Source organism: Rhizobium sp. 1399, assembly GCF_031455475.1.
GTDB lineage: Bacteria > Pseudomonadota > Alphaproteobacteria > Rhizobiales > Rhizobiaceae > Rhizobium.
On the sequence record NZ_JAVDSU010000001.1, the window covers coordinates 220,142 to 273,599 of the forward strand.

67 protein-coding genes, 2 tRNA genes and 2 pseudogenes (1 of these 71 only partly in view) are annotated in these 53,458 nt (G+C 59.2%); 50 read left to right on the forward strand and 21 right to left on the reverse strand.

What is annotated here, in order from left to right; genetic code table 11:
* The 5 genes from J2X71_RS01175 to J2X71_RS01195 form a co-directional block, all read left to right on the forward strand.
* A protein-coding gene (locus tag J2X71_RS01175; RefSeq protein ID WP_310378232.1) for a DNA cytosine methyltransferase crosses the window boundary here: on the forward strand, positions 1-491 show its 3' end. It extends 997 nt beyond the left edge of the window; the window shows 491 of its 1,488 coding nt (coding positions 998-1,488); its start codon lies off the left edge, out of view; the stop codon is at positions 489-491.
* A 56-nt stretch (positions 492-547) separates the two neighbouring features.
* Positions 548-1,045 carry a hypothetical protein gene (locus J2X71_RS01180; RefSeq protein WP_310378234.1) on the forward strand — a complete coding sequence of 166 codons (498 nt, stop codon included), beginning with the start codon at positions 548-550 and terminating at the stop codon, positions 1,043-1,045.
* Positions 1,042-1,383 carry a hypothetical protein gene (locus J2X71_RS01185; RefSeq protein ID WP_310378235.1) on the forward strand — a complete coding sequence of 114 codons (342 nt, stop codon included), beginning with the start codon at positions 1,042-1,044 and terminating at the stop codon, positions 1,381-1,383. Before J2X71_RS01180 ends, J2X71_RS01185 begins: the two co-directional genes overlap by 4 nt.
* An 87-nt stretch (positions 1,384-1,470) precedes the next feature.
* Positions 1,471-2,247, forward strand: a complete 777-nt coding sequence (locus J2X71_RS01190) for a hypothetical protein (protein ID WP_310378237.1) — start codon at positions 1,471-1,473, stop codon at positions 2,245-2,247.
* The gene (locus J2X71_RS01195) at positions 2,237-3,349 is read left to right on the forward strand and encodes a pentapeptide repeat-containing protein (protein ID WP_310378239.1); all 1,113 of its coding nucleotides are present in this window, start codon (positions 2,237-2,239) and stop codon (positions 3,347-3,349) included. Before J2X71_RS01190 ends, J2X71_RS01195 begins: the two co-directional genes overlap by 11 nt.
* 3 nt (positions 3,350-3,352) lie before the next feature.
* Here the strand turns inward: J2X71_RS01195 and J2X71_RS01200 are convergent, their stop codons facing one another.
* Positions 3,353-3,595: a hypothetical protein gene (locus tag J2X71_RS01200; RefSeq protein ID WP_310378241.1), complete on the reverse strand. Its 243-nt coding sequence runs from the start codon at positions 3,593-3,595 to the stop codon at positions 3,353-3,355.
* Positions 3,596-3,717: 122 nt separating this feature from the next.
* On the opposite strand from J2X71_RS01200, the gene J2X71_RS01205 reads away from it, so the two are divergent.
* Positions 3,718-4,446, forward strand: a complete 729-nt coding sequence (locus J2X71_RS01205) for a hypothetical protein (RefSeq protein ID WP_310378243.1) — start codon at positions 3,718-3,720, stop codon at positions 4,444-4,446.
* Here J2X71_RS01205 and J2X71_RS01210 read toward each other — a convergent pair.
* Positions 4,443-5,381 (reverse strand): hypothetical protein, encoded by a 939-nt coding sequence (locus J2X71_RS01210; protein WP_310378245.1) that lies wholly within the window; start codon positions 5,379-5,381, stop codon positions 4,443-4,445. The genes J2X71_RS01205 and J2X71_RS01210 overlap by 4 nt on opposite strands.
* A gap of 141 nt (positions 5,382-5,522) precedes the next feature.
* Here J2X71_RS01210 and J2X71_RS01215 point away from each other — a divergent pair, with 141 nt between their 5' ends.
* Both J2X71_RS01215 and J2X71_RS01220 read left to right on the forward strand, forming a co-directional pair.
* On the forward strand, positions 5,523-6,152 hold the full coding sequence (locus J2X71_RS01215; protein ID WP_310378247.1) for a hypothetical protein: 630 nt from the start codon (positions 5,523-5,525) through the stop codon (positions 6,150-6,152).
* Between the two features lie 46 nt (positions 6,153-6,198).
* On the forward strand, positions 6,199-6,645 hold the full coding sequence (locus J2X71_RS01220; protein WP_310378248.1) for a hypothetical protein: 447 nt from the start codon (positions 6,199-6,201) through the stop codon (positions 6,643-6,645).
* Positions 6,646-6,777: 132 nt separating this feature from the next.
* Here the strand turns inward: J2X71_RS01220 and J2X71_RS01225 are convergent, their stop codons facing one another.
* The 3 genes from J2X71_RS01225 to J2X71_RS01235 are packed head-to-tail and all read right to left on the reverse strand — an operon-like array spanning position 6,778 to position 8,544.
* The gene (locus tag J2X71_RS01225; protein ID WP_310378250.1) at positions 6,778-7,674 is read right to left on the reverse strand and encodes a hypothetical protein; all 897 of its coding nucleotides are present in this window, start codon (positions 7,672-7,674) and stop codon (positions 6,778-6,780) included.
* The gene (locus J2X71_RS01230; protein WP_310378252.1) at positions 7,671-8,165 is read right to left on the reverse strand and encodes an HNH endonuclease; all 495 of its coding nucleotides are present in this window, start codon (positions 8,163-8,165) and stop codon (positions 7,671-7,673) included. The genes J2X71_RS01225 and J2X71_RS01230 overlap by 4 nt, the downstream gene beginning before the upstream one ends.
* Positions 8,047-8,544: a hypothetical protein gene (locus J2X71_RS01235; RefSeq protein WP_310380109.1), complete on the reverse strand. Its 498-nt coding sequence runs from the start codon at positions 8,542-8,544 to the stop codon at positions 8,047-8,049. Before J2X71_RS01235 ends, J2X71_RS01230 begins: the two co-directional genes overlap by 119 nt.
* A 163-nt stretch (positions 8,545-8,707) precedes the next feature.
* On the opposite strand from J2X71_RS01235, the gene J2X71_RS01240 reads away from it, so the two are divergent.
* The 26 genes from J2X71_RS01240 (at position 8,708) to J2X71_RS01365 (ending at position 30,549) form a co-directional block, all read left to right on the forward strand.
* The gene (locus tag J2X71_RS01240; protein WP_310378254.1) at positions 8,708-9,226 is read left to right on the forward strand and encodes a hypothetical protein; all 519 of its coding nucleotides are present in this window, start codon (positions 8,708-8,710) and stop codon (positions 9,224-9,226) included.
* A complete protein-coding gene (locus J2X71_RS01245) occupies positions 9,223-9,543 on the forward strand; it encodes a hypothetical protein (protein ID WP_310378256.1) in 321 nt (106 codons plus the stop codon). The genes J2X71_RS01240 and J2X71_RS01245 overlap by 4 nt, the downstream gene beginning before the upstream one ends.
* Positions 9,544-9,594: 51 nt before the next feature.
* Complete coding sequence (locus J2X71_RS01250; RefSeq protein ID WP_310378257.1) at positions 9,595-10,383, forward strand: hypothetical protein; 789 nt, start codon at positions 9,595-9,597, stop codon at positions 10,381-10,383.
* Between the two features lie 285 nt (positions 10,384-10,668).
* Positions 10,669-11,160 carry a terminase small subunit gene (locus tag J2X71_RS01255; RefSeq protein WP_310378259.1) on the forward strand — a complete coding sequence of 164 codons (492 nt, stop codon included), beginning with the start codon at positions 10,669-10,671 and terminating at the stop codon, positions 11,158-11,160.
* 2 nt (positions 11,161-11,162) lie between these two features.
* Entirely contained in the window at positions 11,163-13,337 is a 2,175-nt protein-coding gene (locus J2X71_RS01260) for a terminase gpA endonuclease subunit (RefSeq protein WP_310378262.1), read from the forward strand.
* Positions 13,338-13,346: 9 nt separating this feature from the next.
* Complete coding sequence (locus J2X71_RS01265) at positions 13,347-13,610, forward strand: hypothetical protein (RefSeq protein ID WP_310378264.1); 264 nt, start codon at positions 13,347-13,349, stop codon at positions 13,608-13,610.
* Between the two features lie 2 nt (positions 13,611-13,612).
* Positions 13,613-15,280, forward strand: coding sequence for a phage portal protein (locus J2X71_RS01270; RefSeq protein WP_310378266.1), 1,668 nt, complete (start codon positions 13,613-13,615; stop codon positions 15,278-15,280).
* 131 nt (positions 15,281-15,411) lie between these two features.
* Complete coding sequence (locus J2X71_RS01275; protein WP_310378267.1) at positions 15,412-15,591, forward strand: hypothetical protein; 180 nt, start codon at positions 15,412-15,414, stop codon at positions 15,589-15,591.
* Positions 15,588-15,992: a hypothetical protein gene (locus J2X71_RS01280; protein WP_310378269.1), complete on the forward strand. Its 405-nt coding sequence runs from the start codon at positions 15,588-15,590 to the stop codon at positions 15,990-15,992. The genes J2X71_RS01275 and J2X71_RS01280 overlap by 4 nt, the downstream gene beginning before the upstream one ends.
* On the forward strand, positions 15,989-16,387 hold the full coding sequence (locus J2X71_RS01285; protein ID WP_310378270.1) for a hypothetical protein: 399 nt from the start codon (positions 15,989-15,991) through the stop codon (positions 16,385-16,387). The genes J2X71_RS01280 and J2X71_RS01285 overlap by 4 nt, the downstream gene beginning before the upstream one ends.
* 115 nt (positions 16,388-16,502) lie before the next feature.
* Positions 16,503-17,621 carry a hypothetical protein gene (locus J2X71_RS01290; RefSeq protein ID WP_310378272.1) on the forward strand — a complete coding sequence of 373 codons (1,119 nt, stop codon included), beginning with the start codon at positions 16,503-16,505 and terminating at the stop codon, positions 17,619-17,621.
* Positions 17,622-17,648: 27 nt separating this feature from the next.
* Entirely contained in the window at positions 17,649-18,029 is a 381-nt protein-coding gene (locus J2X71_RS01295) for a head decoration protein (protein ID WP_310378274.1), read from the forward strand.
* A gap of 32 nt (positions 18,030-18,061) precedes the next feature.
* Entirely contained in the window at positions 18,062-19,084 is a 1,023-nt protein-coding gene (locus J2X71_RS01300) for a major capsid protein (RefSeq protein ID WP_310378277.1), read from the forward strand.
* 80 nt (positions 19,085-19,164) lie between these two features.
* Positions 19,165-19,491: a hypothetical protein gene (locus J2X71_RS01305; protein ID WP_310378279.1), complete on the forward strand. Its 327-nt coding sequence runs from the start codon at positions 19,165-19,167 to the stop codon at positions 19,489-19,491.
* Between the two features lie 5 nt (positions 19,492-19,496).
* The gene (locus J2X71_RS01310) at positions 19,497-20,666 is read left to right on the forward strand and encodes a hypothetical protein (protein ID WP_310378281.1); all 1,170 of its coding nucleotides are present in this window, start codon (positions 19,497-19,499) and stop codon (positions 20,664-20,666) included.
* Positions 20,663-20,908, forward strand: coding sequence for a hypothetical protein (locus J2X71_RS01315; RefSeq protein WP_183852169.1), 246 nt, complete (start codon positions 20,663-20,665; stop codon positions 20,906-20,908). The genes J2X71_RS01310 and J2X71_RS01315 overlap by 4 nt, the downstream gene beginning before the upstream one ends.
* Before the next feature lies 1 nt (position 20,909).
* Entirely contained in the window at positions 20,910-23,006 is a 2,097-nt protein-coding gene (locus J2X71_RS01320; protein ID WP_310378283.1) for a hypothetical protein, read from the forward strand.
* Positions 23,003-23,365 (forward strand): hypothetical protein, encoded by a 363-nt coding sequence (locus J2X71_RS01325; RefSeq protein ID WP_310378285.1) that lies wholly within the window; start codon positions 23,003-23,005, stop codon positions 23,363-23,365. The genes J2X71_RS01320 and J2X71_RS01325 overlap by 4 nt, the downstream gene beginning before the upstream one ends.
* A gap of 9 nt (positions 23,366-23,374) precedes the next feature.
* Entirely contained in the window at positions 23,375-23,836 is a 462-nt protein-coding gene (locus J2X71_RS01330; RefSeq protein WP_310378287.1) for a hypothetical protein, read from the forward strand.
* A gap of 18 nt (positions 23,837-23,854) precedes the next feature.
* Positions 23,855-24,643, forward strand: coding sequence for a hypothetical protein (locus J2X71_RS01335; protein ID WP_310378289.1), 789 nt, complete (start codon positions 23,855-23,857; stop codon positions 24,641-24,643).
* A gap of 129 nt (positions 24,644-24,772) precedes the next feature.
* The gene (locus tag J2X71_RS01340) at positions 24,773-25,282 is read left to right on the forward strand and encodes a hypothetical protein (RefSeq protein WP_310378291.1); all 510 of its coding nucleotides are present in this window, start codon (positions 24,773-24,775) and stop codon (positions 25,280-25,282) included.
* 32 nt (positions 25,283-25,314) lie between these two features.
* Complete coding sequence (locus tag J2X71_RS01345; protein WP_310378293.1) at positions 25,315-25,512, forward strand: hypothetical protein; 198 nt, start codon at positions 25,315-25,317, stop codon at positions 25,510-25,512.
* A 13-nt stretch (positions 25,513-25,525) separates the two neighbouring features.
* Entirely contained in the window at positions 25,526-27,937 is a 2,412-nt protein-coding gene (locus J2X71_RS01350) for a hypothetical protein (RefSeq protein WP_310378295.1), read from the forward strand.
* Positions 27,937-28,473: a hypothetical protein gene (locus tag J2X71_RS01355; RefSeq protein WP_183852180.1), complete on the forward strand. Its 537-nt coding sequence runs from the start codon at positions 27,937-27,939 to the stop codon at positions 28,471-28,473. The genes J2X71_RS01350 and J2X71_RS01355 overlap by 1 nt, the downstream gene beginning before the upstream one ends.
* Positions 28,437-30,338, forward strand: a complete 1,902-nt coding sequence (locus J2X71_RS01360; RefSeq protein ID WP_310378297.1) for a hypothetical protein — start codon at positions 28,437-28,439, stop codon at positions 30,336-30,338. Before J2X71_RS01355 ends, J2X71_RS01360 begins: the two co-directional genes overlap by 37 nt.
* A 1-nt stretch (position 30,339) precedes the next feature.
* Positions 30,340-30,549 carry a hypothetical protein gene (locus tag J2X71_RS01365; RefSeq protein WP_310378299.1) on the forward strand — a complete coding sequence of 70 codons (210 nt, stop codon included), beginning with the start codon at positions 30,340-30,342 and terminating at the stop codon, positions 30,547-30,549.
* Here J2X71_RS01365 and J2X71_RS01370 read toward each other — a convergent pair.
* Both J2X71_RS01370 and J2X71_RS01375 read right to left on the reverse strand, forming a co-directional pair.
* The gene (locus tag J2X71_RS01370; RefSeq protein WP_183852184.1) at positions 30,542-31,297 is read right to left on the reverse strand and encodes a hypothetical protein; all 756 of its coding nucleotides are present in this window, start codon (positions 31,295-31,297) and stop codon (positions 30,542-30,544) included. The genes J2X71_RS01365 and J2X71_RS01370 overlap by 8 nt on opposite strands.
* Before the next feature lie 9 nt (positions 31,298-31,306).
* A complete protein-coding gene (locus J2X71_RS01375; RefSeq protein ID WP_183852185.1) occupies positions 31,307-31,621 on the reverse strand; it encodes a hypothetical protein in 315 nt (104 codons plus the stop codon).
* An 82-nt stretch (positions 31,622-31,703) separates the two neighbouring features.
* Between J2X71_RS01375 and J2X71_RS01380 the strand changes: the two genes are divergently transcribed.
* Both J2X71_RS01380 and J2X71_RS01385 read left to right on the forward strand, forming a co-directional pair.
* Entirely contained in the window at positions 31,704-31,988 is a 285-nt protein-coding gene (locus J2X71_RS01380; protein ID WP_310378302.1) for a hypothetical protein, read from the forward strand.
* A gap of 143 nt (positions 31,989-32,131) precedes the next feature.
* Positions 32,132-34,027 (forward strand): hypothetical protein, encoded by a 1,896-nt coding sequence (locus tag J2X71_RS01385; protein ID WP_310378304.1) that lies wholly within the window; start codon positions 32,132-32,134, stop codon positions 34,025-34,027.
* Here the strand turns inward: J2X71_RS01385 and J2X71_RS01390 are convergent.
* Complete coding sequence (locus tag J2X71_RS01390) at positions 34,024-34,386, reverse strand: hypothetical protein (RefSeq protein ID WP_024315787.1); 363 nt, start codon at positions 34,384-34,386, stop codon at positions 34,024-34,026. The genes J2X71_RS01385 and J2X71_RS01390 overlap by 4 nt on opposite strands.
* Before the next feature lie 114 nt (positions 34,387-34,500).
* Between J2X71_RS01390 and J2X71_RS01395 the strand changes: the two genes are divergently transcribed.
* From J2X71_RS01395 to J2X71_RS01410, 4 genes are read left to right on the forward strand one after another with little or no spacing between them, the layout of a single operon-like run.
* Positions 34,501-34,776, forward strand: coding sequence for a hypothetical protein (locus J2X71_RS01395; protein ID WP_231052182.1), 276 nt, complete (start codon positions 34,501-34,503; stop codon positions 34,774-34,776).
* On the forward strand, positions 34,773-35,594 hold the full coding sequence (locus J2X71_RS01400; protein ID WP_310378307.1) for a glycosyl hydrolase 108 family protein: 822 nt from the start codon (positions 34,773-34,775) through the stop codon (positions 35,592-35,594). Before J2X71_RS01395 ends, J2X71_RS01400 begins: the two co-directional genes overlap by 4 nt.
* Complete coding sequence (locus J2X71_RS01405) at positions 35,591-35,833, forward strand: hypothetical protein (protein ID WP_310378309.1); 243 nt, start codon at positions 35,591-35,593, stop codon at positions 35,831-35,833. The genes J2X71_RS01400 and J2X71_RS01405 overlap by 4 nt, the downstream gene beginning before the upstream one ends.
* 5 nt (positions 35,834-35,838) lie before the next feature.
* Positions 35,839-36,093 carry a hypothetical protein gene (locus J2X71_RS01410; RefSeq protein ID WP_310378311.1) on the forward strand — a complete coding sequence of 85 codons (255 nt, stop codon included), beginning with the start codon at positions 35,839-35,841 and terminating at the stop codon, positions 36,091-36,093.
* Positions 36,094-36,220: 127 nt separating this feature from the next.
* Here the strand turns inward: J2X71_RS01410 and J2X71_RS01415 are convergent, their stop codons facing one another.
* Entirely contained in the window at positions 36,221-36,427 is a 207-nt protein-coding gene (locus J2X71_RS01415) for a hypothetical protein (protein ID WP_183852197.1), read from the reverse strand.
* Between the two features lie 138 nt (positions 36,428-36,565).
* Positions 36,566-37,051 carry a hypothetical protein gene (locus J2X71_RS01420; RefSeq protein ID WP_183852199.1) on the reverse strand — a complete coding sequence of 162 codons (486 nt, stop codon included), beginning with the start codon at positions 37,049-37,051 and terminating at the stop codon, positions 36,566-36,568.
* Positions 37,052-37,241: 190 nt separating this feature from the next.
* Here J2X71_RS01420 and J2X71_RS01425 point away from each other — a divergent pair, with 190 nt between their 5' ends.
* The gene (locus tag J2X71_RS01425; RefSeq protein ID WP_183852201.1) at positions 37,242-37,793 is read left to right on the forward strand and encodes a hypothetical protein; all 552 of its coding nucleotides are present in this window, start codon (positions 37,242-37,244) and stop codon (positions 37,791-37,793) included.
* A 161-nt stretch (positions 37,794-37,954) separates the two neighbouring features.
* Here J2X71_RS01425 and J2X71_RS01430 read toward each other — a convergent pair whose 3' ends face one another.
* On the reverse strand, positions 37,955-38,275 hold the full coding sequence (locus J2X71_RS01430; RefSeq protein WP_183852203.1) for a hypothetical protein: 321 nt from the start codon (positions 38,273-38,275) through the stop codon (positions 37,955-37,957).
* Positions 38,276-38,577: 302 nt separating this feature from the next.
* Here J2X71_RS01430 and J2X71_RS01435 point away from each other — a divergent pair, with 302 nt between their 5' ends.
* Positions 38,578-38,709 carry a hypothetical protein gene (locus J2X71_RS01435; protein WP_281413073.1) on the forward strand — a complete coding sequence of 44 codons (132 nt, stop codon included), beginning with the start codon at positions 38,578-38,580 and terminating at the stop codon, positions 38,707-38,709.
* Between the two features lie 256 nt (positions 38,710-38,965).
* Here the strand turns inward: J2X71_RS01435 and J2X71_RS01440 are convergent, their stop codons facing one another.
* The 4 genes from J2X71_RS01440 to J2X71_RS01455 all read right to left on the reverse strand — a co-directional run bounded on the left by J2X71_RS01440 (position 38,966) and on the right by J2X71_RS01455 (position 40,751).
* On the reverse strand, positions 38,966-39,196 hold the full coding sequence (locus J2X71_RS01440; RefSeq protein ID WP_310378315.1) for a hypothetical protein: 231 nt from the start codon (positions 39,194-39,196) through the stop codon (positions 38,966-38,968).
* A 70-nt stretch (positions 39,197-39,266) separates the two neighbouring features.
* Positions 39,267-39,548 (reverse strand): hypothetical protein, encoded by a 282-nt coding sequence (locus J2X71_RS01445; RefSeq protein ID WP_183852205.1) that lies wholly within the window; start codon positions 39,546-39,548, stop codon positions 39,267-39,269.
* Positions 39,549-39,634: 86 nt separating this feature from the next.
* Entirely contained in the window at positions 39,635-40,270 is a 636-nt protein-coding gene (locus J2X71_RS01450; protein WP_310378317.1) for a hypothetical protein, read from the reverse strand.
* Between the two features lie 404 nt (positions 40,271-40,674).
* A tRNA-Pro gene (locus tag J2X71_RS01455) sits at positions 40,675-40,751 on the reverse strand.
* 261 nt (positions 40,752-41,012) lie between these two features.
* On the opposite strand from J2X71_RS01455, the gene J2X71_RS01460 reads away from it, so the two are divergent.
* A complete protein-coding gene (locus J2X71_RS01460) occupies positions 41,013-41,423 on the forward strand; it encodes a hypothetical protein (RefSeq protein ID WP_113323120.1) in 411 nt (136 codons plus the stop codon).
* Positions 41,424-41,518: 95 nt separating this feature from the next.
* On the opposite strand, the pseudogene J2X71_RS01465 reads toward J2X71_RS01460, so the two are convergent.
* A pseudogene (locus J2X71_RS01465) lies at positions 41,519-42,118 on the reverse strand (hypothetical protein); the annotation flags it as partial.
* Between J2X71_RS01465 and J2X71_RS01470 the strand changes: the two are divergent.
* Positions 42,118-42,261 (forward strand): annotated as a pseudogene (locus J2X71_RS01470) (TetR/AcrR family transcriptional regulator); the annotation flags it as partial. The pseudogenes J2X71_RS01465 and J2X71_RS01470 sit on opposite strands and share 1 nt — an antisense overlap.
* Before the next feature lie 19 nt (positions 42,262-42,280).
* Here J2X71_RS01470 and J2X71_RS01475 read toward each other — a convergent pair.
* A tRNA-Gln gene (locus tag J2X71_RS01475) sits at positions 42,281-42,355 on the reverse strand.
* Between the two features lie 158 nt (positions 42,356-42,513).
* On the opposite strand from J2X71_RS01475, the gene J2X71_RS01480 reads away from it, so the two are divergent.
* From J2X71_RS01480 to J2X71_RS01490, 3 genes are read left to right on the forward strand one after another with little or no spacing between them, the layout of a single operon-like run.
* Positions 42,514-42,810 carry a cupin domain-containing protein gene (locus J2X71_RS01480; RefSeq protein WP_037105544.1) on the forward strand — a complete coding sequence of 99 codons (297 nt, stop codon included), beginning with the start codon at positions 42,514-42,516 and terminating at the stop codon, positions 42,808-42,810.
* A 2-nt stretch (positions 42,811-42,812) separates the two neighbouring features.
* Complete coding sequence (locus J2X71_RS01485; protein ID WP_310378320.1) at positions 42,813-43,727, forward strand: MBL fold metallo-hydrolase; 915 nt, start codon at positions 42,813-42,815, stop codon at positions 43,725-43,727.
* 2 nt (positions 43,728-43,729) lie between these two features.
* Positions 43,730-44,188: a DCC1-like thiol-disulfide oxidoreductase family protein gene (locus J2X71_RS01490; RefSeq protein WP_310378321.1), complete on the forward strand. Its 459-nt coding sequence runs from the start codon at positions 43,730-43,732 to the stop codon at positions 44,186-44,188.
* Positions 44,189-44,292: 104 nt separating this feature from the next.
* Here J2X71_RS01490 and J2X71_RS01495 read toward each other — a convergent pair whose 3' ends face one another.
* Positions 44,293-45,198 carry a DUF1499 domain-containing protein gene (locus tag J2X71_RS01495; RefSeq protein WP_310378323.1) on the reverse strand — a complete coding sequence of 302 codons (906 nt, stop codon included), beginning with the start codon at positions 45,196-45,198 and terminating at the stop codon, positions 44,293-44,295.
* 226 nt (positions 45,199-45,424) lie between these two features.
* Between J2X71_RS01495 and J2X71_RS01500 the strand changes: the two genes are divergently transcribed.
* Positions 45,425-45,814: a hypothetical protein gene (locus J2X71_RS01500; protein WP_310378325.1), complete on the forward strand. Its 390-nt coding sequence runs from the start codon at positions 45,425-45,427 to the stop codon at positions 45,812-45,814.
* Between the two features lie 105 nt (positions 45,815-45,919).
* Here J2X71_RS01500 and J2X71_RS01505 read toward each other — a convergent pair whose 3' ends face one another.
* Complete coding sequence (locus tag J2X71_RS01505; protein ID WP_025669523.1) at positions 45,920-46,165, reverse strand: hypothetical protein; 246 nt, start codon at positions 46,163-46,165, stop codon at positions 45,920-45,922.
* Between the two features lie 109 nt (positions 46,166-46,274).
* Here J2X71_RS01505 and J2X71_RS01510 point away from each other — a divergent pair, with 109 nt between their 5' ends.
* Both J2X71_RS01510 and J2X71_RS01515 read left to right on the forward strand, forming a co-directional pair.
* Positions 46,275-46,472, forward strand: coding sequence for a hypothetical protein (locus J2X71_RS01510; RefSeq protein WP_310378327.1), 198 nt, complete (start codon positions 46,275-46,277; stop codon positions 46,470-46,472).
* Between the two features lie 73 nt (positions 46,473-46,545).
* A complete protein-coding gene (locus tag J2X71_RS01515) occupies positions 46,546-46,821 on the forward strand; it encodes a hypothetical protein (RefSeq protein ID WP_310378329.1) in 276 nt (91 codons plus the stop codon).
* Here the strand turns inward: J2X71_RS01515 and ppdK are convergent.
* Both ppdK and J2X71_RS01525 read right to left on the reverse strand, forming a co-directional pair.
* Positions 46,815-49,481 (reverse strand): pyruvate, phosphate dikinase, encoded by a 2,667-nt coding sequence (ppdK, locus tag J2X71_RS01520; RefSeq protein WP_310378331.1) that lies wholly within the window; start codon positions 49,479-49,481, stop codon positions 46,815-46,817. The two genes, J2X71_RS01515 and ppdK, sit on opposite strands and share 7 nt — an antisense overlap.
* A gap of 441 nt (positions 49,482-49,922) precedes the next feature.
* The gene (locus tag J2X71_RS01525; protein WP_310378333.1) at positions 49,923-53,381 is read right to left on the reverse strand and encodes a chromosome segregation SMC family protein; all 3,459 of its coding nucleotides are present in this window, start codon (positions 53,379-53,381) and stop codon (positions 49,923-49,925) included.
* Positions 53,382-53,458 lie beyond the last annotated feature (77 nt).

Consider the following 53,458-nt stretch of genomic DNA (forward strand, 5'->3'; position numbering starts at 1 on the left):
AAGGATTCGAAGATTTCCTGCGGAAACCGAATCTTTCGATCGGCCGGAATGGATTGCTACCTGCAGCTATCTCGAACACTTGTAGCCGCGTACGCCGTGCTCGGCGGATACTGAAAGGGCGAACTTACGAGTCGGAAGCTGAGGAGCTATATGCGCTCGACAACAGCTTCGAGTTCGCGGAGAAGAACCCAGACAGGCTGGAAGTTAAGACCCGAAGCGACCTGCGGTCAGCGCTCAAGCTCTACCGCGAATTCGAAGATGCTCTTCCTGCGGGCAAGTTCGCGCAAATTGCTCGTCGAGAAGAACTCCGGCTGAGGTTCTGGCCTTCGCTTCGCAAGACAAAAAAACCTCGGAAGAAGAAACCGAATCCGAACGCATTCGTCGTCAGTGGCCCGCTGAACCTCAATGCGGCTGGTCATGTCGACAGCTACCTGGAGTCGCCTGCGACGACAGCTGAGCTCCTGCAGTTCTTCGACAGCCAGGACGACTGACTTGCATCACGCGCCGCCGGCACAAACAATTCTCCTACAGCACTAAGGAGGTTGTTATGTCGGCAGCAATACAGATCGAGCGTCTTCATAATCCAGCATGGAACAGCCGTTTCCGCCCGCGTCCCTCGGAGATGAAGCTCGATGTCGTCCGCCTCGGCTCCGAATACGATATCGCCCACATCTGTCGGGTATGGCAGCGTGTCATGCTCTTCAAGTTTGATTGCCTGCCGGACGACCTCGATGTGATGTGGTCACTCGCCGACGTTCTGCTCGGCAACTTCAGTCGACCGGGCGTCTATGTGTCCGAGGCCGTGGTCAGCATTGACCGCAAGCTGATCGAAGAGTTCCGGCAGCAGGTCGACTTCATCTGGGATCATCTGTGCGAAGAGCACAACGACGACCTCTACGAGCTGGTCGGCGACAACTGGGAACGTATCGAGGGCGTCCGTGCCCCGATCGTCTCCATCGAGGATGCTAACCGCGCTCATGACATCATCATGGCGCTGTATCCGTCGTGGGCAGAGAACGTAGTCCAGATCCGGGAGAGTGCATGATGGCTGCTCGCAAGCCCAAGCCGGAAACCGTGGCCGCCCCGGAGATCGCCGCTGTTGAGAAGCCGCCGATGAACTACATCCCAAACCCTGTCACGTTCGCCGGACAGACGCCGCGTACTCGCGACGATATCTCCCTTCGCGATGCTATCCGCGCCCGGCTGTCCGTCGTCGAGAACGCAGTGATTGCGTTTGTGGACGAGAAGCTGAGCGAAGGCTTTGCGCCAGCGGAGATCGAGGAGCTCTATGCCCTCGAACTGCCTCTGCTCCTCGGATATCGCAAGGACGGTGGCAAAATCCGGGTGTCGTATGATGCCCAGATTGTCGAGCGCGCGGGATGAGCGATAGGGCCGAAAACGCAGGGCTTCGCGCTTGTATGTGCGAGGATTTACAACCATATAATCGGCACCCGCGATATGGAGGTGTCGATGCCCTTTCAATCCCGCAATCACAATCCCCTGCCTCAGGTGGTGGAATTGAAAAGTGTGGTTACGGAGATTGAAGAAACGCCTGGGCGATACAAGCTTGAGACTGAGCTCGGCATCTTCGAAGAAGATATATCCCTCGACAAGGCTACAATCTCGGTCGGTCTGACGAAGGCATCCCTTTCACTTGCCATCGACGGCTTGGACATGGACGAGAAGACCAAGTTTGGCGTTCACCATGTCCCATCTCGCATGATGAAGGTGAACCGCAAGGCAAACATTGAAGCTGGCGTCGAAGAAGCGAAGGCATACGAACTGATCGCTGGCGGCGAGATTTCGATGCTCACCCCTTCCGGGAAGGCGTCCGCGTCGAAATCCGGGAAGACAACTCACACTGCCAAAGCGAGCTTGCAGGAAGAAACCGAAGTGCAAATGGAGCACCTTCCTGTGAAGTACGTAGGCAATGAAACGTGGCGAGTCACAGACCCCTCCGGCGAAGTCCTGGATGCCACCTATCTGAACTACGACACCCTTTGCGAAATGACCGCGAAGGCCACGAAGCCGAACCGTGTCCAGGCTGTGCTCTCCGTTCACGCCAAGGCGAAGGACATCAGTGCTGTCGTCACCAGCGACGGCAAGCTGTTAAGTGACAGGACGAGATGGAACAAGGAGCGCGTTTTGGGCATCCTCGTTTCCAAGGCCCTGCATGAAGTCGCAGAAGATGCCAACTACCGCGGAACCGTAACCTTCAGCGCATCGGTTGCCACGGATGAAGGATGATCTCGTCCTTGATGCGCTGATCTCTCCAGCGTCGAAGGAGAAGATGAACAAGGTTGTCGCCAGCACGAGCGGCAATTTCGGTCAGCTCGTAAGGATCGCCGGGCTTGATCCTGCGACAGACCTATTGCATTCCGACCTGCGGAATGTTGACCTGACCGATACCGATCTGACCGGATACGATTTCACGGGATGCGACCTTCGTGGCGCTCGTGGCATCCGCGTGAAATGGAGTCCCGAAACTGTTGTCCTGACGGACGCGCTTATCGAAGGATCTTTGTTCGCCCATCGGATGGCGATCTTCACTGCTCTCGCGAACCCGGAAATTCGTCTCTTGCACAGACGGATCAGTGGCCTTTCTTGGCAAGATCAGGTCGTTTGGGCAATTCGCAACGTCCGCCGCGGCGTTCCGGATCTGGAGCGGAACCGCCTGCTCGCCGCAAGTCTGTTCGAGCGTACGACTGACTCATTCTTGAAGGGCGAACTTCTTAAGTACCTTGAGAAATCGACTTCCGAGGGTGACGAGCAGATCTACAATATGATGCTCGACATCATCAATGGTCACAGCAACGACCTGCATCTCATCTCGAAGACGATTAAGATATTGAACGAATCGCAGGCGTTTGGCCGCGCCCGTTTGAAGTCTGCCGTAGAAGCTCTGTTGAGCTCCAGTGACAATCGAATTGTGGCCCTGGCCATCCGGTTCCTCGTTTCCGTCGGAACAAAGGAAGAGATCCGGGAGCTGTCAGAATTTGCCCTGAGCAAACGTGCTGCACCGCTGCGATATGCCTTCATCGGCACGCTCGTAGGACGACTCGGTGCGGGCTATGACATGATCGCACGGAATCCGACTAACAAGGATCTTCGAGATATTAATCGGGGTCTGCCCGCCGAAGAACTCCTTGTTCTGATCAGAAATATTCGACGGGCGTACCTGAACGAGCAAGCTGGTATCCGCGATGGCACTCTACGAGATGAGCCTAAGATCTCGAAAGAATTTGGCGCCGCAATAGAAGGAAACTTCATAATCGAGAAACTCGACCAGATGTTCGCTCGCTTGGCCGAATTCGGGATGCCGCGGATCAAGATTCCGCAAGGGACTTGAGGATCACCTGACTGGTCTGTCTTTCGAGATCCCGTACCTGTTGCCGACCACCCCACCGATCACAGCTAGGATGAGGGCCGCAGGAACCCCGGCCGCGCCACCCATGGCCGCAATACCAACACCACCAATAAGGAGACCGAGGATTGCCCCGGCTGCGGCGCCAATAATCGACCACTTTGTTTCGGCCGGGCGAGCTTTCGCCGCGCCTGAGATCTTCTGAGCGCCCGCAGATATTTTTTGCTTCATGTGATTCCCCAGATGCCCCTAGTAGTTGCTGCGGACCTTACTTGTCTGCAACCTGGGCAGCAAGATCACCCCTGTCACGACTCAGTTCGCGCACGTAAAATTCCCGTCGAAGGAGATTTACGATGTCGTCACGACCGAATACCCCGCCGCCCGGATGGGGCAACGATACCCTTACTGCCTATCTGGACGAATTCCGCGGCAACCAGTTCGCCACCTACCACAACAAACGCCAGCAGGTCGCCGACCTCATTACTCTCGACGAGCTGTTCGAACGCCTGCTCAAGGGCGCGCGGGATCCTGACCCGCAGATGCCGATGACCTTCCTGCTGCGCGCGCATGCCGCCTACCGGGTTGCCGTTAGCTCGGTGCTCGGCGGACAGCTCTATGAAGCGCAGGCGCTGCTCCGCCTCGCGTTAGAGCATGCGTCATACGGCTTCTTCATCGGCGGCGACACCGCGCGCTGGACACGATGGATGAAAAGAAACGACGACGAGAAGTCGAGGAAGATCGTTCGCGAGGAATTCACCGCCGGGGCGATCCGACGCGCGCTCAAGAGGGCCGACGCGAAGATCGGCGGTCACTTCGAATTTCTCTACGAACGCCTGATAGACTTCGGCGCGCATCCGAACGAGCAAGGCTTCTCTATGAGCACGAAGCTCAAGAAGGAACCTGGCGAGACGCACATCCTGTCCATCTATCTGCACGATGACGGCGTGCCGCTGGACTTCGCCCTCAAGAACACGGCGCAGATCGCCATCTGCGTCCTGCAGATCGCATACCTCATCTATCCGACCCGTATGGAACTGCAGCAGATCCGGCAGGACCTCGACCAGATCACGACGCGCTACTAGCGGAGGAAGAACAGCGCGACCACGCCGAGACCGAAGGCCGCGCCGAGCAGCTTCGAAATCGTCGACAGCTGCTTTTCTATCCGTAGGAGACTGTCCCGCGTTCCGACCTCGGGAGACTTCGCAGCCGCTTCCTCGGCCTTCTCCTTATCGACCAGGACGTCGTAGTGATCAGGAGCCTCGGGCACTGCGTCGAGCTTGTAGGCTATCGAGAAGTGATCAGTACGGGCGCGTGTGGTTCCATAGGTTTTGTCTTCCGGCCGAAGCAGCATTCCGAAATCATGCGCGTGATACGGCTCCGAGAGCGACGCGTCCACTTCGTGTTGAAACAGCTCGGCGACCATGTACAAGGATGCGGCGCGAACTGGCGCAGACGAAACCGACATCCGATGGACGAGAGCAGAGAATTCCGCTTCGTCCATGTATCCCTCCAGCTCGAGATACGGAGCCGTGTGATCCGACGGCCAATCGTCCTTCGTCGGATCCACATACATGAGGCACCCCGGCTCACCTGCCATCAGGCCTCCGTCGGGGACGTCGGTGGAGGTCATGCCGGAATAGCCGATGCCGTCTAGCGTCGTTGCCTTCTTCGTTCCACCGACCTTTCCTTTCGGAAGCGGTTTTATCTGGACGTCGATGGTGCGGAAGGTGCCGACGCCGCCTTCCGGCACGCGGAACACCGTAATCCTGTCCTTGAACCGTCCCTTGGCGAGTAGCCTAGAGGCGACCTTGTAGTTCGGCGAACCTTCTGCCGGCTTGTTGTAACCGTCGTGCTGCCAGTCGATAGCGTGAACGATCTCGATATCGGTCAGGTCGATGCGCACGCCACGCGGCACGCATGTGCTCATGAACGGCCTGCCGCTCGACAGCTTGTCCGGATGGTGGAGCGTGTGATTGTTCGCGAGCGTGCTGCCTGCTGTATCCTGAAAATATGACATTGATCCCCCTGGTCGGCCAGATGCTATCTATGGTCGAAATATTCGGCAAGACATCTATAAAATTTGCCCGGATTGAAGTCCGAAATCTTAAGCCGAGTGAGAGTAGATGCGCCGCGCTCTACTATCAATTCGAGGTTCACAGTGCCTGGAGACTACACATTTTGGGTTCCCGCTCATGAAGCGGGTCACGCCGTCGTCGCAATCGCATCGAAGAACATTCCCGAGTACGTGCGGATATTCCCCGGACAGAATCGTGGCGGCGTGGCAATGCTTGCAGATAACCGCACCAACGATAACGACTGGGAAGCGAAGATTGCTGCTGCGGGCCTTGCCGCGGAGATGATGGTACAGGATGCAGAACGCCCTACGCTGCCTGAAAAGGAATTCTATCTGGCCGCCCTGAACCGTGCGCTCTCGGATCGAGAATACTTCGCAAGGCATGTGGACTTCGCCGCGATAAAGATGGATCCCAATGATCTCCCCGCGTTGACCGAGCTCTTTTTCAAGTTCGCATGGCGTGACACGCGTCCAGTTATATTAGCGAACATGCCTATGTTCACAGCTTTCCGCACCGCGTTGACTGGTTATCCCTTCGTCGGCATCGCGAGTATTCGGAAGATTGTTCGGGGGGAAACTCCCACCGGACAAGATCTCGAACGCGATCGACAGCAGGAACGATGCGTGGATGCAAAGATCCCCTATGTCGAGCCGCCGGATAGCTTTGGATCGAAGATGCTGGATCGCATCAAAGGGCTGCTGCGACGATCCTGATTTCTGCCGGCGTTTGCGCCGTGCCCCGCCAGCACACACCATTCTCTTGGGCACCGATTACGAGGAGGATGTGATGCCGCTATTGGAAATCAACGAAGACGAGATCATGACGCTTCTGGGCGCTCTGCGCACCGAAATGAAGGACTGGGACGGTCGCATACAAGGGGCCGCCCCTCGAAAAGTCGAATGGATCAAACGAAACATCGACAAATGCTCGGCTCTTCGTGAGCGATTGCATCACGCTGCCTGCTCGACAACTGGAAATGAATCCGAAGAGCCGTTGCTGGTCACCGAGATCACCGAAGCCGAAGCAAAGCGTCTGACGGCGGTCGCCAACATGATCATTGCGGAGATCGAGGTAGCTGAATCGCTTAAGCGAATGGAGGATGCCGAGAGTCAGTCAATATTCGTGCCTGACCCGACCAAGATTCCATTCGCTAGTGCCGTCTGGCACCACAAGCTCGGATGGATCCATCCGACGACAGGAGCATGATCAACTGAGAGCGGAACACCGGGGAGGAGCAGTCTTTCATGCCTGTCCCCGGCACCTTGCGGCCGTTCGTCGATCGACGTCCCGACCCGTATCGCCGGAATTTAGCCGGCGGCCGCGCCGTACGCAATCGTCTCAAGCCTTGTCGAACGGATCGTCGTCGTCATCGAGGTTCTCGAAGAACTTCTCTGCCTGCTTGTCTCGTATTGCGTTGTCTAGCGTATCCGCCATTGCAGCGAATATGTCGCCGAGCTTCTGCAGGTAATCGTCCGTCAAGTCGTCGTGCGTATTGCCTTCTTTGTCGACGCCGTTGCGATGGACACAGTCGTGCCGCTTGTCGACGGATTTCATCACTAGAGCGCGGTCATCCTTGTCGCGGGGCAGTATGGGCTTCCCGAAACAGGATTCGCAGATGCTGTTGACGGCGCGGAGATTGTGGAAGGACATCCCCTGAAGCGTAGTCTTGACCATCTCCTTCACGATATCGGGGTTGTCGAGGATGGTTTCGAGGCTAATCTGCTTGTCCTTAAGACCATCGAGCTTGAGCATCTGCCGTTGTACGGCCACATCCTCCACGGCCGCTCCGATGATAGCGTCCGATAGGTATGCTTCCAGGATCGAGTAGGCGGTGACGAAAAGCATGCGGTTTCGGCTGCTCGCTCCGAACGGCGTGCCCAGCTCGCGGACGTTACTTCTCCAGTCGGCGAGCGCACGCCGGAAGATCCCATAGGCATCAGGCTCAGGTTCTGGTTCCTCGTAGTCGTCATAGGTGTCGTCGACCTTGATCGTGACATCGACGTCTGGCGCTTTCTCAAGCTCTGCCGACCAGCCGTATTCGTCGTGGCGGATGATGACCGTCCAAGCATCTTCGTCTTCGTCGTACTCGCAAAAGACTTCTTCGTAGTGCTCACCCTGATCTCCGGGAACCTTGAGCCACGTCGCGCTTATGTTCTTGCAGTGCGGGCATGTGAAGCTGACTTCGACATCGCGCTGCGACCATAAATCGTGCATGTATTCCTTGACTGAACTCATGCGACCTCTTCCTGCCGAGTCAGTCGGCCTGCATTCTTCGTGAAGTTGCACTGGTAGCACTCAGCCTGCAGATTGCCGATGTCGTTGGTTCCGCCATCGAGGACATGGATCTTGTGGCCCTTCGTCCATGTGTTCTTGTAGCGTGGATCCGGGCGCATCGGGATCTCGTCCCAAGGACGTCCGCATTCTGCGCAGGTCGGACTGGCAGCTAGAAGCGCTCTCCATTCAGCGGACGTGTGCTTACCGCCGTTCGCTTTCATCCTTTCCTGTCGGAGCCGACCTCGAGCGTTTCTGCAGTCCATGCAGCGATCCCACGAGTTGAAGCGAGAGCCGCCGCACTTGGTGCATCGCTTCAACGGCATCAAAGGTACATCAGACATCCAGTAGCGCTTCCTTGCGGAGATCATCAGCCGACCGATAATCCGTATCGCGGCCCGGCCGACGGATCCAGACGTCAAGCCATGCATTACGGCTGGTGCCGCCAGCGACATGGCGAACCCACTGCGAGACGCTATCGAACTTCCGGTCCTCGCCCTGAATCCTATCGCCACGAACTTCAGCATAATGGCTTTTCCCCTTGTAGCTCATGCGCAGCGCGGTGCCATTGATGAGGAAGACAGGCTTCCAAAGATGACCGCTCAAGATGTCTTTATCGTTCTTCCCGGAGTTGCGCACGCGCTCCTCCTCGGCGAATGCCTCTAAGCCTGCTTCTGTCCAGAAGCCATCTTCGGTCGTGTTACGCTCCACGAAATGCTCGACCTGCTCGGCCGCGAGATGCACGGGATCGAGCTTTCCCCCGGAGCGGATGACGATCATGTCATAGAGCGCGCGCGGAAATGGGATTGAGATGTAGTCGGTGACGCTGTCCATAGCCTTCTCCTTCTGCGTTTCCTAACGTCAACTATTTTGCACTACGCATCGTAGGAGTCAATAGTGCTATGTCGTAGATTTTTCCTATCGCGGTTTCTGCCGGCGTTTGCGTCAGGCTGAGTGGGCGCACACCATCATAGGCATCGAATGCAAGGAGGCGGCGATGGGTGACGATGTTCTGGATATGCAGAAGGTGTTCTACGACGAGCGGATTCCGCTGGAGCGCAAGGAACGCTGGCAGGAAATAGCCTCGTCAATGCCCTACGTTCCGGTGCGTGGCGATTGGAAAGTCCGCATTCTGCCGCCTACCATGGGCGCGATTGCTCGTTTCCATGTCATGCGCGGCGAGGCACACGTCAGCGTCTACTATGACGAATACTGCCGCCTCGGTGGGCGGGATGATGGCTACTGGGAGATCTCGCCTGATATTGATGGCAACAACGCTCGCTTTGGGCGGGACGATGCCAATGAACTCGGTGCGGCCATCGAGATGTCGCTGGTGGCACAGGAAGCTGCTCCTGTCGTCGATGCTCTTATGGACAAGATCAAGGCAATGACTCCGGATCAGCGAGGCAAGGTCGAGAGGTTCTGCGCCAAGGTCGTCGCACCTCCAATCGCTGGGGATATCTTCGACGACATCTTCCGGGCGGCCGTCACAAAGCCAGCTGCAGGTGCGGCATGAACGCGATCCGCTGGGAGCAGGACGTAATCTACGGCGCTCTCGTCGATGTCTGGGGCGGATGGATGGGCCGCGTGAATATGTGTGAGGTGCGCCTGCTGGATAACGGTTGGTGGCGCCTTCGCCTCTATCGCTCGTATCCGGGGTCTTCTGGCAGAGATAACTGGTTCGCGGATTTCGAAAGCTTGGACTCGGCTCAGTGGATCGCTGAGGAAGGCGTGCATGCGTGGCTAGATCTGCGCGGCCTGCAGAAGGGACCCTATGAGAGCTATGGCTGCGATTCATGCCGCCTCTCTGTCGGATCGACGAATCTCGCTTGATATTAACATTTCACTGTTGGAGGATGCGCACCTGCAACCCATGAGCGATCCATGATCTTCCGCCATATTCGGAAACTTCGCAGGATAGACCTGAAGCCCCTAGAAAACGTAACATCCCGAACTGTTCGGGAAGACCAATCAAGGACAGATTGGGAGAAAATCGGAGCGATTGGCACGATAGCCGGGGCAGCCGCAACCCTCGCGGTAGGTCTTGGTGCCATTGGGGTCTATTTATACCAAGCCAATATCGCCGAGAAAGGCCTTATCGAGCCGTACCGTGTGCCATCATACGTGGCGATAATGCAGAAGTTGGACTCAATCTGCTCTGATTTCGACCATGTCTATCCTGGAGTAGTGATCAGCAGCAGTGAAAACGGCACGATATTGGTCAAGGAAACCTTGTCCGACATGCCGCTTAAACAATTCATTGCATTTCAAAAGCGGATTCAGGCGAAGGCTGACCCTCTTATGGCAGATGCCGCGATTCACGCGGGGGTCAGCGGGAATTCCCGAGAGAGGGAAATTTTCATGGGTCTTGCAGGTGAGTTGGAGCGATACTCATTCCAGAGGACAGGAATACCCGATCGATACCAAGACGGCCAAGTTTGGATAGCAACTTTCGCTCGGGATTGCAGGAGCACTTGGTACTCACTCTTGGGAGCGCTTGGAGGAAACTTCCGCGAGAAGCCGTACCCTGGAGACGTCCGTGTTCTATCAATGGCGGAATTGAGAAAGCTCGAGCCTACGGTGTCTGAATGGATTACGGATCGGCAAATGACGCCTCGCCCTGCATTTCCACAAGACATGCTGCCGCCTGAGGCAGGGGCCGGGGGCCCCTGAGGGTGCCGGTCTCGTGCGGGTAATTCGCGACCCCACTCGAACACTCCGTCAAAATTTTTGAAATTCCATTCAACATCAGCATCCCCTCCGTCATTGAATTGAATCTTGCAGACGTTGGCAGCCTCCTAGTCCCAGTAAACACTGGGACTTTCATTCATGGCTCCTCGCAAGACCGCATCCGACCGGGTGCTGAAATCGACAAATTCCACCCCTCAGCCTCCACCATCCGCGCCAGAGGATTCAGCACCCATCGCATCCACGCGGTCGGAAGCGAAGGCACGGCATATGTCACTTCAGAAGCTCGCCGCTTTCCTAAACAGAGATCGTAACACCGTCCAGAAATACATCGATCAGGGCATGCCTGTGGTCGAGAAGGCTGATCGTGACCGCGGGATCTCATGGGTCATCGATTCCGCCGAAGCTATCCGCTGGCTCGAGGAGCGCGCAGCCACCAAGGTTGCCGAAAAGATCGGTGATGTTCGCGGGATGTCGGAGGACGAGGCCAAGGCTCAGACCGCTGTCATGAAGATGATCTCGGCGTCGGTCGCTGCTGCCGAGGACATCCGTATGGTCGCCAAGATCCAGGACATGCTCGACCTCGTGCGCCGAGACTACGCCGAACTGCGCCTCCGCCTCGTTGCCATTCCTGACACTCTCGCGGGAAAGGTCGACGCCAAGATTTCCTCGAGGATCCGCGACGTCGCCGAGGAGCAGATCAAAGGGGCGCTTAAGGCGCTAGTCGCCGACACTGAAGCGGACGCGCTGCGGAAGGGCTGACCATGACCCTGAACCTGCACGACATCCGAGCGGAGGCTACCGAGCTTCTCTCCGAGTCCGACTTCCTTGAAGGTCTTGAGGAGTTCAAGCAGCTTCTCGCCAACTATCGCGCAACCTATCTCGGCTGGCCGGAAAAGCCCCCCTTCGTCAATTGGGTCTACGACAACGTCACTCTAACGGCGCAGGAGTCATCACGCGCCGGTCCGATGTGGTTGTCCGTCTATCAGCGGGCCATCGGCAACGCCGTCTTCCACGATCCCAGCTGCAGACAGGTCACGGTCCTGAAGGGTGTGCAGATCGGATATTCCAAGTTGTTGCGCGTCATCTTCGCTTATTGCGTGGCTGTCCTCGCCAAGCGCATCTCCGTCGTTTTCCCAACCGACGGCGACACCGAGCGGTTCTTCAAGGATGAGATCGCCACGCTCTACGGCCGGGTCCGAGCCGTCGCCGACATCATCCGCGAGATCAAGCGGGGCGAGCCTGCCGACACCATGGCCGAGCAGCGGTATGCGAACGGTGCCATCGCCTACTTCCGCGCCGCCTTCAACGAGGACAGCCTGCAGTCCTTTACGTCGTGGCTCCAGCTCGCCGACGAAGCCGACCGTGATGGATGGCAGCCGCGTGGCCATTCAGCAGGTGACAAGGTCTCTCAGCTCCGTAACCGCGGCACTGACTTCGTGGACTCGAAGCTGATTATCGGATCGACGCCCGGCATCCGGGACATCTCCGTTGTCTGGAAGGAATGGGAGACCTCAGACAAGCGCAAGCTGTTCATCACCTGCCCGAAATGCCAAACGACTCAGGAACTGCGTTGGGGCGGCAAGAAGACACGGTACTGCTTCCGTTGGGATCTCGACGAGCATGGCCATGTCGCGCGCGCATACTACAAGTGCGACACCGACCACGATTGCTATATCCACGAGGACGCGAAGGAAGCGATCATCGAGGCCGGTGAATATCGGCCGACTGCCATCCCCACCCAGCCGGGGAACGTTGGTATTCATGCCCCTTCGTGGATTTCGATGTCTCCTGGTGCCGCTTGGAAGATCCTCGCACAGCAGTGGCTGGAGGCGCAAGGCGACCCGCAGAAGCTGAAGGAGTTCGTCACCTTCAAAATGGCGGAGCCGTGGGACGACATCGGACAGGGCATCGACGAGCATACGGTCTCGACCCTGTTCAAGGATTACCCGGAGGAGGTCCCCGACGACGTGGTGGTGCTGACGGCGGGAGGGGATACCCAGCGAAACAAGGAGGGCAAGGGCACAGGGTTCGAGGTTCCGAGCCGGGAGTTCTCCGTTGTCGGATGGACACGGTATGGCCAGATGCGGGTGATCGGCCACTACAAGTTTCTCGGCAAACCCGGCGATGCGTCTCCCGACGAGGAAGTCAGGAACTTCATCCGGAGGAAGTGGAAGCGCCGCGACGGCCGCACCATGCAGGTCATCGCCACGGCCATGGACTCAAACGGCGGATTCGCTGACGAGGTGCGCACGTTCGCCGCATCGTTCCGCGGAGAACGCGTCTGGGCGATCATCGGCGACAACAAGGCCAAGGGAACCCGCAGCACCTACGTCTGGCCAGCGAAAGCGACTACCAACAAGATCAAGCGCACGCAGTTCTACCGTATCGACTCCGGCCTCGCGAAAGATGCCGTCTTCCGGCTCATGCAACAGGACGGCGACTACGCCCCGATGTTCCCGCGATCGATGCCGCCCGACTACCTTGAGAAGCTCCTGTGCGAAGAGCGGAAGAAGCTGAAGACAGGCGACTACTGGCAACCGAAACGCGGCCGCCGTGCGGAGGAGGAATGGGTCTGTCTCGCCTATGCGTATGCCGCCCTCAAGGGTCTCCAGCTCTCCGACACCGGAGCTTGGGGCGACTTGAATCTTGCAGCCACTACCCTCGGGATACCGGAGACGATCCACGATCCGGAAACCGGGGAGATTGGCTATCGCGGCCTCGACATGTCGGCACACGCTCAGGAGCGGCGTGCGGCTGCCGGTCCGCTCTTGGTCGAACCCGAGAAACCAAAGCGTGGATCCCCGGTGAAAGCGCAAGCCCCGGATCGAGTGGTCGATCCTCCCAAGGCTCAGGTCGCGCCCCAGCCGAAATCACAGCCTGTCGAGGTCAAGCCTCGCAAGGTGATGAGACAGATTAAAGCGGGATGGCCGCGGTGATGAGGTAGCATGGCAACGAGAATGTTTGATTTCTGGTCGGCTCTCGAAATTCGAGAAGCGATCGTCGGTTTGGAGCAGGGAATCTCCACGGGCGCAGCGTCCGTGACGACCTCTGGTCCTGGTGGTGGCAGCGTCACTTGGACAAGTCGCGACAACTACAAGGCCATTCTCGAAGATCTCTATGCCGCTTGGGATCGCGCCAATGGTGGCATCGACACGGCCGCGCAGCCGGCCATCCGACGTGTCCGTATCATCGCAAGACGGGGGTGGTAATCATGACCTCTGTTGCCGCAACTGCCGCGTTCCCGAAGAGGAATTCCAATCGAGCTGCCAAGCCAAAGGCGCCTTTGGAGCCTGCTGTCGAAACCAAGAAAGGTCTCGACATAGAGGCCATGTCCCCGTCAAACCGCAACTTCCTGGCACGCCATGGGATCATGAAGTCGACGAGGTCGGCGTACGACTCCCCGTTCGCATTCGGCAAGTCCCAGAGCTATCACGAAGCTGCCAGCAGTTCCCCCTCGATCGAATGGGCGCCGGACTATGGGCCTAACGCTGCCAATGGCGAGATCGAGACGTTGCGCCGTCGTAGCCGGTGGACGTTCACCAACGATTCCTTCTTCAAGAACGCCTGCGAAAACCTAGCCAACAACGTCATCCACTACGGCATCAAGCCGCGCATCAAGGATCCTATCCTTCGAAAGCTATGGCGGAAATGGGTCAGGGAGGCCGACGCGAGCGGAGCGACGGACTATTACGGTCTGCAGCACAGCATCATGGTAGCGCTTGCCCGCGACGGCGAAGTTTTCATCCGTTTGCGCCAGCGTCGCCCGGGCGACATGAAAAGCGGAATCCTCGTACAGCTCCAGGTGCTCGAGCCGGATTACGTTCCCCTGAGCGAAACTCGTATCCTCGAGAATGGCAATATCGTCATCTCCGGTGTCGAAAAGAACCAGTTCGGCCGCGTGGTGGCTTACTGGATGTACGACTATCATCCAAAGGACGTGGTCCGCCTCAGCTCTGGAAACCTGCCGCGCCGCGTTCCGGCGTCGGAGGTTATCCACGTCTACAAACCAGACCGCTCCGAGGGTACACGCGGCAAGCCTTGGGGCACCTCAGCACTCAATAAAACTGAAGGTCTGAGAACCTACGACGACGCCGAGCTGGAGCGCAAGAAAGGCAACGCCATGCACGGTGGCTTCCTGCGTCCCCCCATGGGTGAGGATGGAAAGGCGACGCTTGGCGTAGAAGGCCAGGACGGTGACGGTATTGATTTCGCCGGAATGACACCCGGAACTTGGACGATCACGCCGCCCGGCTACGAAGTCGACTTCGCGAACCCTCCGGGCAACGATCAGAACTATCCCATCTACCGCCGCGAAGGAATGTCAGAAGTATCGGTCGCTTTCGGCCTCTCGGTCGAGCATGTGACCCTTAATTTCGAGAAGTTGAACGACAGGCAGTGGCGCGCCAACAACCTCGAAGTCTCGCGCGGCATCGAGTCTATCCAGAACCACATCATTATTCCGAAAGTGGGACAGGCCGTTCTCGAACGTGTAGTGACCGCCGCCTACCTCGCTGACATGTGGAAGCCTGAGGACGGGAACACCGTAGACGACAGCTTCGACGTGGATTGGATCGTCCCGGCGCGTGGTCACATCCACCCTGTGCAGGACGTCACCGCTCATAAGGAGGCTGTCGCCGCCGGCTTCATTAGCCGTAAGCGCGTTGCCGCTTCCTATGGTGACGACGTCGAGGATATCGACGAAGAGAACGCAATCGACCAGCAGCGCTCGAAGAACCTAGGCCTGCAGTATGCCGTCTACAACGCCCTGTCACAGCTTGATTTTTCCACGATCCTCGCTAAGGCGCTGCGGCCGCAGGACATTGCCGCATTGTCTGACAACGACGCCTCTGACCCCGGCTCGATGGCCTCTTCTGGATAACGTACAAATCCGTTGACACTATAAGCATACACGTTGAAAAATAATGGAAATTCCAGCACTTTCACCCTTGCAAAAGGGAGTTAGCTCCGGAATCACTGTCGGCGTTCGAAAACACCACCAAGGAGGTCTCTGTGTTTCTCGTCGACTTCTCAGCGTTCGAAGATGAGCGTTATCTCATCGTCATCAACACTCTCCGCCCCGAAATGAATCGCATCGAGAAGGTGAGCGATGCTCGCTTTATGCAGTTCATCGAACGGGTGCTCGACATCAACATCCCGGTTTCGGAAATCGAAGAGGAGTTCGCAGCATGAGCGGCAAGGAAACGATGGAATCCCTCATTCAGCGCGTCCGAGTTCTGCTGCCCCAGGCTCTCAGAAACCTCGGAGACAACATCGTCGCGTCGGGCGATGTAGACGTTCCGTTCGATGAAGAAGGCGCAAGCTTGCTTCTGTGGATCGACCTTTTCCCCGGGCGTGTCGGACGCGGGTTCGATATCGGCGTAAATGCGATCGTCGTAGGTGGTCGCTACGCCGAAGTTGAGCACGGCGAATATGCGCCCGCTGACGCGATCAGCGTGTGGTACAACTCAACGCCCGCTGTCATCGTCGGCTCGCTGGACTCTCTAGTCGAGCTGTACTCGCTCGATGGCAGCGTTCGCGAACTGCTGCGACGCGCTGGCAACCGCGCCAAGCGTCAGGGGGTGGCAGCATGACCGAGCGCAAGCCTATGCCCTTGGTACATCTCGACGCGCCTTTTCCGGTCTTCGAGGACGTTGTGCCGCACATCGAAGACCTGACGATGCGCAGCCGTTCTTACATCGCTCAGGAGCCGCCGTTGCTCTCCGGGCACCCATACCGCGACCTGACAGTCGCTGTATGGCTCCAGCGTGTGCCGAATGGGTATTATGCCCACCTCATGGTCGCCGAACGGGCGTTCGTCAAAAGCGAGTGCCCGGCCGACGGCCTCGCCTTCGACCTCTCCGAGCTCCTCAAGAAGAAGGAGGTGCGGCTTCGGGACGTGTACACGTATCTGAAATCGGAAGCCTGGCTCCAGCTGCTACTTAGCGAGTACAACATCCGGTGGCTGAACGACAACGCGGTCGACTAGTCCCACGACACCTGAAGCCCCCGATTTCGGGGGCTTTCATTTTTCTGCGCCATCGCGCTCGAATCTTGCAGAGGTCCAGGCAACGCTCGTCTCACACTGATCATGAGACGACGGAATGCCCGCACCCCATTACAAACAGCCACCCACCGATGCCCGAGCCGTGCGCTCTGGCTACGCGCGTGCTTTTGCGGGTAAGCCAACCTCCGTCGACGAAGCCTCTCGGTCGTTCGATGTCATCGTGACGACCGAGGCACCCGTCCGCAGGTGCATCCCGGATCCACGTCTTCCCGATCCGGTACCAGATTCCATGGACTGCTCGTACATCGAGGTCGACGAAGTTCTTGTCGCCGCTGGTGTAGATTTCGGCCGCGCCCGTGGCATGCCGCTGATCGATTGCCACGATACCTATTCCGGCATCGCCAAGATCTTGGGCAAGGTCGATGAGCTGAGGATCGAAGGCGACGCCATCGTGGGTCGTGCCTCCCTCGCTCGTCTGCATGCCGAGCTTTTGCCGGACATCGTCGATGGTTTCTTCGGCAACATCAGTGCCGGCTACGACTACGACCTCAAGCGCGATGCCGTCCTTATCGAACGCCCGGGCGAAGTTCCGCTGCTGCAAGTCAACAGGTGGCTACTCACGGAAGCTTCCATCGTGCCCGTCGGCGCCGATCCCTACGCATTCATCCGCAGCGCCTTTGCGCCGCCCCCGCCGATGCAACAGCGCTCGGCCACACCCAAACAGGAGAGATTCATGGATATCGAAGAACTGGTCTCGGCCGCCGAGGCCGCAGTCGCTGCTGCCGACGAAGCAATTTCAGCAGCCGAAGATGCCGTCCCGACAGAACTCGTCGATCGCATCAAATCGCTTCGCGGCATTCGTGCAGATGACGACGCCGAACATACCGGCGAAGCCGATCCCGAGAAGAAGCCGGGCGAGGAAGATGCCGGCGCCCGCGCCGAGGACGCATCCGACGAGGCCGACAAGCAGGAGTACGAAAACCTACGGTCAGTCGCCCGTGGCTACGGACTCGGCAAATACGTCGACGACCTTCGCGCGCTGGGAACGCCGGCGGCTGACGCCAAGCGCTCACTGTCGAAGGAAGTCCAGAAACGTGGCGCCACCGGCACCTCGTCCGCCGATAAGCCTGTCGTCGTTAAGCCTGCCCAGCGCGCTGCCGACACGTCCATCAACACCAACGACATCTACGGCGCTCGCGCCAAGAACAAGCGCTGATCGGCGCACAGCTAGGGAGATAGCACCATGACCGTATTCAACGAGCCGCGCCACGACGAGGGCTTCCTCATTTCCGAAGAAGAGTTCGGCCGCAGCCGCGACACCATCACGCTGAAGGCAGGATCTGCTTACCAGCCTGGTTCGGTGCTGATCCCGGAGATTTCCGGTGGCAATCCGACGGGCCTTCACATCCTCGCCACCAACGCTCTCGTCGACGCCACGCCGACGGCTGGCCTCGTCATTCTTGCCCGTTTCAAAGACGCGACGGCTGCCAACACCAAGGGCGCAGCCATCGTCGGTGACGCTCAGGTCAAGGACACGGAGCTTGTCTTCGGCGCAGCCACTGTCCTCGCCGACCTGAAGCCGGGTCTCGCTCTCAACCGAATCGTCGTGCGTCAGGCCATCTGACTGCCGGAACAAATAGTGAACAGGAGTCACACATGAGCTTCGCAAACATCATCCGCGGCGATGCATTCAGCTTCACCAGCCTGACCAGCGCCGTCAACAAGATCCTACCGGAGCCGGAAGGCCTCGACACGATCTTCACCTTCAACGAAAAGGGCATCAACACCCTGACCGCCCTCGTCGAGTATAAGGACGGCAAGCTTGGTCTCGTCCCGACTTCCGAGCGCGGATCCGTCGGCAAGGCAATCAGCTCGAACCGCCGCACCGCCCGCCCCATCTTCGTTCCGCACTACCAGGAATTCGATGCCATTATGGCGACGGAAGTCCAGGGCGTCCGCCAGTTCGGCAGCGAGTCCGAGTTCGAAACCGTTATGTCCAAGCTAACCGAAAAGCAGACGGACATGGTGACGAAGCTGAACCGCACCCTGAATTACGCCAAGGCTGGCATGATCCAGGGTTACCTCTTCGACGCCGACGGCTCGGTAATCTACGACTGGCATCAGGAACTCGGCTTCACCCGCAATTCCTTCGAGTTCGACATCACCAACCCGAACATCAACATTCGCGATATCGTCGTGAAGATGAAGAGGCAGGCCGAAGTTAAGCTGGGTGGCTACACCTACAGCCGTTTCGTCTGGCTTCTGCCGCCAGAAATGTTCGACCTCGTGGTCGCCCACGTCTCGCTGAAGGAAGCGTTCGACCGTTGGCAGGACGGCGCATGGAACCGCGCTGACAACCGCAAGGGCTTCGTAATCGCCGACAACGTCGAGATCCGTTCCTACGACGTGAACACCACAGGCGCTCTGGATGGCAGCGGCAATCCGATCCGCATGTTCCCGGCAGACAAGTCATACCTCGTTCCGGATTCCAACGCCCTCTTCCAGGTGCGTTACGCTCCTGCCGACACGATGGAAGCTGCGAATACAATCGGCCTTCCGTACTACAGCGCATCGGAACCGAAGCCCTTCAACAAGGGCGTCGATGTGACCGCTGAATCCAACTTCGTCGTGTACTCCGAAAAGCCAGACGCGATCGTCGAGGTCACCTTCGCCGACTAAGGCGCAGGTCACAGCGCAGCCGGGTTCACCTCCTTGCCCGGCTGCGCACCCCATTCTCATTCCCTATTCGGAGCGGCCGCATGGCAAACACAATTGATTCCCCCGTCTCCACCCTCGGCGAATCCTTCGATGTCGCTCTGCTTGATTCCGCTCGTGTCTCCGTGATCCCGGTCGCCGCCGACACCACCGTCAAGCACACCCTCGCCGGCACGACCACGCTCATCACCATTGCTGTCGGTCTCGACGCCTCCGCAGCTGCTCTGACCGTCGTCCGTGGCTCCTCATACGATGCCGCCAAGGCGTGGCCCCTGATGCCGGGATATTTCCCGTTCGGTGTGCCGGGTGGCAGCCGTGACATTCATTTCAACGCCGCGGCCGACACGGTCGTCTACGTCATGGAGAACTGATCTACATGATGGTTCCGAACGTCATTGGCTTTGGAGGGAGCGGTCACGAATTCACCGCCGACGATCTGCTGAACCTCGAAGTCGAGGCGCTGGAGACAGCTGCCGGCTCCGAGGCCGTGATTGTGCGCACCACCGACGGCCTGCGACTTCTGACGACGCGACAGATCCTTGCTCAAACGCTCTCGGCTGCCGGCACCCTGACAGGAACGGAGAAAGTCGTCCTCAGAACCGCTTCCGGTCTCGTCGAGACGTCGCTCGCACTCATTCGATCATTCGTATCGCTTGATCCCACCAAGATCCGCATCAAGAAGCGGCTTCTTACACGCCTGTCGGATGGCGGCGATCACTGGATGTGGACGGCCTCGGGCACAGCGAACCGTCAGATCATCCTCGATATCGTCAAGGCGAACTTCCTGACGGCTGCAGAGCAGTCCCTTGCGATCGCCGAGCACATCGATTGCAAGCTGTGGGTCTGCTCGGGTGGCGGTGGTGGGGGTTATAACCATGCTCAAGCATTCGGCGGACATCCAGGCAACCTGACGATCCGCGAGTTCAAGCTTTCGGACGTGCCGACGGCTTCATGGTCATTTCAGGTCGGCGCAGGCGGATCCGGCGGCAACGTGGGCGGAGCCAGCTATTTTGGTCCTAATGGATCTGTCTGTCACGCATTCTCGCAGGGCGGCTGGCCGGGCGGCCAAGGCACGGCCAATCAGGGCCTTTTCTACGAGCTGATGAAGTCTTACGGGGCTGATCGCGTCCTCGCGACGCATCTTGGAGACACGGCCAACGACTGGACGTCGAACGCACCTCATGGATGGGTCGGCCCCGGTGGTGGTGGCTCTCAGATCTGGGCGCTTCGCCGCGGCGGAAACGGTTCGATGGGATCCAAAGTCAACTTCCGGCAGGGATCTGTCGAATCCTCGACGGTTTCCACCTCACGGACGTACGACGCACCAAAAGGTCAGGACCACAATCCTCTCTACGCAGATTCATGGGGCGCAGGCGGCGGAGTTGGCGTTGGAGCCACCGTCGGACCTAACGGCCCAGGAGCTGGTGGCTTTCCGGGCGGTGGTGGTGGCGGATCAAACACCACCAACCAAGCGCAGATTGCCTGGGGGGCGGCTGGCGCCATCAAGATTCAATTCTGGCTGACAACGATTGAGGTGACCGCATGAGCGATCCTTTCGAAAACCGATTCCTGGTCGTCGGCGAAGACGCCACAGTGATCAATGTCGTCGTTGGATATGTCGACGTACCCAAGGCAGGAATGATCGCACAGACTGCTGAGACGGGTATCGTCGGCATTGGATGGGTCTTTAACGCCGACGAGACCTTCACTTCACCGGGCGGCCCCGTTGCCGCGCCGATGCCCGATTACCTGAACTCTGCCCCTGCAGAAGAAGCTGCGGAGGCCTGACATGATGGTTCCTAACATCACATCCACCGGAACTGGCGGTGGCATTCCCGGACAACGAGGCAAAAGCGCTTACGAAGTCGCCGTCGACAACGGTTTCGATGGCTCCGTGGTCGAATGGCTCGCTTCCCTTGAAGGTCATGACGGCGCGAGCGCCTATGCGGTTGCCGTCGCAGAAGGCTTCGATGGCTCGCAGGCCGAGTGGATTGAATCCCTGAAGGGTGAAGCCGGGGTTGGGCTGACCAATCGCGGCGCCTTCGTACTGGGATCCTCCTATTCGCCGTCGGACTATGTATTCGCCCCCGGCAATTCCTCTCCGACGTCCATGTTCATTTGTCAGGCATCGGGGCCATTCGTGGCCTCCGTCGCGCCGGCTGCCGATCCCGATCGATGGGTCGAATTCTCTGCTCCCGCGGGTGCCGACGGTTCGGACGGAAAATCCGTGGAACTGCGTAAGACCTCGACCGCGATTCAATGGCGCCAGGTGCCCGACGGCAACTGGGCCGACCTTGTACTCCTCGCCGATCTCGAAGGAACCGACGGCAAGTCCGTTGAACTGCAGAAGACATCGACCGCCATTCAGTGGCGGCAGACTGGGGGCGTATTCGCCGACCTCGTGACTCTCGCCGACATCACCGGAACGAGCGGCCGCGATGGAATCGACGGTGCCCAGTATGTCGTCAGCACCATGTCGACCGTCACGCTACCATCAGCTGTTACTGCGATCCGTGCAGGCGGTTATTACACTCCGGGTGACGGCGGGGCGGCCCTGTATAAGGTCGTTGCAAGCCAGCCTGCGCATGGTGGCAAGTTCCAAACCGCGGATTCTCGGTGGTGGGAGCTGCAGGCATCGGGCGAGGTCTGGGCACAGCAATTCGGTGCGAAACCGGAGGCTGGTTTCAACAACTCGCCCGCGATCAACGCCGCTACCGATTTCCTTGTCTCTAAGGATGGTGGCTACATCAAGTACGGCCCTGGCGTCTATGAGCTCGGTGCCGAGGTCACCCTGAAGTCTCGCGTCGTTCATAGCGGCGTGGGTCGGCGTGTGACGTGGCTGCGGCGGAAAGACGGATATCTTGGCGACCTATTGAAGACGCAGGACTTTGACACTCTCTGGACAGGCGACAGCGCCAACGGCCCGAACCGTTTCGGCATCGAACACATGACGATCCACGGGCGGAAGGACCAGAACCCGACGTCCACCGGGTGGAACATCAGGATCTACGGCCGCGCATATCATATCCGCGACGTTGACTCCGAATACTGTTGCAACGGCGGCTACTACAGCCGCTGGGGTTCGGTTGCTGCGGCGTGGGACAACGACACGACAGATAGCGCTGGTGAGTGCTTCATCGACGAATTCTTCGTGCAGTTCTCGCGTCAATGGCCCATTTTCGACGGCCCCCACGATAGCCAGATCGGCCGTATGCTGGTGTCCATGTCGCGGCACTTCATGGATGCGCTTCAAGGATCAAGCACGTTCGAGATCGGACCTCGCGCTTCCGGCTCGCAGTTTGCTCAGCTGCATTGTTGGGGCGACAGTCCGGAATGGTGCCTGACACAGTACGCGCAGGCGATCTCCATCAGTGATCTCATCCTCGATGATGCTCGTGCGGGCACGGGTCTCACGGGCGGCGGATTGCTGAAGATGCTCGGCTCAGACTGCTTCATTCAGGGCCGCGGCGTCCAGTGGGGAAACGACAACATTAAGGGTATCCAGCTCGGTCAGCCGGGCACGGCGACAGCGCAACGGAACCGCATCACGATGCTCCTGACATCGGTACCAGCGGTGGCCATCGACTTCTCTGACGACGGCGGCAATGACATCGACCTCACGGTGACAGCATATTCGTCGACACTGAACTGGACCGGAACGCGTCACGCGACGACGACGTTCAAATACGCCGAACGTGGATCCGGCGCAGGCGCGAACGACATCTTCAGCAAGTTCGGGGCGCTTCAGGTTACGCGCCAATCGCTCCGTATCGAGCCGCGGAGCAGCACGCCGACGGACACGTGGGAAGACGGACTGCTCTATTACGACAGCTCGCTGAAGAAGCTGCGGCTCTACAACAACGGCGTGTGGGTGAATCTCGGATGACCGCCCGCATCTTCGCCAGAGTAGCCCCCACCATCATGCGGACGTTCCACGAATCCGCGTCAGCAACATGGATCCGGCATGCCGACGGCGGTACGTCGTCGGATCCGTTCGTCATCCGGTTTCACAAAGCCAGCGAGGAACTCGATGCCGACGGGTTCGTGCAGCAGTCCGGCAAACCGCAGGCGGTCTGCGCGAAGGCCGATGCACTTCGTCTTGAGCCGTCGAGAGCGAACGGGCCAGCCGAGTCGATCTTCCGCAACAACGGCCGCGATCAGGTCGTCATCAGTGGCAAGGCCTTCGATATCGAATCTTGCAGCGACGACGGCTACGGTCTTCTGACATTGAAGTTGATTGGGTAGCCCGAACGCATGCCGCACGTCCGCACACAGCTCAGAAATGCCGTTAAGACGAGGCTGTCGACCATCCCGTCGATCAAGGGCGCGCACAACATGTCTCGGCACTTCCGAGACTATCAGCACGACAATTTTCCGGCGGCGCTTGTCGCTGTGATGGAGACTTCCACTCCGCAGCCGGGCGGTCTGATCGGCGAACGACCCGTTACCCGGAGCTACCGCATCCAGATCCAGATCGGCGTCGATGTCGATGAGCCGGACGCCGAGGATATCCTCGATGCGGTTGGCCTCGACGTTGAGAAGGCTTTCGTCAGCCCCGAGCTGGGCATCGGGAAGGTCGCCAACTGGGTCTACACCGGGACCTCTGCGATCGATGGCCAGCCGACCGAGAGCGGTTTCATGCTGACGCAGACGCTTTCTTACACGGCCGAAATCCAGACGCTCGACGCCTCGCCCGACATCAATCTACACCCCTGAATTCTTTAGGAGAACAAAATGGCAACATACCCTATCAAGCAGCTTACTACGATGCAGCGCCTGCTCGGCGGTGTTGCTCTATTCCGCCCGCAGGGATCCGTGAAGTGGGTCAAGATCGGACCCTGTGAGTCGGTAGAATTCACGCCCAACATCACCACAGTAGATGTTTACACTAACGAATTCGGCGATCGTCGATTGATCCGGAAGATCACGACGACCAAGGAAGGCAGCGTCGTCCTTAATGGCATCGGGGCTTGGACGGAGTGGCTCTATCAAGCTCTCTTCATGTCTGCTCCGAAATACCTGACGCAGGCCGCAATCGCGAATGGCAGTCTCATCATCACCCATGTCGAAGTCGGCGGTGTTTATGAGCTTCCGGGCAAGAAGGGCACTGTTTCCGGTATCACGGATGGCGCCGCCTCGGATCCGGTGACCTACGTTGAGAACACGCACTTCATCTTCCATCCAGCGAGTGGTGTCATCGAAATCCTTGCCACGCCTGCCGGCGCAACTGAGGATATCGAGATCGAGTACACGCTTCCTGCGATCACCGAAGCAGACAAGCTGATCGACTACTCGATCATGGAGACCAGCGGCACGCGAGGTGAGTTCCGATACATCGGCGATGCCAAGGTTGGTGTCTCGGTCGACCTTCGTCTCGCAGACGTGGAATTCCTTCCCAATGGCGCGGTGTCGTCCGGTGACACCGCTAATGCGAACGTCGGGTCACTGACGGGCGCCGTATATGCGACCGCTGACAAAGGTTACGGCAGCCTGCAGGGCCTTGAGAAGATCACTTACGCCTAATCCTTCGGGAGCCGGAGATCTCCGGCTCCTTCCCCCACGCATGCAATCAAGGAGGAACGCATGTCCACAGCCCCAGTCGATTTCGACGTCCACGATCTGCTCTCAAGTGTGCAGCACCGTTATGAAGTCGTGCAGATTACCGAGAACAGCAAACCTGCTCGCCTGCGCGCACTGACCATTTCGGAAATCTGCACCGTGGTCTCTGATCACCGCGATCTCCTGCAGCTCATCGACGGCAAGCCACCTGCAGATCCGACTGCTCGTGAGGAATACGACAAGAACATCCTGCTTGGTCTCCTGAAGCGTTGCCCGGAAGGACTGGCTGCTCTTGGCGCGTGCGCGCTCGATCATCCCCACGATGCTGCCGTCCAGGCCGGGATCCTGAAGACGAATTCGGACTTCCAGCTCAACCTGGCCGCCAAAGTCATCGATATGACGGCGACGGATTTTGAGGGTCCCTTCAGCCTTTTTATGCAGGTCCTGACCCGGTTGTCGGAGTTGGGACTCAGCGAATTGACGACGCAGATCTCAAGGCTCTCGGGATTCAGTTCGAGTCCGATCCCAGCGAACGAAGCCGACCAGCAAAGCAAACCCCTGATCGAAAACCCGAAAAAGCGATCTGGACGAAAAGCGGCGTAAGGGTCGACGGCACTCTGACACGAATCCTGCGCATGGTTCTCGAATACGAAGTCAGAACCGGAATTCCGGCCGACCGGATCATGAACTTCACCGTCGGCCAGCTCATGGCTCGGATGAGGATACGCCAGGATCTTGACAAGGTGCTGACGATGAACACCGCCAGATCCGTAGCTGTAGGAATGTCCGGAGACGAGAAGGCCTGGGAGACGCTTACGAAGACCTTGGAATAGACGAGAGACGCAGATGGCAGTAACGCCCGAAATCAAAACCAGATTCACGCTCGATGGACTCCGGTCGGCTGCGACGGGTCTTCGTGCGTTTGGGAAAACCGTCAGTGATACGCTGTCAGACGCTCGTCGCCGCGGGAGCGTTGTTTTTGGGCCTCTTGATAAGTCTCTTTCCTTGGTTGAACGGCACGCCAAGACGGCCGCCAAGGAAGTTGCCAAGGTCGGAGGCGCAACAGCTTTCCACGGTCTACGTTTAGGAGCTCTGGGAGCGGGCGCGGCAATCGCTGGCCTCACCCTGAAGTTCACAGCCCTTTCCAAGGTAGCTACGGACTCGGCGAAGGAGACAGCGGCTTCGCTCAAGCAGATCGGTCTCGACGCGGACAAGATCGGCGCGACACCACAAGACGTGAACGTCCTCGGCTTCGCCGGCGAGCGCGCAGGTGTCGACCGTGATGAAATCATCAACCAAATCTCCACGATTTCCAACGAATTCCTGACCGTCCGCGATAACATCGGGAAGGCGAACGCCGCGTATCAGACTTTCCTCGGAATTCAGGCCAAGCAAGCAGCACTCGGTGCGCGGGTCGGCGGCGCGGCTGGGTTCGGATCTGTACTCGCGGGTTTCTCGGAAGCCGACATTCAGGCTCGGTCGCAGTCGATCACGGCAATCGAGGCGCGACTAAAGCAGATCGACGAATACCAGAACCGCATCACAGTCGATCGTCCCCAATACGGCGGGATCGACCCAGACACACTTTCGCAAGCCGGAAATCTAGCACTCGATAGAGAGCGTCAGCAGCTCCTTGCCGCGCAGTCCCAGTACAAGCAAGGTCTGTCGCCTCAAGGTCAGGCGCTGTCGGAACTCCAAGGCTTTGGCATCGATTTTGACCGCGCATCTAAGGGCGGCGTCGATGGTCTTGTTGCGATCAGCGAGGCGTTCCAAAGGATTCAGGATCCCTCGCAGAAGGCTCGCATTGCAATGCGCCTGTTCGGCGAAGATGCCGGGGTCAAAATGATCCCGCTGCTCAATGGCGGCAAAAGAGCGATCGACGAATACCGGGAGACGTTGAAACGCCTAGGCGGAGAGGTCACGACCGAGGATATCGAGAAAGCTAAATCCTATCAGAATGCCGTGCAGGATATGCAGACGGCGATCGGGGGCGTTCGTCTTGAGATCGCGCGAAACCTGCTGCCGTACCTCACTGAAACCTCCGTGCAGCTCACCAACTGGTTCGTGAAAAGCCGTGTGGCTATCGCGAAATACGTCAGCGGAGCATTCCTTGATCTGCGCGCGTTTGCGACTGACGTGATCTCGATCTTCGGCGGCGACACGAGCAATATTCAGACCAAATGGCTCGACTCTCTGATCAAGAAGACTGTCGTCGTCAGGGAGATCTGGTCGGATGCCGTAAAGCAGATCTCGTTGCTCTGGGAAGGCAAGGATTCCGATTATCCTTGGCTCAACAAACTCCGAGACGGCTTCGTCGAAGTGAAGAAGTTCGCTGTCGATGCATGGGCCGTGGTCACTGGCGGCGATGCGAAGAACTTCCAGTGGCTCAATTCTGCTCGCGATCAAATCGTCGCGTTCGCAGGACGGCTCTCCGATGCGTTCGGCATGCTGAAGGATCTCCTCGGCACCGTCAGGGACTTCTTTAAGCCAGTATTCGACTACCTCGGGAAGGACGTTGTCACGTTCGGCCTATTCCTCGGTCTGACGCGCATGCTGGGGCTTTTCGGCACCCTTATGACGGCCGCAGGCGTCTTTGCGAAGGCTTTGGGAGCGGTGTTCTCGCTTGGCGGTGGCGCCATTGCCGCGGGGCGTGCTGTTGCTGGGGTTGGCAGCGCAGCCGGAGCGGTGGCGGCCACAGCTACAGGGCTGACGGCATCGATCACCGCGATTGGAACCGCGATTTCCACGGTAGTCGCTGGAGCTGCTGTACTCGGCGTGGCCCTTGCTGGAGCTTTCTATGCCGGACAGAAGGCCGCGGAGTTCATGCTGAAAGACACCGAGAAGGCCTACGAAACCGTCTGGGCGGCTCAGGCGAAGCTCATGGCCGCCCAGGGTGACGCGGCGCTGTACGAGCGCCTCGGCATGCGTGATGACAGCGCTCGCACCAAGGGCGCGCAACGTCTGGTCTACGAGAAGCAGATGGGTATCAAGGCGCCTGACCCGACGTACTACATGACAGCTGCGGAGAAGCAGCAGTATTCGCGGGAACTGCAGAATAGCTGGATGGGCTGGGACAAGAACTACGACGGCGGCGACCTCGGTGCGCTGGCGCGCGAATCCGAGGCTCGTCGCGGGGTCGTCTCAAAACGCGTCGCTGTCGATATCAACGTCAACGGTCGCCCGACGACGCTCTACGGAGACGATGTGTCTTCGACGCAGCTCACACGCGACCTAGAGTACGCGAATAGGAGCTACTGATGGCTGAGTTCGAAGGACACACCAAACTTCTCTGCCCGGCGCTCGGGATCGGATGGCAGACGGCGTTCAATCTCAGCGTCGAGATGCAGCCGATTTCCGGATCCGCGATCATGACCCGAGATTGGAACGGTAAGATGGTCAACCTCGCCGATCCGATGTTCCGTCTCTACGCCATCCGGATCTCATCTGGTGCCGACGACCTTCGTCCGCCAGCGCTGGCTGGGATGTGGCCGGGGGAGGTTTTCACCGTGGTCCCTCCTTCCGAACTCTGCGTCGTCATCCCGGTCGGTAGCTCGACAGCCATTTTCCCGAGGCAGATTCATACCGCCCGCGCCATCACTCTCGGGTTCGACCATGTAGCGATGACGTTCGCCGACAAGACGGCTACGCTCTCGGCTCCGGCGACAGAGGTCGTGCGCGTCTATGCCACGATGGAGCACGAAGTCATGGTCATCGAGCCTTGGCAACAGACCTTCCGTGAAGCGGAAGCCCAGTATTCGTGGCAGATCTCCACCGAAGAAGTCGGAGGATTCTGATGCTCCGACTCCAATTCATCGAGAGCTACAGCGCTCCGTTCGCACCGTCTGGAGCAGACGGTGATGCTTTCGTCGTGCTGTCGGGGTCGATCCTTGAGCAGCGAAACGGCCGCAAAGTGGAGCCTATCTTCCGCGTCACAATTCAGAATCCTGGAATTGTCGGCTGGATGCCGGCAGCTCTGAGATACGCGATCTTGTGGGAGCAGCGCACCGAAGACGTGGCGCCCGTTCTCCTTGCTCGCGGGAGGCTCGTGCCCCTGCCGACAGGCATGGCCGGAGCCACGATCGAACTAACATTCCGCTGCCTGCCGCCGTCCAGCGACGATGTCGTCAAGTCCGCCGCCAATCTACTGCGGATTTCCGAGGCCTTTGACTACGATCCCGACGCCGAACTCGTCGATCGACTTGATGCCGAATATTACGATCCGCTTTTCTTCGGTGCTGCCGCCGATGACGACTACGAAGGCGTCCTTGTTGCCCGGCCGGAAATCTGGCGCTGGGATCGCCAGACGCTTGAAGTCAGCCGTACGCATATCGTCGACAGCGATGTCATTCACGACATCGGTTTTAACGGCGTCGGCGATCCTCCTGCCCTGAGCGTCACGAACCCGCCGAAGCCGATTTCTCGCATCCGCCTGTCGGCTGCATGGACACAGACAGCTAAAGGCCGCCAGACAGTTTCAGAAAATAGCAGTGTGACCACGTTTACGTGGGAAGACTTCCAGAACACGTTCCCGCAGCCGGGCACATCCATCGGATCCAACACCGGATGGACTGTCGGCGAGTCCGAGATCGTCGACGTATCGGATTCGACTCCCGTGTCACTGACGATTTCCGGCTCGAAGTTCGGATCGGCATCGGGCGGCACGGTCAAGCTGCTTCCGAAATACATTGAATTCCGTATCGCCGCCGCGTTCGACTATCAGCAGCAACGCGAGGAGATGCTGGAGATCCTCATGCCTTCCGGACTCCAGGAGCTTCCAGAAGAAGATGATCAAACGGAAACCATGGAGCAGCCAACCCTGCAGGCGCTCAATGTCGATCCCTCGACGCCGGAGTGGCAGTATGAGGATCCCGATACGCTCGAGCGTATGCATTATGATGTCGGTTATGAAGTCCTCGCGAACGGATCGGCATGGTCGTGCGTGACCGAGCACGATGCCACCGAAGATTTCACAGTCCGCGAGATCGATGATGGCCCGGTTCTATGGGAACGCCGCGAGAAGCGCGCACCGATGAAGGACTCAAAGTCAGCCAGATATTTCGACCTACCTCGCGGCGTTCGTTCCGTTCGCCACGCAGTCCTGCGCCTTTATCGATCCGTACTCGAACGCAGCCAATGTGCCGAGACGACATTCGAAGTGCCGTGGATGGTCGGCCGCTCTATCACGACCGCGGACTCCTGTCGGATCGCGCACCGTCGTCTCCCGGGTGGGGAGGTGACAGGCAAGGTCACCAGTGTCGAGCTGGTCATGGAACAGGGCGGCAGACGGTCGGCTAAGATCTCCATCGTCAGCGTACCCGGGACCGGTACGATTGTACCCGCGCCCGGCGAGGGCCAATTCCAGACCGGAGATGTGGTCTACTCGACTAGCTACCGAGGCGTCACTGAACCAGTGAACGCCGCAGCTCTCGCCGCGCAGTCGCCGAGGATCTTCGAATTCGAGAACATCTGGTCCGAGCAGGCGTCCGCGGCTAACGGCTCCTCGGATCCTGTTGCTGTAATCGGAGCGAACCCGACACGGTTGCGGATTGCCTTCAACCCACTGCGCGAAGAAGACACCCTGCGTCGTCGGATGACGGTTACATGCCTTCCGCCGTCGCTGCCGAAGCAGCTAAATCTGCGTCCGGACATAGGAGCCTGACATGTCCCAAAGAACGAACCTCGCGATGAGTGCCTTTGTCGTCAGACGCATCCGTTCCGAAGTCGATGGTCGGCCGAAGACTGTGACCTATGATGTCATGCCACGATGGGATGTGACCAGCGAGACAGGACTTGTCATCGGTAGTGAGGGTGCGGTGGACGCCTCGTCGTGTATGATCTCAACCAGCATCGCGTTCACGCCGCCTACGTGATGCGCCTGATTTCCTCGCGGTGATCGCCCCACTTCCAATCTGGCAACTCCCATCGAGGAACATCGAGCATTACACCCGCCAGCGCTTCTTCCATCTCCATGGCCTTGTGAAACTGCGCTCGTCCAAAGTGCAGCGGCAGCCGTTCCTCTGGATATTCATCCTTCGAGTCTAGGATAATTCGGAAGGGCATGATCTCCTGAAGATCAGCTAGGAAACGGCCATGCTCCTTGTAGTAACCCGTGTTCGCACTCGCGATCGCCTTAGTCAGCCTTCCAGACACAGGTTCGTATGAGATGATCCAGCAAACCTTCACGCCGGACCGAACGTAACGATCACTTCTGCTGAGGAAGTCCCGTAGATGCTGGCTCGATAATTGGATTTCGAATGCGACGCGCCGTCCATCGTGAGTCTCCGTCAGGACATCCGCGACCCATTCCTCGCCGTCTGGCGAAACTCCGGGGACCTCGATGTTCGCTTTAAAGCCCATAGATCGCAGCGACTTGACGACGTCGATCTTCAGGCGGGTGTGCGCGTAGCTCTCCGGCTTTGGAAGAGCGCCAGTGTATCCTGGATAGTGTGCGAAAAACCTCAACCCCTTGATCGAGGTCTTCGCAGTCGCAGGCCACTTCGTCCGGGGCATCGTTATGCTGCCTTTGGGCAGTTGGCAGAGCGCATCCCAGACGGAATCCGTTACCGAAAAAGCCTCAAGCTCTTCTCCGGTTGCGGTTAGGTATGCGATCTGCCCCATTCGTGATCCTTAGATTGTGATCTCTGCTTCATACTGCCCGCTCGGCAGCTTTCGATATACTACCCGGCCGCCCTTATTGCCTATCTTGACCAGCTCTCGCCCCCATACGTCTCCGTAGCGGAGAGCCAGTGCGATATCCCGAGGGTTCGTCGGAGGGGTTAGTGGCAGCTCGAATCCGGTCGTCAGATTGGGGGCGATGTCCGGCCATTGCTCGGTTTCCGAGGTCATCTGAATGTCCGAGGCATCGATGACCAAAGTATATGTGCCGCCATTGGCCAGGATGTTGTCGATTCCTGCTCGATCAGCAGCGGTGAGAGCCACCATTTTTCATCGTCCTCCTCGAATCTTGCACGGTAGTCGGTTCCACTCACTGGAGATCACATTCCAGAACCGAGTACAACCGACAATGAGCGATACACTTCCGTCCGGTGAGATCCTTGAGTTGATCAAGGGACAGGCCCGGCTCGAGACCAAACTCGACCAGTTTTTCTCGAGCCAGACGGCCATGAAGAGCGAGATCGACGTCCTTAAGGCCGATATCGGAGCCGTGAAGTCGGACATCGCCGAAATTAAAGTCCAACGGCGCATCACGAAGACGTACTTGTCCGTGCTTTTTGCCGGCGCATCCTTCGTTGCATGGCTTGCCGGGCAGCTAGCTGATCCATTGATGAAGAAATTTCTCGGCACGTAAGCGTCGGGCGGCCAGATGTCGTCAACAATGTTGCTAATAGTCACGAAAAAACAATGCGTTGACGACTTGCGACGGACTCCGCCGACGCAAACCATCTTTTCAGACCTGCCCAGAAAGAGGCGGGCTATGGAAAGGATATCGTAATGCAGAATTCAACCAAGTCCGCAGTCCGTCCGCTGATAGATGACGTCCCGGCAGTACGGGAAATGCTCGACCAAGGCATCCGCTACACTGACATCTGGAAATGCCTAGGCATTTCGAAACAAAGGCTCGATCGCATCAAGAAGCTGCTCGCCGCGATAGACGCCACCGAGTCCTCAGCCGTCGAGCCGACTGCTCCGGCACCCAAATCCCCCAAGATCAAGCCGAAGACCGAAAATGATCTTCGGGAACGGATTGCCACCGATGAACTCACGGTGCCGTTTTCGAACTGGCTCGGGAACGGCTGGTACCGTGAATCCGGAGATCCGCAGGAAATCTTCGAAACCGACGAGAATGGCGAGCAGCAGCTCGTAGGCATGAAGATCGACCCCGGTGTTCTCTGGCCGGACGAATGGAATGGACCGAAGTCGCTCGACGATATCTGGATCAGCCCGAACGTGCCTGCTCCTCGTCGATCGAGGAAAGCGGGTATCATCGTCTCGATGCACCAAGCACAGACTCCGACCCACGGGCCGTTTGCGGTGAACCTGCATGCTCTCGCGGTCGCACTGGGCGGATACGACATCCTTCTTGGTGGTGCGACCTACGGGAAGAGCCTGTTCACGAAGAAGCGGAAGCGTGACATCCTCGAAGTCGCGCCGTGGTCGTCGATGGTCTCCCATCTGGTCACCCGCAGTCGGCAGCATCTCGCTCCTGGTGTGCAGTTCTGCGCCGAGATGAACATGCGTCCAACGAAATCGAATCCGCTCACAGGCCTCAACGGATATATCCGCGGAACGACGTCGATCTTCGCTCATCCTAAACGCGCCATCGTCTCCGTGCCGCGGCCGCAATTCTCCGATCCGGTGACGATGTGGACGACAGGCGCATGCAGCGTGCCAAACTACGTCGAGCAAGAAGCCGGGTTGAAGGGGCTTCAGCGTCATACCATCGGCGCCGTCATCGTTGAGATCGACAACGAGGATCGCATCTTCGTCCGCAATATCGATGCCGATCCCGAAACCGGAAATTTCTTCGATCTGGATCTCTTCGTCTCAGGCGGGAACGTCTACACGATCGACGAAGCGATTGAGGAATCTCAGGGACAGCTCGAGCGCCCATTCCTCGGCATCCCGTGCACGCATCGCGCCGGGATCCACCCACCCTATGCTCGCGCGATGTGGGGATATGGTGGCAACCCGGAGGGTGACCGTCCTCTGATCGATCTTGTCCGTGCTCGTGGCCAAGCTTTCAATGACCTCTTCGACGGTCAGGCGATCAATCACCACGAAGATCGGAATCCGCTGGCGCTCTATCGCCGACACGCGGACAAGAAGCAGTTCGTTGAGCCTGAGATCGATCAGGCAGCGCGCTTCTTGTCGGAGACTGCAAGGCCCTGGTGCAAGAGCTACATCGTCTATTCCAACCACGACGACTTCCTAAAGCGGTGGCTTGAGCGGCCTTCTACTGAGGTATCCGTCGAGAACTCGAAGCTGTGGCACCTCGCCAACTATGAATGCCGCGCTGCCATCGATCGTGGCGATGCTTTCGACGTCTTCGAGTGGGTCATTCGCCGTTCGAATCCGTCAGCCGAGTTCGAACTGGTGAACGCAGACAAGCCACTCCACGTGTACGGCACCTACTACAATTTCCACGGAGATGTCGGCGCGAACGGCGCCCGAGGATCCACCGCAGGGCTGGCGAAGCTCGGGCTGAAGATCTCGAAGGCCCACGACCACGGCCTCGGCTGGATCGACGACTGCATCTCCATGGGCAACCTGATCCACCGTGCTGACTATGCTAAGGGGCCGACGGGATGGGTCGGCGCTTGGCATCTCGGACACTCAGACGGAAACAGACAAGTTGGTCTTCTCGTCGGCGACAAGTATCGAGCCTAGTCTTCGGCTTCCTCTTCCTGAAGTCCAAGCTCCGTGTATAGCGCGTCTTGGTCAATTGATCCCGTCGTGCGGAAAGCCCGCATCTCCGCCGAGACCAACTGACCAGCCCGTAACGGGGTCGCGCCCTCGAGCGTCGTTGCTTTGAGTAGGCCATAACCACCGCGTTGCTCGAGTGGATACATCAGGAGTCCGAACTCAGCCGCCCATTCGACAACACTAGTCCTAAACGCCGCCTTCAGCGTGGTGCGTCTGGAAACTGTTTTCAGCGTCTGATCGCTGATGCGAGCGCGAGTGCGTTCAGATCTGTGCAGCATCGTGGCGAGCAGTAGGGCAGTATCAGCAGACGACATGTAGGCCATGGTTGACGATCCTCCTTCAGGATTTGTGTGATCCTAAATAAGGATTTTTTTGATCTCGTCAATCGAGTTCTGCTGCCGGCGGTTTCCTTGTGTTTTGTGATGTTAGAACATAACATGAACATCACCCTGGAGACTATCATGGCTGCCACATACCTACCCACCCCTTTCAAATGCGCAACGGCAGTGGAGATCGAGGCCAAGCTCTCCGCGGAAGTCATTCAGCACATTGATGCTCGGCGACTGTCCTCGGCCGAAATCAGCCGCCGATATCCGACAATCCGTCTCGAACATCTCCAGAAACTTCGCCGTGGGGAGCCTCTAAATTTCAGGGTCCTGTCGGCGCTCATCGAAGCTACGGGCGCGCCCGTCAACATCCGGGTGAACTCATGAAATTGACGTACCCCCGCGCCATGAAGCAGATCCGCATCTTCGAAGGCGGCTGGTCGAACCACCCGAAAGATCCGGGCGGCGCCACCATGTACGGCATCATCCAGCGGGAATACGATGCCTACCGGACACGAAAAGATCGCTCGAAGCAGTCGGTCCGGTTGATCACCGAAGACGAGGTCGCCGAGATCTATCGCAGTCAGTATGCGGACAAGGTTCGCTACGACGACCTGCCTGCAGGTGTCGATTTCGCGACTCTCGACGGCGCCATCAATTCGGGCGTATCGCGCGGATCCAAATGGCTTCAAGGTGCCCTCGGTATTGCCGCCGACGGAGTGGTCGGCGCGCAGACGGTTGCTGCGGCTGCCAAGGCCGATGCCCTGAAGACCATCAAGGCCATCTACAGCAAGCGCACTGGGTTCCTCCGCGGGCTGACGACATTCAGCACATTCGGCAAAGGGTGGATCTCCAGGTGCACGACTGGCGAGGCGTTCTCGATGAAGCTCCAACTCGATCAGCGTGCCACATCCCCGGCATCACAACAGATCGTCCTTCTGTCGGAATCCACGACAGCATCTAAGAATTCGAAGGCTGCAGGTGCAGGCGTTGCGGGATCTGCGGCTTCTTCAGCGACATCCAGCACGCAGATCGACACGTCGAATCTTGCAGGACTGGAGAGCATTCTGGTGATCGGAGCGGTCATCGGTCTCGCCGTGCTGACCGTCTACCTTATCCACCGTTATCGCGTCCAGAAGGCCAGATCCGAGGCCTACGCCGCTGTAGCGGCAACCGCCACTGAAGCTTCAGGAGCTGCCGCATGAATCCGAGAATGCTCGATCTCGTCCGAACCCTTGTCACGATCGTCGCGACCGTGCTCCTTGCGGACAGCAAGCTGTCCCCGGATGACATCAATACCCTTGCAGCCGGCGCCACAATTGCTCTGACGCTTGGCTACGGCATCTATGAACGCAAGCACGAAGGTTGGAAATTCGGCCGGAAGCGCTTCGATCCGGGCGCCGAGATCAAGGACGGCGGCCAGACATGGGTCTGTAAAGAGTGATGACGATGTTGACGGCACTGTTCGCATGGATGACCTCGTCGTGCGGTAAGGTCGTGGCCAAATGGGGCGCCATCGCCGCCGCCGTCGGACTGGCCTACTGGCGAATCCGAGAATCCGGTCGCGCTGCCGAACGAGCTGATCGGGCGTACGAGACCACCAAGGCAGCCGCCAACCGAGAGAAGATCCATGACCAGGTTTCGAAACTGCCTGACGCTGATGTTCGTGATGAGCTGTCTGGCTGGGTGCGCGACGACATCTGACTGGTGCGCGTCCAACCGTCCGATCCGCCCGACCACCGAGGATGTCGCAACGATGTCATCGGGAATGGCTCGACAGATCCTAGAGCATAATCGAAGCGGTCAAGATCTGTGCGGATGGAAGCCTTGATCACGCCGTGAAGCCGGAGATGACCAGTAGCACGACAACGAAAGCCGCCAGCGCCGAGTAAAGCTTCAGCTTGCTCTTGTCGATCCGGAGAACGATGATCTCGCGCTCAAGTGGCGCACCGAGTGACTGAGGCTCGAGTACGGTCTCGCGGTAGCTCTCGACGAAAGGCACCCGACCGCGTTCGAGCCGATCTCTCCGCTCATCCATTCTTCTTCTCGGATCCATCTTCGCCCCAATTATGCGCCTTAAGTCGCGAACAGCGACAATTTCCGTTCTTAAGTCGCGTTTATCGACAGATACAGCCCTATCCGCCGTCTTAAGTCGTGAATATCTTACAGCTTAAACCTATACATTCTTCGAGCGCTTCACTCGCACCCAGCGACCCCACTTCTCTTGCGGGTAGGCAATCTGCGTGATCTCGCGATTGCGCTGGAGTGCCTCATGCTGCCGAGCATGCCGCTCTGCGACCTTCCAACGATAGTAGACGGTTCCGGCAAGCGCGATGATGCACAGCGCGACGACCAGCCATGCGGCGGCCCAAATGATCCAGACGATGCCCACGAGGAGATAGTCATCTCCGTTCTTGAAATTCGACGCGAAGATCAGTTCGATCAGTCCGTCTTTTATGATGATGATCGGCGCCGCCAACATAAGAAAGAAGATGGCGAGGTATGGCAGCGCCCCCATCATCAGACGCTCCCAGCGGATCTGCCAGAGGTCTTCGTGGTAAAACCCTTGCGCCTGGTGGCCGATCCTTCCGGTGTAGTATCCAGCCATGCATAGAAAGAAAATTGCCAAAACTGCGTAGCCACCAGCAAGCGCATAGAACATTCGCGGAATTCCCCCAGGCAGCCGCAACTTCTGCATTTATAATCCCGCGAAGATATCGCGTCGAGGGGGCAGATCCTCGCTTCCAGGATAGCAATCCATGCTTCCTGGGACGAATCCGCCGGCGCTTTCGGTTGTTTGTGGGTTTCGGCCGACGGCAGGATCCTGGTCTCGTCAGACAAGGAGAACATAGATGCTGAAGAAAGCCCTGAACCCGATCTGGTACCTGAACGGCCTGACGGCCATCCTGCACGATCTGTTCGGACGAATGCTGCGGTGGCTGGGCCTAATGAAATCGCAGCCGCCCATCGCCCACGACAACACGCAGGTTGATGATGTTCTAGCCGCGGCTGAGCAGGCAGCCGAGGATGCGGCGGCAATGGAAGAGCTGGGTAAGCAGATGACCCCGGCCGAAGTCGTGCGCAAATATGCGAAAGCGAATGAAGAAGATCGTCCGAGCATCGATCTGTCAGCTCTGACTGCGCAGCAGCAAGACTGGCTTCTGAGCCGATCTGATGTAGATCTGGTTTTCCTCGCGAACGAGACCGATACCGGACTCGAGCGCTCGTTGGAAGCTCTGCAAGTGTTTCGATGGAAACCGCGTCGTCCAGAACAAGAGCCAGCCCCAGTTCTGTCGACGACGCCGATGTCAGATGAAGAAAAAGCGCTTTTCATTCGCGCCCGCGTCTCGGAACTCTGGCTACCGAACGGAAGCGCCAATCCGGAACCGAAGTACCGAGGGTGAGCGGTCAACTGTCACCCTGTCGCATCTCATTCCGAAACCGCCCGAGGTCACGGCCGGGCGGTTCTCGACTTCAAAGCGTTTCAGCGCCTCGAAAAGTTCCGGGATCTCGAACAAAATGTCGCCGAACTGCGCGACGAGGCCTTCGTCGGAGAGATCAGGGATCATGCTGCACTCCGTGCGCGGTTGCGGTCGATGAATGCCTGACGCTGTGCCAGCACCGTCTTGAGCTGGCGAACTTCCGCTTCGAGAGCGGCGATGCGCCGTGCACCAGCGATAGCAAGACGGCCGAGTTCGTCCGCGCGACTAAGGGCTTCGGCGAGGTCGCGTGCCTCCCGACGGCGCATGTCCGCTTCACGAACACGATCTGCATGGCGGATCCCATTCATGAGACCGCCGGAAAGCGCCTGGGCGACGCCGTAGGACAGGACTCCAACCTGGAGCGCTGCGCTGACCGCGGGATCGGGAGCAATGTGTCGGTGCATGCGAACCTCCTTCAATCAAGAGAGGCCGACGCTATACGGACCCGGAACATTTGAGAGCCCCGCTGAGCGAAAATTCTGCTGCCAGTGTAAACAGAGTACGATCGGGAACACTGACTGGTCCGTTATCGCTTCATGCGACCGAGCTTCATTCGATTGCCAATCCTATTGTTGCATTTCGTACATCGAAGTCTCGGAAACAATGTCACGATGGGAGTCCGCTTGCCGTATCGCCGCGACAGCTCCCAGCGGTCGAGCCAGCCAGTGTGACTGCACATCGCACAACACCCCGCGAGCAGGTACCATTGTTCGAGTTGCTCGAAAGTGAGGTCGTCATCCTTGGACTGCTTGAACGGCGCGGCCGCATCCGCCGCATGGGCGGCCGCTGGAACTCCGGGGGCGGAGGATCCGGCGCCTTCTCGCATGACATCCTGTGACGACCATTGAGGTGAACAAGAACTTTACCAGGCCGGGCACGTAGCGACGCCCTGTAAGCTGCCATCGAGACTGAGAAATCGGTGGCGCGCGATATCGTCTCCAAAATCTCGCCGCCGGATTCGGGCTCATCGCTCCAGACTTCAACGCGATAGGTATGCTCCGTCGAGTCCGATCCCGATCGACGACTGCCTTCGCCAACTGTGTAACCGACGTCGGAAACTGTCCGTACGAGATCGATACCCTTGCGATGCTTCATCAGACGCGCTCGTACTGAGGCTTCCAACCGCGGCCTATCCCCTTCGACATCAGGCTGCTGGCGATGAAAAGCTGGTCGCGCAGGAAATCAGCGTCTTCAAGAAGAGATCGGATTGCAGCGACTGCATCACCATCGTGGGCCTGTAGGACAGACACGGCGAGATCGATTTCTGAAGCGGACTGGGTGACAGTTTCTTCGACAGCAATATCGAGAGTGAGCTGTTGGGTCATGAGATCTCCTTAGGAATAGCTTCCGTCGTCAACGGAATTTGTTCCTATTTTGTTCTCATTGGCTCCGGAGTCAAGCGGGGTCTTTGCAGACTGTCGCGACGACGCGCTTGTTCTTGAGGATAAGGTCACCGAGGTCGGCATCGCCGCTGAGGACGGATAGGAGCTGGTCGAGATCTGGGCGATAGAGATCGTAGGCATAGACTTCTGATGTCGGGACTTCGTAGCCGTCTTCCAGTTCGATTTCGGCGCGCACCTCGCGAAGCTCTTTCGCGACCTCTTCAATGGAGTTGCCGAATCCGGTGACTGTGCTTGCGGCCGGATCGACTGCGTATGCGTAGACTGTGATGCCCATGACGATCTCCACTGTTGGTCGAGGAGAGATATCCCGGATCACACGATCGATGTCCACTGTAGGATTCTACAGTGGACCATTACCGATCAGGATGTCGCCGTCTCTGTTTCGGGTTCAACCACAGACGTTCGCCTCCTAGCTGAAGGGCCTGCACGCTTCAGGAGATCGAACAGATAATAGATGTGTTCATCGGTCAATGCTATGCCAGCATACCAATCGCGATGGCCTTGAGCTTTGAACAAGGCGCCACTGACCTCTGGCCAGACACGGTGCAGGGCATTCAAACTTCCGTGGTTGTTGTGTTTCAGAGCATTGGCAAGACGGTGGACTCTAGCGAAGTCTGCCGGGATCTCGATATTCATTTCCCTGGCAGCTGCTTCCAATTCTGCGTGCTTGCCGTCCGAGAGCTTGCAGAATACCCGGATCTTTCGTTCCCAGTAGTGATAGATGGCCATAGCGAAAGCCTTCCTGAGTTCTCCATAGGCCTCCTCAAGCGTCTCCATCTTATAGTTATAGACATCGGCGGGATCGAAGAGCGTAGAGCCATCTTCGGCGAACTCTAGCTGGTTTTGGTACTCCCCGGATTGCAAGAGCGCTTCCCACGCTTCGGTTTCCTCTCGGCTTTTAGCCTGTATTCCTTTCGCTGCAGCGGTGAAGCTATCGCGGAGACAATCGATGCCCGATTCATACATCCATCCGTGCACGCTGAAATTAAGCTTCACGCAAACCCTCCCCGTATCTTCAGATCGTCGGCACCGAGCCGCGTCATCTGAAGAACACGACATTTCGCAAGTCAATAAGCGAGGATCTCGAATCTTGCAGGGGCCTGGGCGACGATCACCCAGCTCATCCTTGCTGAAGCTATCAGCCCCTCAGTTCAAAACCGAGGGGCTACGGCTCCCCGCTGCGGCCGAACATCTCGGCGACGGATGCGGATTAGGCTTGAGATTGCGTTCCAGTGTTTTGAACTTAGAGGCTCATAGCTTCAGCAAAACACAGTTGAGAATCTTGCTCACCGACGGTTTCCGACGGGTTGGAGAATCCAATCTGTCGGTCAATCTGTCGGTGGCGATTTCGGGCGTCCATTAGCGGAAATGAAAAAGCCCTGCATTGCAGGGCTTTCAGCTGGTCGGAGTGGAGTGATTCGAACACTCGACCCCCACGTCCCGAACGTGGTGCGCTACCAGACTGCGCTACACTCCGTGACCAGCGGCGCCTCTATAGACCGGCCTATCATGTTGCGCAAGCGCCAAAATTCAAAAAGTCGTCTGATTTTTTGACAGGCTAATGACAGCACCTTCCGGCCGGCCATGCAGCAAAAAGCCACACCTCCGGCAAATTGTTCACAAGCGCCGAACAGGCAATTTTCTTTTGCCGGGTTACGCGCTAAAGGGCTTGGCGGGACAGGCGAAACCGCCGTGAAGGCGGCTTCGCAGCCACTGGCTAGATATCAGGGACGACACGATGAAATTCCGCACCATGACCGGGGCCGCCGCGCTTGCGATTGCGCTTGCCGGATGCACCACCATACCCACTCCCGGCGATCCGATCGAAGCACGCTGGGTCGGCCAGTCGGCCGGCAAATTCTTTGCCGCCTACGGCCCGCCGCTTAGCGACCGCGACGAAGGCTCGTCGACGATCTACAGCTGGAAGGGCGGCTACAAGACGGTGCGCGTTCCCGCGAAATATGCCGAAGGCGCCGATGGCAAGCGCGGCAAGCAGGTTGCGAGCGCCCGCACGCTCTACCTGCGCTGCCAGGCCGAAATCACCACCAATTCCGACTACACGATCCGCGACATCCGTACCGTGAACGATATTCCGGGCGTGAACGGCCCTTCCTATTGCGCAGAATTCCTGGCGCCGGAACAGAAGTAACGCGGTCTGTCAGAGATACAGATACAGGCGGCCAGAAGCCGCCTGTTTCATTTTCAGAGATCATCGCTGGGCCGTTCAACCGGCGAAGACTGGCTTTATGCCGCCTGCTCCGGCTGCGCCGCGGTTTCGGCCATTTTGCGCGCCGTCACAAAATCCACCTTGCCCGATCCGAGCACCGGCACCGCGCCGATGTTGACCTCGGCCGGCACCATCATATCCATGGCACCCTTCGATTTGGCGAAAGCGAGGAACTCGGCGCGGGTGGCAGTCGGCGCATCGGTCAAAAGAACCAGCCGCTCGCCCTTCTTTGCGTCCGGGATCGAGGAGACGACCGAAAGTGCGCCCGGCCATAATTCCGCAGCAAGGGTCTCGACGGCAGCAAGCGATATCATCTCGCCGCCGATCTTTGCAAAGCGCTTGGCGCGGCCACGGATCTTGACGAAACCGTCCTCATCAATGGTGACGATGTCGCCAGTATCGTGCCAGCCATCGACGAGCGGTTCGAGCACACCGGGATTTTCGGCGCGCAGATAACCAGCCATGACATTGGCGCCGCGAACGACGAGCCGGCCGCCCTCATCGATGCCAGGGACCGGTTCGAGCTTCCATTCCATGCCCGGCAGGATTTTGCCGACCGTGCCCGACTTGTTGTACATCGGCGTGTTGATCGAAATGACCGGCGCGGTCTCGGTGACGCGCCCGCACCTTGTTCGGCGCCGTTCACGGCGTCGTCAGCATCAGTCTCGAAGGCGGCTTCGTCGGCCTGCCCCCCGAGCGTCTTGCGCGCGAGGTAGATGAGCTTGTGCTGACTATTGCCGCAGGGGCAGCGAACAGGTGAACGGGTTGTCCGAGAGATGTGGCTGGGGCGCCTGGATTCGAACCAGGGGATGGCGGTACCAAAAACCGCTGCCTTACCGCTTGGCTACGCCCCACCAGAGCTGAAGCAAATGCCGCTTCGCCAAAACGTGGCCTGATTAGCAAAGGACTGTCTGCGCCACAATCACTAAGTTCACTGCGACGTCATATTTGTATGCGCTGTCACGTCGGCATGGTAGGACTTCAAGCATCGACACAGCCAATGGAGACACCGTTGAGCCAATATCGCGCCCGTCCGCCGGCGCTTGCGACGCTGATCCTCGATGATGCCGTCGTGCGCATCACGCAGTGGGATTTCGAGCCGGGTGCCGATACCGGCGTTCATACACATGGGTTCGGCTACGTGGTCGTGCCGATGACCGACTGCCAGTTCCTGATCGAGGATGCCGAGGGAAGCCGGCGGGTGGATATCGCCAAGGGCGCTGCCTATCGCCGCGAGGCCGGCACCGAGCACAATGTCGTCAATGCGGGCGACCAGCCCATGTCCTTCATCGAGATCGAATATAAATAGACATGTCCGGCGCGAACTTCGATCTTTTCTTCGATCCTGCTTACGGCCGGGCGGTTCCGGTCACAGCTGACATCCAGCGCCTGACGGCGAATAATCCGAGCCCTTTCACCTTCCGCGGCACGAACAGCTATATCGTCGGCGGTACATCGGTTGCCGTTATCGATCCGGGGCCGGAGGATGAGGTGCATTTCGAAGCGTTGATGGCAGCGCTTTCCGGCCGGCAGGTGACGCATATTTTCGTCAGCCACACCCATCGGGACCACTCGCCGCTCGCAAAACGGCTGAAGGAAAAAACGGGAGCGTTGACGGTCGGCGAAGGCACCCACCGTCCGTCGCGGCCGCTGCGCGAGGGCGAGATCAATCCCTTTGCGGAAAGTTCCGATATGGATTTCGTACCCGACATCGCCATCGGCGACGGAGAGACGATTTCGGGTGACGGCTGGGCGCTGACGGCGGTGCTGACGCCCGGCCACACCGCCAATCATGCGGCCTTCGCACTTGAGGGCCGCGGCATCCTGTTTTCGGCCGACCATGTGATGGCCTGGGCAACGACGATCGTGGCGCCGCCGGACGGCTCCATGGCCGACTATATGGCCTCGCTCGACAAGCTGATCGCCCGTGAGGACAGCCTGTTGCTGCCCGGCCACGGAGGGCCAGTGACGTCGCCTGCGCCTTTCCTGCGCGCGCTGAAGACGCATCGGCGCCTGCGGGAGCGCTCTATCATCGAGCGCATCCGGGGGGGGGACAGCACCATCCCTAGGATGGTCGAGGTGATATACCGCGATACCGATAAGCGGCTGCATGGTGCGGCAGCCCTTTCGGTGCTGGCACATATCGAGGACCTGATGGAGCGCGGCGAGGTAACAGCCGACAGGCCGCCTTCCCTCGTTGCGCATTATCGATTGGCAGGAGGCTGAGGATGGCCGCGCATTCGGATTACAGCTATCGCGGCGACCCTTCCGTACCCGCTTTCGCGGACGACAGGCCGCTGATCCTCTTCGATGGCGAATGTGTCTTCTGCTCCGGCTGGGTGCAGTTCCTGCTGAAGCGGGATAGGGAAAAACGCTACCGCTTCATCGTCGCCCAGACGCCGCTCGGCGAGGCGCTCTATCGGCATTACGGGCTGGAGACGCGGGACTACGAGACCAACCTGCTGCTCGACAGGGGGCGCGCCTATTATAAATCCGATGCGACGATCCGTATGCTGGAGGGACTTGGCATGCCGTGGGCTCTGGCCGGAATGTTGCGGATCGTGCCGCGGCGAATTGCGGATGTCGCCTATGGCGTTGTTGCGCGGAACAGGCTGAGGATAGCGGGGCGGCGGGAGAGTTGCATGGTGCCGACGGCTGAGGTGCGGGAGCGGTTTCTGGGGTCGTAGGTTTTAGTATGCCTCACCGTATCCCGGCCCTTCGCGCGGCTCAGGGCGTTCGGCCCTGTAATCGATCCACTGGATCGATTACAGCCGCTTTGCGGCACCGGGCCTCACCCACCCGCGATCCCCAGAAGTTCTGAATCGAGGGCACCAAGATATTGCTCGGCCTCTTCGGCGCTAAAGCCGAGGTCGTGCTGGCCGTATCGGGAGGCAACGCGGACGTCGACGAAGGTGGTTTCGGCCTCTTCGCGCAGACGGATGATGAAGTCGAAACGCAGACCGAGGATGAAGGTACGCGTCGTGCCCTGCAGGATCACGCCATTGGCGCCGCGGATCAGTTTCGCCACATCGTCCTCATAGGGGCGCGGCGTCGGCACGGGGATGATATCGGGCGAATCGGCGACACCGCTTTCGGGCTGCGCCGGAACGGGCCTATTTTCCAGTTCGCGGCCGGGCGTCGTGTCGCCTTCGCTTTTGGTGATGGTGATGCCGTTTTGCTTGGCGACCTTCTTGACGGCTTCGAGAACACGGTCGAGCGCGCCGTCGTAGCGGCGGCCCGTGAGTTCCGGATAGGCGACAAGCTGCCTTTCGCGGTCGGCGGATGTGACGACGGGATCGCGCGGCAGCCAGATCTGGTCTGCCTGCGGCGTCGACAGCCAGTCGGGTGCGGTGGCCGTATCCGTGGTCACGTCATAGATTGCCGGCAGAGTGAAATAGCGCTCCGCTGCAAAGGCACCGATACCGAGCGGAAAGGCAGCGTAAATGAGTGCCGCCAGCGCATTCAACCCGCCTTCGGCACCGGTCATCCAAAGGCTGCGAAGGCCGATAGCAGCCAACAGGGTCGCGAGAATCGCGCAGCCGACGGAAACGAGCAGCACCAGAATGAGATAGGGTGTCGCCAGCCCACCGAAGCGGTGGGCGATCAGCACCGCGACCGAAAGCACAAGCGCAAACGCCCCGAAGTGCCGCGAAAAGCGGGCAGCGCTGGAAACGGGACGATCGAAACGGATGGCCATCAAACTTACCAGTTGGTCGGCAGCGATGCATCGAATGCACCCGCTGCCAACGACTTTTCTAGTGCAAGATTCGTTTAAATTGAAACTCTTGTCTGAGCATTGCCGAAGCAATCCACTTCAAAGGCCAAATCAAAGCGCATACGATCTCCATAAGCTATTGCTGATATGCCGTAAAAAGGCCATTCTACCGGAGTCTCATGCACTTCCCACGAAACAGGAGAGACAGATGATCTCATCCGAGACGATGGAAAGGCCGCGAGCTTCTTCGCTTGGCGGCATCGACCGCGCCGAGCCGCTGTTGCCACTGGAACTGCTCGAACTCGAACTTTCGCTGGAAGGCTACGCCGATGGCGAAGCCGGCTTCTGCGAGGTGGTGCGCAAGGCGGCTACCGAAACCCGGGGCGAATTTCTCTTCGACCTGCCGGCGGCGGGGCTTGTGGAGGATTGCCGGCGGATCGCGGTTCTGCGCATACCGACATCGGACAAGAAGATGCGGGTGGTTCTAGCTCTGCTCGACCAGAACGGCACGGAAATCCGCATGCAGGCGCCCGATAAGGATACCGAACATCTGGTGCGTTTCGCCGATGCCTTCATCGAGGTTCTCGAGCGGATCTGAATTCTAAAGCGTGTCGCGATCTCTAGGATTCGCTCGCCACGCCTTAGCTCTTTGTTTTGCGCATGTCGTTGTCGCAAAACCGCTGCACACTTTGCGCGACATGCTTTAATCGCGGCCGGCTGCAGCTTCCGCCAACGAGCGGAAAGGAAATTTGCGGCCGCATTCGCATTTCAGCATGAATGTTTCCTGATGGACCGACGAGCGCTGCACGAAGAAGCCGCGTGGCAGCTGATCCACCTTGAAGTCGGGATTCTTGCGCTTGGCGTCGTCGATCTCGGAGGCTTCGGCAAAACCGCTATTGCCACATTGCGGACAGGTGAGTTTCTTCGAGAATCGATCGCGGATCGCCATGGTGCTCTTTCCAGTGCTGCTGTCTTTGCTCTTACATAGGAACGCATTGCAACGAAAGTGGAACCAAGCATGCATCCTGCCGTTCCTTCCTCAGTGAAGGAGGCGAATCATGCCGAAAAGAGATCCGATTCAGACGCCCGGCACAAAGGCGCCGCTTGGCCCGCAACCGACCCCTGATATTCCTGACCGCATTCGGGAAAAACCGCCGCTGGCGCCGGCACAGGACCCGAGCGACACGAAGAAGCCGGAAGGCCGGCCGCTTGACCCGGCGCTGCTGCCGATTGGCGACCCCGCGGGCGCGGCTTGATATCACAGTCAGGTTGACGGCGCCTGGCAGATGGATTTTCTTGGTCGGACATTCATGCTCAAGGAATAGACCGATGCGCCCATATGTTCTGCCGCTTCTCGCCGTTCTGGCCGCCGGGCTTGTCGCCTGCCAGACCCTGACGCCCGAGGAGCGCCGGGCACGTGACGAACAGACCTGCCTCGGCTACGGCTTCAAGCGCGGAACGGACGGCTTTGCCAACTGCCTGCAGCGCATCGATCTCGACCGCCGCGCCCAGGCCCGCTACGACAGCGACTGGGTTATGGCCGACATGGCCTATAATCTGAACGGTCCCTACGTTTATCCGCGCTACTATCGCTACCGTCACTGAGCGCCTGAAATCACCGCCTGCGCGGCTGCAAGCCGCGCAATCGGCACGCGAAAGGGCGAGCAGGAGACGTAGTCGAGGCCGATCGTCTCACAGAAATGGATCGAGGCGGGATCGCCGCCATGTTCACCGCAGATGCCGAGCTTCATGTCGTTTCGCGTGCGCCGGCCGCGCTCCGCAGCGATACGGATCAGCTCCCCTACTCCATCGAAATCCAAGGATATGAAGGGATCATGCTCGATGATGCCTTTGCGCTGGTAGGTCGGAATGAAGGCCGAGGCATCGTCGCGCGAAATGCCGAAGGTGGTCTGCGTCAGGTCGTTAGTGCCGAAGGAAAAGAATTCGGCTGCCTCGGCAATGACATGGGCGCGCAAAGCGGCACGCGGCAGCTCGATCATCGTGCCAACCAGATAGTCGATGCGCATCCTGGCTTCCGACATGACATCCAGTGCCACGGCATCGATCTTCGCCTTCACGTAATCGAGCTCCGAGCGCAGACCGACGAGCGGCACCATGATTTCGGGAACGACGGCCGCCCCCGTTTCCTGCGCTGCGGCAATCGCAGCCTCGAAGATGGCACGCGCCTGCATCTCGACGATTTCAGGATAGGAGATGGCAAGGCGGCAGCCGCGATGGCCAAGCATGGGATTGAACTCGTGCAGTGCGTCGACACGCTGGCGCAGGGCCGAAGGCTCCATGCCCATGGCATAGGCGACCTCGGCGATCTCCTCATCACTCTTCGGCAGGAATTCGTGCAGCGGCGGATCGAGCAGACGGATCGTTACCGGCAGGCCGTGCATGACGGTGAAGAGGCCGGTGAAATCACCCCGCTGCATGGGAAGGAGCTTGTCGAGCGCGCTGCGTCTGCCCTTCTCGTCTTCCGCCAGGATCATCTCGCGCATGACATGGATGCGCTCGCCCTCGAAGAACATATGCTCGGTGCGGCAAAGCCCAATGCCTTCGGCACCGAAGGAGCGGGCGGCACGGGCATCGGCCGGCGTGTCGGCATTGGTGCGCACAGTCATGCGGCGGGCGCGGTCTGCCCAGCTCATGATGCGGCCGAAATCGCCCGACAGTTCCGGCTGGATCATCGGCACTTCACCCTTCAGCACCTGACCGGCGGAACCGTCGATGGTGATGATATCGCCCCTCTTCAGCGTCACACCAATGCCTATCAACCGTTCATTGCGGGCGTCGATACGCATGGTGCCGGCGCCGACGACGCAGGGGATGCCCATGCCGCGAGCAACGACGGCGGCGTGGCTGGTCATGCCGCCGCGCGTGGTGAGAATACCTTCTGCGGCATGCATGCCGTGAATGTCTTCCGGGCTCGTCTCGACGCGCAGCAGGATCACTTTGCGACCTTCCGACTCTGCCTCAACGGCCTCTTCCGACGTGAAGACAATCTCGCCGGTGGCGGCCCCCGGCGAGGCCGGCAAGCCGGAGCCGATCACCTGGCGGGTGACGCGCGGATCGATGGTCGGATGCAGGAGCTGATCGAGCGTCGATGGCTCGATGCGCAGGACGGCTTCGTCCTCGGTAATGACACCTTCGTCCACCATGTCGACAGCGATCTTCATGGCTGCCCGTGTCGAGCGCTTGCCGGAGCGTGTCTGCAGCATCCAGAGCTTGCCGCGCTCGATAGTGAATTCGATGTCCTGCATATCGCGGTAATGGGCTTCGAGCTCGTTGCAGATGCGGCCGAACTCGGCAAAGGCTTCCGGCATCAGCTTTTCCATCGAGGGCTTTTCGGAGCCTGAGGCTATACGGCCCTCCTCGGTGATGCTTTGCGGCGTGCGAATTCCGGCGACGACGTCTTCACCCTGCGCATTGACGAGGAACTCGCCGTAAAGCAGCTTCTGCCCGGTCGAGGGATTGCGCGTGAAGGCGACACCGGTGGCCGAGGCATTGCCGAGATTGCCGAAGACCATCGCCTGGATGTTGACCGCCGTGCCCCAGGCTTCCGGAATATTGTGTAGCTGGCGGTAGGTAACGGCGCGTGCGCTCATCCAGCTGGAAAACACCGCGCCGACAGCGCCCCAGAGTTGTACCGCGGGATCCTGCGGGAAAGCCTCATCCAGCTCTTCCTCGATCAGCACCTTGTAGAGCGAAACGACATGCTGCCATTCGGAAGCGTTGAGTTCGGTATCGAACTCGTGGCCGAGGCGCCCCTTCTCGTCCTCGAGGATTTCCTCGAAGAGGTCATTGCCGAGCCCCATGACGACATCGGCATACATCTGGATGAAGCGGCGATAGCTGTCCCAGGCGAAGCGTGCGTCGCCAGCATCATGGCCGAGCGCCTGCACCGTCTCATCATTCAGGCCGAGGTTGAGCACCGTATCCATCATGCCCGGCATGGAAACACGGGCACCTGAGCGCACGGAAAGCAAAAGAGGCTGGTTGCCCGCACCGAAACGGCGGCCGGTGATCTCCTCGATACTCGCAATGCCCGCGAGCACCTGCTCCTTCAGTGCCCGATCAATCTTGCGACCGTTCTTGTAATAGGTGCTGCAAGCTTCGCTGACAATGGTCAGGCCGGGAGGAACCGGGAGGCCGAGGCTGCACATTTCGGCAAGATTGGCGCCCTTGCCGCCAAGGATCTCCTTGTCTCGCGCCCGGCCTTCAGCCTGCCCGTTGCCGAACGTATAGACCCACTTGGTCATCTTCCCCCCAACACCATTTCGGAGACCAGCTTAATCCCTTGGTGTTGAAATGAAAATCGACAAATGCGGCGAAATGTTGCGCCGCACAATAAATCCCTAACAGGATGCAAGATCAAACGATTGAAACTAATGGGACGCAGCGAAGGCGCACAAAAAAAGCTTTGCGGGACTGCAACAACGGTCCCGCAAAGCCTTGTTTCCGTCCGGCCAGGAAAACCGGACGGGGGGTCCACTTATGCCTTGTGATCTTCGGGGCCTATCCCCAACCCGAAGACAGCATTGCAAATATAACAGATCACAACGACCGATTGCTACTTATCCGTAACGGCGCGGTTGCGATAAAACAACTTCTAATGCAATGCGCGCAAAAGAGCATCACCCAAATGGGGTACGTACCCGATGTCAGGGTGACCTTTTTTGGTCTTTAATTAAAATGCGGCCTCAAGCCGTCTCACGGAGACGCTCTGCCGTCTGCAGATCGACCGAGACAAGCTGAGAAACACCCTGCTCCGCCATCGTGACGCCAAAGAGGCGATTCATGCGCGCCATGGTGATGGGGTTGTGGGTAATGATGACGAATCGGGTCTCGGTGGACGCCGCCATCTCGTCCATCAGATTGCAGTAGCGCTCGACATTGTGGTCATCGAGCGGTGCGTCCACCTCGTCCAGCACGCAGATCGGCGCAGGATTGGTGAGGAAGACGGCGAAGATCAAAGCCATTGCCGTCAGCGCCTGCTCGCCGCCCGAGAGCAGCGTCATGGTCTGTGGCTTCTTGCCGGGCGGGCGGGCAAGAATTTCGAGACCAGCTTCCAGCGGATCGTCGGATTCGATCAGTTGCAATTCCGCTGTGCCACCGCCGAAGAGGTGGGTGAAGAGGCGCTGGAATTGGGCGTTGACGACATCGAAGGCGGCGATCAGGCGCTCACGGCCTTCGCGATTCAGGCTCTGGATCGCGCCGCGCAGCTTGCGGATGGCATCGATGACGTCGTCACGTTCCTTGATAAGCGCTTCCAGCTTCTCGCTGAGTTCCTTCTGCTCCTCGTCGGCGCGCAGGTTGACGGCGCCCAAACGTTCGCGCTCGATCCGCAGCCGCTCCACCTCGCGTTCAACCTCGCGCGGATCCGGCAGCGTCTGCAGTCCCGGCCGGTCGGCAAGGCGCATCGCCTCATGGGGCTGCACGTTCAGTGTCTCACGAATGCGCTGTTCGCTCTCCTGGCGTTTCTCGCGTGCGGAGACCAGGCGCTCCTCGGCGCGGCCGCGGCGCTCGCGGCTTTCGGCAAGTTCGGAGAGCGCCGTCGCTGCCTTATGGTCCGCGTCCCGCTGCAGAAGTTCGGCCTGCGCCAAGAGATCGGCAGCGCCCCGGCGGGCTTCCTCGGCCTTCTGCAGCTCCGTCAGCAAGGCGCGGCGCTTGTCGTCGAATTCATCAGGCGCCATTTCAAGCTCGGCGGCCTCCTCGCGGGCCTCCTCCTCGCGCTCACGCAGCGTGGCGATGTGATCCTCAGCACTTGCAGCGCGCTGGCGCCAGGTCTCGCGCTCCTGGCCGATGGCGAGGATGCGGCGCTGGCGGGCGTCGTTCTCACGGTTCAGGCTCTCGTGGCGGGCGCGGGCTTCAGCAAGGGCGCCGCGATCCGTCGCGACCTCGGCCTGCTGGAAGCGCAGCCGTTCGTCGAGCGCGGTCAAGTCCGGCGCATCCTCCAGTTCGATATGGGCATTTTCTTCCTGAACGGCAACATCCTCGAGCTGCGCCTGCAACTGGCTGACGGCTTCGGCAATGACATCGCGGCGGCGGATGAGATCACCGGAGGCGCGCTCGGCAGCGGCAAGCGCATCTCGCGCCTCGGCCAGATGGCGGGCGGACAAGCGGCTCATATCGCGGGCTCCGGTGAGCCTGCGCTCCTCCTCGCGAATGGTATCGGCGGCGGCGGCAAGACGCTCCTCAGCCTCGGCCAGAACGTCGCGGGCAAGCTCCGCCTCGCCTTCCAGCTCGGCAAGGCGGTTCTTCTGGGCAAGGCGCAAGGCTGCAGCACTCGGCGCGTCCGCACCGGCGACGTGGCCATCCCAGCGATAGACGGCGCCGTCCTTGGTCACCAGGCGCTGGCCGGCTTTGAGTTCCTTCACCAGACGCGGCGCGTCGGCATCAGCCACCAGACCGATCTGGCGCAGGCGGCGGATCAGCGCCGCGGGTGCGCGGACATGGTTCAGCAGGGGCTCAGCGCCAGCGGGAAGCGCTGGATCACCAGAGCCATCGCCGTTTTCCGACCAGTGGGCAGGCGCATTCGGATCGAGCGGGGATTCGAGATCGTCTCCGAGTGCGGCACCGAGCGCCGTCTCGAAACCGCGATCGACCTTCAGCTCTTCGGCAACCGGCGGAAATTCGCCTGCCGCAGCACCTGCCAGCATGCGCTGGATGGTACGGGCCTCCGTTTCCAGCGCGTTGAGCTTGCTGCGTGCCTGCTCAACGGGAGTACGGGAAAGCGCTTCGGTCTCGCGCGCCCTGGCAAGCGCCTGCTCGACGGACTGGATTGTCGTCTCGGCCTCGGCCAGGGCGACTTCGCCTGCCTCGACCACGGCCCGCTTCTCGTCCGGGTCGGGCAGCGTTGCCATCTTCTGCTCGATGCCGGCGAGTTCGCGATTAGCATCGTCCATCTGGCGTTCGAGCCGCAGCTTGCGATCAGCGAGGTCGCGAATGGCGCGTTCCAGCTGATTGCGTCCGGCAGCAGCTTCAGCGCGCTCTGCAGTCAGGGTGGTGAAGATACGCTCACTGTCGGCGAGTTTGGCGGCCGCCTCTTCGAAAGCCTGCTGCGTCTCTTCGGCATAACGGCCGGAATCGGCCAGAATTTCAGCAATATCGGCCTCTTCGGCGTCGAGTCTTGCCAGGATCGTGGCGTTGTCGGCGACAAGCCGCTCCTCGCGCCTGATGTCTTCGGCAAGTTGGGCCAGGCGGCGAGTGAGTTCATCGCGGCGCCGCAGGATGCGGTTGGCATCCTCTTCGAGCTGGCTGCGGGCGATCTGCAGGCGCTGGAGTGCGGCAGCCGCTCTCGCCTCGCCTTCGCGCAGTTCGGGCAGCTTCAGGGCGGCGATGCCCTGGTTCTTTGCCGCATCCATCTGGATCTGCGCCTTCTCGGCGACAGCGACGGTTGCCTGGTTGAGCGCGCTGTCGGCCTCGGCTTCGGCCTCTTTCGCCTGCACCCAGCGGATATGCAAGAGCATCGCCTCGCGGGCGCGGATATCGGCAGAGAGCGTCTTGAAACGGTTTGCCTGGCGGGCCTGGCGTTTCAGGCTCTCGATCTGGCTTTCAAGCTGCGAGGTGACGTCATCCAGCCGCTCCAGATTGCTTTCGGCGGCACGCAGGCGAAGTTCGGCCTCGTGGCGGCGGGAGTGCAGGCCGGAAATGCCGGCGGCTTCTTCCAGCAACTGGCGGCGGGCCTGCGGTTTTGCGGCGATCAGCTCGCCGATGCGCCCCTGCCCGACCATGGAAGGAGAGCGGGCGCCGGTGGAGGCATCGGCAAAGAGCAGCTGCACATCCTTGGCCCGGCTTTCCTTGCCGTTGATGCGATAGATCGATCCCTGCTCGCGCTCGATGCGGCGGGTGACCTGGATTTCATCGCTGTCGTTGAAGGCGGCCGGCGCCGTGCGCTCGCCATTGTCGAGATAGAGCGCGACTTCGGCAGTGTTCCGCGCCGGGCGGTTTCCCGAGCCGGAAAAGATCACGTCGTCCATGCCGGACGCGCGCATATTCTTGTAGGAATTCTCGCCCATGACCCAGCGCAGGGCTTCCACGAGATTGGACTTGCCGCAACCGTTCGGCCCGACCACGCCCGTCAGCCCGCGCTCGATGAAGAATTCGGTCGGTTCGACGAAGGATTTGAAGCCGACAAGGCGGAGCTTGTTGAACTTCATGCCCCAGCCTCACGCTGCACATATGAAAAAACGGGCGCACGGCTTTCGCCGTCGCCCGCCTTTGCAAAACGGTACGG

Coding starts and splice junctions, on each gene's coding strand:
- J2X71_RS01320 (WP_310378283.1), top strand. CDS start 20,910: ATGATGGTTCCTAACATCACATCCACCGGAACTGGCGGTGGCATTCCC.
- J2X71_RS01525 (WP_310378333.1), bottom strand. CDS start 53,381: ATGAAGTTCAACAAGCTCCGCCTTGTCGGCTTCAAATCCTTCGTCGAA.
- J2X71_RS01345 (WP_310378293.1), top strand. CDS start 25,315: ATGGTTCTCGAATACGAAGTCAGAACCGGAATTCCGGCCGACCGGATC.
- J2X71_RS01190 (WP_310378237.1), top strand. CDS start 1,471: ATGCCCTTTCAATCCCGCAATCACAATCCCCTGCCTCAGGTGGTGGAA.
- J2X71_RS01410 (WP_310378311.1), top strand. CDS start 35,839: ATGTTGACGGCACTGTTCGCATGGATGACCTCGTCGTGCGGTAAGGTC.
- J2X71_RS01330 (WP_310378287.1), top strand. CDS start 23,375: ATGCCGCACGTCCGCACACAGCTCAGAAATGCCGTTAAGACGAGGCTG.
- J2X71_RS01375 (WP_183852185.1), bottom strand. CDS start 31,621: ATGGTGGCTCTCACCGCTGCTGATCGAGCAGGAATCGACAACATCCTG.
- J2X71_RS01355 (WP_183852180.1), top strand. CDS start 27,937: ATGGCTGAGTTCGAAGGACACACCAAACTTCTCTGCCCGGCGCTCGGG.
- J2X71_RS01385 (WP_310378304.1), top strand. CDS start 32,132: ATGCAGAATTCAACCAAGTCCGCAGTCCGTCCGCTGATAGATGACGTC.
- J2X71_RS01370 (WP_183852184.1), bottom strand. CDS start 31,297: ATGGGGCAGATCGCATACCTAACCGCAACCGGAGAAGAGCTTGAGGCT.
- J2X71_RS01200 (WP_310378241.1), bottom strand. CDS start 3,595: ATGAAGCAAAAAATATCTGCGGGCGCTCAGAAGATCTCAGGCGCGGCG.
- J2X71_RS01270 (WP_310378266.1), top strand. CDS start 13,613: ATGACCTCTGTTGCCGCAACTGCCGCGTTCCCGAAGAGGAATTCCAAT.
- J2X71_RS01300 (WP_310378277.1), top strand. CDS start 18,062: ATGAGCTTCGCAAACATCATCCGCGGCGATGCATTCAGCTTCACCAGC.
- J2X71_RS01225 (WP_310378250.1), bottom strand. CDS start 7,674: ATGAGTTCAGTCAAGGAATACATGCACGATTTATGGTCGCAGCGCGAT.
- J2X71_RS01495 (WP_310378323.1), bottom strand. CDS start 45,198: ATGGCCATCCGTTTCGATCGTCCCGTTTCCAGCGCTGCCCGCTTTTCG.
- J2X71_RS01500 (WP_310378325.1), top strand. CDS start 45,425: ATGATCTCATCCGAGACGATGGAAAGGCCGCGAGCTTCTTCGCTTGGC.
- J2X71_RS01445 (WP_183852205.1), bottom strand. CDS start 39,548: ATGGGCATCACAGTCTACGCATACGCAGTCGATCCGGCCGCAAGCACA.
- J2X71_RS01440 (WP_310378315.1), bottom strand. CDS start 39,196: ATGACCCAACAGCTCACTCTCGATATTGCTGTCGAAGAAACTGTCACC.
- J2X71_RS01180 (WP_310378234.1), top strand. CDS start 548: ATGTCGGCAGCAATACAGATCGAGCGTCTTCATAATCCAGCATGGAAC.
- J2X71_RS01510 (WP_310378327.1), top strand. CDS start 46,275: ATGCCGAAAAGAGATCCGATTCAGACGCCCGGCACAAAGGCGCCGCTT.
- J2X71_RS01405 (WP_310378309.1), top strand. CDS start 35,591: ATGAATCCGAGAATGCTCGATCTCGTCCGAACCCTTGTCACGATCGTC.
- ppdK (WP_310378331.1), bottom strand. CDS start 49,481: ATGACCAAGTGGGTCTATACGTTCGGCAACGGGCAGGCTGAAGGCCGG.
- J2X71_RS01250 (WP_310378257.1), top strand. CDS start 9,595: ATGATCTTCCGCCATATTCGGAAACTTCGCAGGATAGACCTGAAGCCC.
- J2X71_RS01415 (WP_183852197.1), bottom strand. CDS start 36,427: ATGGATGAGCGGAGAGATCGGCTCGAACGCGGTCGGGTGCCTTTCGTC.
- J2X71_RS01425 (WP_183852201.1), top strand. CDS start 37,242: ATGCTGAAGAAAGCCCTGAACCCGATCTGGTACCTGAACGGCCTGACG.
- J2X71_RS01400 (WP_310378307.1), top strand. CDS start 34,773: ATGAAATTGACGTACCCCCGCGCCATGAAGCAGATCCGCATCTTCGAA.
- J2X71_RS01260 (WP_310378262.1), top strand. CDS start 11,163: ATGACCCTGAACCTGCACGACATCCGAGCGGAGGCTACCGAGCTTCTC.
- J2X71_RS01295 (WP_310378274.1), top strand. CDS start 17,649: ATGACCGTATTCAACGAGCCGCGCCACGACGAGGGCTTCCTCATTTCC.
- J2X71_RS01515 (WP_310378329.1), top strand. CDS start 46,546: ATGCGCCCATATGTTCTGCCGCTTCTCGCCGTTCTGGCCGCCGGGCTT.
- J2X71_RS01315 (WP_183852169.1), top strand. CDS start 20,663: ATGAGCGATCCTTTCGAAAACCGATTCCTGGTCGTCGGCGAAGACGCC.
- J2X71_RS01235 (WP_310380109.1), bottom strand. CDS start 8,544: ATGGACAGCGTCACCGACTACATCTCAATCCCATTTCCGCGCGCGCTC.
- J2X71_RS01280 (WP_310378269.1), top strand. CDS start 15,588: ATGAGCGGCAAGGAAACGATGGAATCCCTCATTCAGCGCGTCCGAGTT.
- J2X71_RS01255 (WP_310378259.1), top strand. CDS start 10,669: ATGTCACTTCAGAAGCTCGCCGCTTTCCTAAACAGAGATCGTAACACC.
- J2X71_RS01205 (WP_310378243.1), top strand. CDS start 3,718: ATGTCGTCACGACCGAATACCCCGCCGCCCGGATGGGGCAACGATACC.
- J2X71_RS01185 (WP_310378235.1), top strand. CDS start 1,042: ATGATGGCTGCTCGCAAGCCCAAGCCGGAAACCGTGGCCGCCCCGGAG.
- J2X71_RS01350 (WP_310378295.1), top strand. CDS start 25,526: ATGGCAGTAACGCCCGAAATCAAAACCAGATTCACGCTCGATGGACTC.
- J2X71_RS01195 (WP_310378239.1), top strand. CDS start 2,237: ATGAAGGATGATCTCGTCCTTGATGCGCTGATCTCTCCAGCGTCGAAG.
- J2X71_RS01420 (WP_183852199.1), bottom strand. CDS start 37,051: ATGTTCTATGCGCTTGCTGGTGGCTACGCAGTTTTGGCAATTTTCTTT.
- J2X71_RS01390 (WP_024315787.1), bottom strand. CDS start 34,386: ATGGCCTACATGTCGTCTGCTGATACTGCCCTACTGCTCGCCACGATG.
- J2X71_RS01505 (WP_025669523.1), bottom strand. CDS start 46,165: ATGGCGATCCGCGATCGATTCTCGAAGAAACTCACCTGTCCGCAATGT.
- J2X71_RS01210 (WP_310378245.1), bottom strand. CDS start 5,381: ATGTCATATTTTCAGGATACAGCAGGCAGCACGCTCGCGAACAATCAC.
- J2X71_RS01305 (WP_310378279.1), top strand. CDS start 19,165: ATGGCAAACACAATTGATTCCCCCGTCTCCACCCTCGGCGAATCCTTC.
- J2X71_RS01430 (WP_183852203.1), bottom strand. CDS start 38,275: ATGCACCGACACATTGCTCCCGATCCCGCGGTCAGCGCAGCGCTCCAG.
- J2X71_RS01245 (WP_310378256.1), top strand. CDS start 9,223: ATGAACGCGATCCGCTGGGAGCAGGACGTAATCTACGGCGCTCTCGTC.
- J2X71_RS01335 (WP_310378289.1), top strand. CDS start 23,855: ATGGCAACATACCCTATCAAGCAGCTTACTACGATGCAGCGCCTGCTC.
- J2X71_RS01490 (WP_310378321.1), top strand. CDS start 43,730: ATGGCCGCGCATTCGGATTACAGCTATCGCGGCGACCCTTCCGTACCC.
- J2X71_RS01285 (WP_310378270.1), top strand. CDS start 15,989: ATGACCGAGCGCAAGCCTATGCCCTTGGTACATCTCGACGCGCCTTTT.
- J2X71_RS01265 (WP_310378264.1), top strand. CDS start 13,347: ATGGCAACGAGAATGTTTGATTTCTGGTCGGCTCTCGAAATTCGAGAA.
- J2X71_RS01460 (WP_113323120.1), top strand. CDS start 41,013: ATGAAATTCCGCACCATGACCGGGGCCGCCGCGCTTGCGATTGCGCTT.
- J2X71_RS01310 (WP_310378281.1), top strand. CDS start 19,497: ATGATGGTTCCGAACGTCATTGGCTTTGGAGGGAGCGGTCACGAATTC.
- J2X71_RS01325 (WP_310378285.1), top strand. CDS start 23,003: ATGACCGCCCGCATCTTCGCCAGAGTAGCCCCCACCATCATGCGGACG.
- J2X71_RS01380 (WP_310378302.1), top strand. CDS start 31,704: ATGAGCGATACACTTCCGTCCGGTGAGATCCTTGAGTTGATCAAGGGA.
- J2X71_RS01230 (WP_310378252.1), bottom strand. CDS start 8,165: ATGTCGCTGGCGGCACCAGCCGTAATGCATGGCTTGACGTCTGGATCC.
- J2X71_RS01485 (WP_310378320.1), top strand. CDS start 42,813: ATGTCCGGCGCGAACTTCGATCTTTTCTTCGATCCTGCTTACGGCCGG.
- J2X71_RS01240 (WP_310378254.1), top strand. CDS start 8,708: ATGGGTGACGATGTTCTGGATATGCAGAAGGTGTTCTACGACGAGCGG.
- J2X71_RS01395 (WP_231052182.1), top strand. CDS start 34,501: ATGAACATCACCCTGGAGACTATCATGGCTGCCACATACCTACCCACC.
- J2X71_RS01290 (WP_310378272.1), top strand. CDS start 16,503: ATGCCCGCACCCCATTACAAACAGCCACCCACCGATGCCCGAGCCGTG.
- J2X71_RS01365 (WP_310378299.1), top strand. CDS start 30,340: ATGTCCCAAAGAACGAACCTCGCGATGAGTGCCTTTGTCGTCAGACGC.